Annotated in this window: 23 protein-coding genes and 1 pseudogene (1 of these 24 running past the window's edge); 17 read left to right on the forward strand and 7 right to left on the reverse strand. The window is 41.5% G+C overall.

The window, feature by feature from the left end; all coding sequences use genetic code 11:
* The 10 genes from ACEYW6_RS17480 to ACEYW6_RS17525 form a co-directional block, all read left to right on the forward strand.
* A protein-coding gene (locus tag ACEYW6_RS17480) for an amino acid adenylation domain-containing protein (protein ID WP_412980707.1) crosses the window boundary here: on the forward strand, positions 1-3929 show its 3' portion. It extends 2668 nt beyond the left edge of the window; only the last 3929 of its 6597 coding nucleotides appear in the window; its start codon lies off the left edge, out of view; the stop codon is at positions 3927-3929.
* A 76-nt stretch (positions 3930-4005) separates the two neighbouring features.
* Positions 4006-7215, forward strand: coding sequence for an amino acid adenylation domain-containing protein (locus tag ACEYW6_RS17485; RefSeq protein ID WP_412980708.1), 3210 nt, complete (start codon positions 4006-4008; stop codon positions 7213-7215).
* Positions 7215-7400 (forward strand): hypothetical protein, encoded by a 186-nt coding sequence (locus ACEYW6_RS17490; protein WP_412980709.1) that lies wholly within the window; start codon positions 7215-7217, stop codon positions 7398-7400. The genes ACEYW6_RS17485 and ACEYW6_RS17490 overlap by 1 nt, the downstream gene beginning before the upstream one ends.
* A gap of 150 nt (positions 7401-7550) precedes the next feature.
* Positions 7551-15344, forward strand: coding sequence for an amino acid adenylation domain-containing protein (locus ACEYW6_RS17495; protein WP_412980710.1), 7794 nt, complete (start codon positions 7551-7553; stop codon positions 15342-15344).
* 97 nt (positions 15345-15441) lie between these two features.
* Positions 15442-16620: a 2-isopropylmalate synthase gene (locus ACEYW6_RS17500; protein ID WP_412980711.1), complete on the forward strand. Its 1179-nt coding sequence runs from the start codon at positions 15442-15444 to the stop codon at positions 16618-16620.
* Positions 16621-16696: 76 nt separating this feature from the next.
* Positions 16697-20911: an amino acid adenylation domain-containing protein gene (locus ACEYW6_RS17505; protein ID WP_412980712.1), complete on the forward strand. Its 4215-nt coding sequence runs from the start codon at positions 16697-16699 to the stop codon at positions 20909-20911.
* A 53-nt stretch (positions 20912-20964) separates the two neighbouring features.
* On the forward strand, positions 20965-22143 hold the full coding sequence (locus tag ACEYW6_RS17510) for a 2-isopropylmalate synthase (RefSeq protein WP_412980713.1): 1179 nt from the start codon (positions 20965-20967) through the stop codon (positions 22141-22143).
* 209 nt (positions 22144-22352) lie between these two features.
* A complete protein-coding gene (locus ACEYW6_RS17515; RefSeq protein WP_412980714.1) occupies positions 22353-24380 on the forward strand; it encodes an ABC transporter ATP-binding protein/permease in 2028 nt (675 codons plus the stop codon).
* Between the two features lie 30 nt (positions 24381-24410).
* Complete coding sequence (locus tag ACEYW6_RS17520) at positions 24411-26093, forward strand: GUN4 domain-containing protein (protein ID WP_412980715.1); 1683 nt, start codon at positions 24411-24413, stop codon at positions 26091-26093.
* A gap of 56 nt (positions 26094-26149) precedes the next feature.
* On the forward strand, positions 26150-26572 hold the full coding sequence (locus ACEYW6_RS17525; protein WP_412980716.1) for a hypothetical protein: 423 nt from the start codon (positions 26150-26152) through the stop codon (positions 26570-26572).
* Positions 26573-26648: 76 nt separating this feature from the next.
* On the opposite strand, the gene ACEYW6_RS17530 is transcribed toward ACEYW6_RS17525, so the two are convergent.
* From ACEYW6_RS17530 to ACEYW6_RS17540, 3 genes are all read right to left on the reverse strand, one after another.
* Positions 26649-27179: a GNAT family N-acetyltransferase gene (locus ACEYW6_RS17530; RefSeq protein ID WP_412980717.1), complete on the reverse strand. Its 531-nt coding sequence runs from the start codon at positions 27177-27179 to the stop codon at positions 26649-26651.
* A 24-nt stretch (positions 27180-27203) separates the two neighbouring features.
* Complete coding sequence (locus ACEYW6_RS17535; protein ID WP_412980718.1) at positions 27204-27380, reverse strand: hypothetical protein; 177 nt, start codon at positions 27378-27380, stop codon at positions 27204-27206.
* 77 nt (positions 27381-27457) lie between these two features.
* Positions 27458-27574 (reverse strand): GNAT family N-acetyltransferase, encoded by a 117-nt coding sequence (locus ACEYW6_RS17540; RefSeq protein WP_412980719.1) that lies wholly within the window; start codon positions 27572-27574, stop codon positions 27458-27460.
* A gap of 82 nt (positions 27575-27656) precedes the next feature.
* On the opposite strand from ACEYW6_RS17540, the gene ACEYW6_RS17545 reads away from it, so the two are divergent.
* Complete coding sequence (locus ACEYW6_RS17545; protein ID WP_412980720.1) at positions 27657-29537, forward strand: ABC transporter ATP-binding protein; 1881 nt, start codon at positions 27657-27659, stop codon at positions 29535-29537.
* A gap of 347 nt (positions 29538-29884) precedes the next feature.
* On the opposite strand, the gene ACEYW6_RS17550 is transcribed toward ACEYW6_RS17545, so the two are convergent.
* Both ACEYW6_RS17550 and ACEYW6_RS17555 read right to left on the reverse strand, forming a co-directional pair.
* Complete coding sequence (locus ACEYW6_RS17550; RefSeq protein ID WP_412980721.1) at positions 29885-31330, reverse strand: AAA-like domain-containing protein; 1446 nt, start codon at positions 31328-31330, stop codon at positions 29885-29887.
* A gap of 650 nt (positions 31331-31980) precedes the next feature.
* Positions 31981-32376 carry a hypothetical protein gene (locus ACEYW6_RS17555; RefSeq protein ID WP_190892161.1) on the reverse strand — a complete coding sequence of 132 codons (396 nt, stop codon included), beginning with the start codon at positions 32374-32376 and terminating at the stop codon, positions 31981-31983.
* A 333-nt stretch (positions 32377-32709) separates the two neighbouring features.
* Here ACEYW6_RS17555 and ACEYW6_RS17560 point away from each other — a divergent pair, with 333 nt between their 5' ends.
* A complete protein-coding gene (locus tag ACEYW6_RS17560) occupies positions 32710-33309 on the forward strand; it encodes a Coq4 family protein (protein WP_412980722.1) in 600 nt (199 codons plus the stop codon).
* A gap of 393 nt (positions 33310-33702) precedes the next feature.
* Entirely contained in the window at positions 33703-36432 is a 2730-nt protein-coding gene (locus ACEYW6_RS17565; RefSeq protein WP_412980723.1) for a zinc-dependent metalloprotease, read from the forward strand.
* Between the two features lie 159 nt (positions 36433-36591).
* On the opposite strand, the gene ACEYW6_RS17570 is transcribed toward ACEYW6_RS17565, so the two are convergent.
* The gene (locus ACEYW6_RS17570) at positions 36592-38790 is read right to left on the reverse strand and encodes a CHASE2 domain-containing protein (RefSeq protein WP_412980724.1); all 2199 of its coding nucleotides are present in this window, start codon (positions 38788-38790) and stop codon (positions 36592-36594) included.
* A 197-nt stretch (positions 38791-38987) separates the two neighbouring features.
* Positions 38988-39272, reverse strand: a complete 285-nt coding sequence (locus tag ACEYW6_RS17575) for a hypothetical protein (RefSeq protein ID WP_196509752.1) — start codon at positions 39270-39272, stop codon at positions 38988-38990.
* 175 nt (positions 39273-39447) lie between these two features.
* Between ACEYW6_RS17575 and ACEYW6_RS17580 the strand changes: the two genes are divergently transcribed.
* The 4 genes and pseudogenes from ACEYW6_RS17580 to ACEYW6_RS17595 all read left to right on the forward strand — a co-directional run.
* Entirely contained in the window at positions 39448-39681 is a 234-nt protein-coding gene (locus ACEYW6_RS17580) for a helix-turn-helix domain-containing protein (RefSeq protein ID WP_412980725.1), read from the forward strand.
* 12 nt (positions 39682-39693) lie between these two features.
* Positions 39694-44469 carry a PAS domain S-box protein gene (locus tag ACEYW6_RS17585; protein ID WP_412980726.1) on the forward strand — a complete coding sequence of 1592 codons (4776 nt, stop codon included), beginning with the start codon at positions 39694-39696 and terminating at the stop codon, positions 44467-44469.
* A 102-nt stretch (positions 44470-44571) separates the two neighbouring features.
* Entirely contained in the window at positions 44572-45519 is a 948-nt protein-coding gene (locus tag ACEYW6_RS17590; protein WP_412980727.1) for a D-2-hydroxyacid dehydrogenase, read from the forward strand.
* Positions 45520-45952: 433 nt separating this feature from the next.
* Positions 45953-46277 (forward strand): annotated as a pseudogene (locus tag ACEYW6_RS17595) (IS4 family transposase); the annotation flags it as partial.

Here is a 46277-nt window from a genome sequence, read left to right on the forward strand (position 1 = left end):
GTCGTCAAGAGGGTGTCACCTTATTTATGACGATGCTGGGAGCTTTCCTGGTCATGTTGCACCGATATACTGGGCAGGACGATCTTAGCGTCGGGACTGCTGTCGCCAATCGGCGGATGCATGAAGTAGAAAAGCTGATTGGCATGATTGTCAATAACTTGGTATTACGCACTGATTTGTCTGGCAATCCCACATTTCAGGAATTACTCGGCCGAGTGCGTCAAGTGACTCTGGAAGCATACACCAATGAAGATTTACCCTTCGATAAGGTGGTGGAGGTTCTCAAGCCGATACGGAACCTGAGCCACAATCCTCTATTTCAAGTAATGTTCAGCTTCCATGATTCCCCCATGCCAGACTTGAATCTCCCTGGTTTGGACATCAGCTTGCATGAACCTATCAGCAATAAATCAGCAAAGTTTGATCTGGATTTACTGGTTATCCCACGTTCTGAGCAACGTGTGCAGAACGGTTCTAAAACGGGAGCTAAGGGAATCACGCTAGTCTTAGAATACAACAGCGACCTATTTGATGCTGCCACAATCCAACAAATGCTAGAGCAGTATCAAATTTTGCTAGAAGGGATTGTTGTCAACCCAGAGCAGCGAGTTTCCGAATTACCACTGCTAACGCAGACTCAGCAGCAATTATTGCTGGAGTGGAATCAGACTCACAGGGAGTATCCCGCTAAAGAGTGTATTCATGATTTATTTGCGGCTCAAGTGGAGTCAACGCCCGATGCTGTGGCTATTCAGCAAGAAAGTCAACAGCTAACCTACCGTGAATTGAGCGATCGCGCCAATCAATTAGCCCACTATCTGCAAACTTTGGGAGTCCAACCAGAAACCTTAGTCGGTATCTGCGTTGAGCGTTCCTTGGAGATGATTGTTGGCTTACTCGGAATTCTCAAAGCTGGGGGTGCTTATGTTCCTCTCGATCCAGCTTATCCTCAAGAGCGACTGGCTGATATTCTCGAAGATACCCAACTAAGCATTCTGCTGACTCAAGAAAGATTCCAGGACAAACTACCAGATTATGCCGGAAAAACGATCTGTTTAGATACAAACTGGGAAATAATTGCTCAACACAGTACAGCCAATCCGATTACTCACGTTCAACTTCATAACCTTGCCTACATTATTTATACCTCCGGTTCTACGGGTAAACCCAAGGGGGTGATGATTGAACAGCGATCGCTAATGAATTTTGTGATCAACGCGATTCATGAATATGGAATTAATGCAAGCGATAATATTCTGCAATTTGCGTCAATCTGTTTTGATACATCTATTGAAGAAATCTTCCCTTGTCTTTCCGTAGGTGCAACCTTAGTGTTACGCACCGAAGAGATGTTACACTCCAGCGATGAATTTTGGCGGTGTTGCCGAGAATGGCAGTTAACTGTTTTGGATCTTCCCACAGCGTACTGGCACCAGTTAGTAGCAGAACTTAACCCTGAAGATACCCGAATTACCGAAAGTCTCAGAATGGTGATTATTGGCGGAGAAGAAGCTCAACTCGAAAGAGGAAAGCGCTGGCACAGTAGTATTGCTCATCTCTCCCATCCACCCCAATTACTTAATAGTTACGGGCCAACGGAAGCAACGGTTGTCACTACCTTAAAACGCTTAACCCCAACAGCCTCCTCTGTCAGCATTGGACGACCCATCAGCAATACTCAGGTTTATGTTTTAGATAAATATCTGCAAGCTGTACCTATAGGAGTTCCTGGAGAACTGCACATTGGTGGGGCAGGATTAGCGAGAGGATATTGGCAACGTCCTAAACTCACGGCTGAGAAATTTATTGAGAATGCAACCTGCGATCGCCTCTACAAAACGGGTGATTTAGCAAGATTTCGCGCCGATGGCAACCTAGAATATCTCGGTCGAATTGACGATCAGGTGAAAATTCGCGGCTTCCGCATCGAGTTGGGAGAAATCGAAACAGTGCTGAGACAACACCCACAGGTGTTTCAAACTGTGGTTGTTGCTCGTGAAGATATTCCCGGACAAAAGCGTCTTGTGGCTTATGTTGTTCCGCACCAGCCGCAACCAACCACCGATGAATTGCGCCAGTTCCTAAAGCAAAAGCTGCCTAATTATATGGTGCCCTCGGCTTTTGTGCTGCTGAAAGCACTGCCGATGACTCCGAACCAGAAGGTAGATTACCGCGCCCTCAAAGCCCCCGACCTCTCTTGGAGCGCAGAAGATAACTTTGTTGCGCCCCAAACCCTTACAGAAGAGATATTAGCGGCGATCTGGTCAGAAATCTTAAGACTAAAACAAGTCGGCATCCACGATAACTTCTTTGAACTAGGCGGCGACTCTATCCTCAGCATTCAGGTAATTTCCCGTGCCAATCAAGCAGGTATCCAAATTGCCCCTAAACAACTATTTAAGTACCAAACAATTGCTGAATTAGCTGCCGTGGCAGGAATTACTCGCTCTGTCAAAGCCGAACAAGGGTTAGTAACTGGCAAGGTGGCGTTAACACCCATCCAACGGTGGTTTTTCGAGCAGAATTTGCCCGAACCTAATTACTTTAACCAGTCAGCCCTGCTAGAAGTACCGCCAGACTTGCAACCAGAGCTATTGCAGCAAGTCGTGGAACAATTGTTAGTGCATCACGATGCTTTGCGTCTGCGGTTTGTGCAGGAAGGCGAAAACTGGCAGCAGTTTAATTACGAATTACGAATTACGAATTACGAATTATTTAGCGTCATCAATTTGTCGCACTTGTCGGCAGAAGAACAACAAACAGCAATGAAAGCGGAGAACGCTCAACTTCAAGCTAGTTTGAATCTATCTACTGGAGCGATCGCACGAGTGGTGCTTTTTAGGTTGGGCAACAATCAACCTGGTCGGTTACTATTCATCATCCATCACTTAGCAGTAGATGGCATTTCGTGGCGGATTTTGCTCGAAGACTTGGCTACGGCTTACCAGCAAATCAGCTGTGGTAAAGCTATTAAACTACCACCGAAGACAACTTCCTGGCAATATTGGAGCGATCGCCTGACAGAATATGCAAAATCAGAGGCGATATCAGATGAGTTGAATTACTGGCTGGGTGAGTCTAGTTTGAAAGTTACCGCCTTGCCAGTAGATTATCACTTCGACTCTGCTCAGTACAAGCCTTCAGGTAAAGACAATAACACCGTAGCCTCAACCGCTTCTGTGTCCCTTTCTTTAACTGAAGAACAGACCCGCGCCCTCTTGCAAGATGTACCCTCTGCATACAACACTCAAATTAACGATGTGCTGTTGACTGCCCTAGCGCAAAGCTTTGCCCAATGGACGGGAGAACGTTCTCTGCTTGTTGATTTAGAGGGACATGGACGAGAAGACTTGTTTGAGGATGTAGATTTGTCGCGGACTGTAGGCTGGTTTACCACCTTATTCCCCGTTCACTTAAAGCTAGAAGAAGTTGACCATCCAGGAGAGGTTTTAAAGTCAGTTAAAGAACAACTGCGGCGCATTCCCAACCGAGGGATAGGCTATGGTGTGTTGCGATATTTGCAGCAGGATGAAACAATACGCACGAAACTACAAGCGCTACCCCAAGCACAGGTAAGTTTTAACTACCTTGGTCAATTCGATCAGGTGCTTAAGGCGTCTGGTGTATTGGGTTTGGCTGAAGAATTCAAAGCTGAACAGAGTTTACTTAATAAGCGTAGCCACCTATTAGGAATAAGCGGATTTATTCGTGCAGGAAGGCTGGAAATGACTTGGGCTTATAGCGAGAAAGTTCATAAACGAGACACCATTGAGCATTTGGCTTTTGGGTTTATGGAGGCGTTGCGATCGCTTATTGTCCACTGTCAATCTCCTGATGCGATCGGTCATACACCTTCAGATTTTTCAGCAGCCAGACTCAGCCAAAAACAGCTTGACACATTCCTAGCCAAAATTAACAAAAGTAATTAGTCATTGGTCATTTGTCAAGAATCATTTTTTATTCTCCCCACTTGCCAGTCTCCAGTTCCAACTCAGAGGTAGTTTCATGAACAATATCGATGATCTTTATGAACTTTCGCCCATGCAACAGGGGATGCTGTTTCATACCCTTTATGCGCCAGAATCGGAAGTTTATTTTGAGCAGTTGCTTTGCATCCTCTCTGGAGAATTAAATTTTATTGCCTTCCAGCAAGCTTGGGAACAGGTTGTTGCACGACACCCAATTTTACGCAGTTCCTTTTATTGGAAAGAGATAGAAAAGCCCTTGCAAATGGTGAGTAAGCAAGTGGATCTTCCGTGGGAAAAACTGGACTGGCGGAATTTCACGCCCGATGAACAACAACAGCATCTAAAGGATTTTTTGAAATGCGATCGCCAAAAAGGATTTGAACTGGATGTTGCTCCCCTGATGCGCTTCACTATCATCCAGCTAGAGAACTATACTTACCAATTTATCTGGAGCCATCATCATATCCTCTTTGATGGCTGGTCGATGCAGATTATCCTCAAAGAAGTTTTAGCTTTTTATGAAGCACATCAGCGAGGCGAACATTTACGCCTCCAGTCTGTTCGCCCCTATCGAGAATATATTGAGTGGTTACAGCAACAGGATATCGATCAAGCAAAGAACTTTTGGCAAATAACTCTCCAGGGTTTTGAAACTCCTACTTTTTTGGGAGGGAACAGGGGACTGGAAACATATAATGAACAACGTTTTCAATTATCTCAAACGGTAACTGAAAAATTGCAATATGCAGCGCGACAGTACCATTTAACTTTGAATAATTTGGTGCAGGGAGCATGGGCGTTACTAATGTCACGCTACAGTGGGGAAAGCGATGTGGTCTTTGGTGCAACTGTATCCGGTCGTCCACCAACCCTTGAGCAAGTAGACTCGATGGTAGGGCTATTTATCAATACTCTTCCGATCAGGGTAAAAGTTACAAATAAGACAGAATTATTACCCTGGCTCAAGCAATTACAAACCCAAGCATTAGAACAGCAACAGTATGCTTATTGTTCCCTAGCAGAAATTCAAAAGCTCAGTGATATTCCTCCAGGATTGCCATTATTTGAAAGTATTTTAGTATTTGAAAATTATCCGCTAGATTCTGCTAAACAGGAAACCAAAAAAACTTTAGAAATTAGTCATATTAGTTGTTTTGAACGCACGAATTATCCTTTGACTGTAGTTATTAATCCTGCTTCACAATTGTCTGGCAGAATTGTTTATGATACTAGCCGCTTCGAGGAACAGACAATTGCCCGCATGATTGGACATTTCCAAACATTGCTAACAGGAATGTCAGTTAATTTACAACGGAATATTTTCCAATTATCTTTACTCAGCACAGATGAAGAAGATCAATTGATTCTGCTAGAAAATCAGCAAAAAATAGATTCTATTAATTACAAATGTATTCATGTTTTATTTGAACAACAGGTAGAAAAAACTCCTGATGCAGTAGCAATTGTATATAAGCAACAAAATTTAACTTATCGAGAACTAAATAATCGTGCTAATCAATTAGCCCATTATTTACAATCACTGGGAGTTAAACCTGAAGTCCGGGTGGGAATTTGTGTAGAGCGATCGCTAGAAATGGTGGTAGGAATACTGGCTATCCTCAAAGCGGGTGGAGCATACATCCCCCTAGATCCAGCTTACCCTTCAGAAAGACTGGTGTTCATGATGGAAGATGTACAGACACCCATCTTACTAACACAAACTTATTTGCAGGATAGGTTCCCAATCAATAATCAAACTGTGGTTAATCTTGACTCAGATTGGAAAATCATTGCCCAATACAAAGAAGACAATTTACATAGCGAAGTTAATCCAGAAAACTTAGCTTATATCATTTATACCTCTGGTTCAACAGGAACACCAAAAGGAACAAAAGTTCCCCATTGTAGCTTCATTGGATTTATGTTTGGGGTTGATTATATTCACCTTGATGCAGAACAAATTTGGCTACAACATTCATCGATTTCCTGGGATGCCTCAACCCTAGAACTTTGGCCGCCCTTGCTTTACGGGGGGTGTTGTGTGCTGTACCCAGACAAAATTCCTACACCAGAAGGCTTAAGCCGCATCATCCAAAAACAAAAAATTAATATCCTCTGGCTAACTTCCGCTTTCTTCAATCTCATGATTGATACAATACCACAAGGTTTGTCAGGAGTTAAACAACTGCTCATTGGGGGAGAATCTCTTTCTGTAGATCATGTTCGTCGCGCTTTAAAACTATTACCGGAAACGCAAATAATTAATGGCTATGGCCCTTCGGAATGTACAGTTTTTACCTGTTGTTACCCGATTCCCAAACAACTTGCTGAAAATGTGCATTCAATTCCCATTGGGAAACCCATCGGCGACAGAAAAGTTTACCTACTAGATAAAGATTTACATAGAGTTCCGATTGGCATTCCTGGGGAACTTTATGTGGGTGGGGCGAGTGTTGCTGGAGGTTACTTAAATCAACCAACATTAACCCGTGAAAAATTTATTCTTAATCCTTTTGTTGAGGGAGATAGACTTTACAAAACCGGAGATTTAGCCCGCCGTTTTCCTGATGGAAACCTGGAATTTATCGGTCGAATTGATACACAAGTAAAAATTCGCGGTTTTCGCATTGAATTAGCAGAAATTGAAGCGATTTTAATTCAACATTCTGACATCCATCAAGTCGTTGCCATTGTGCGAGAAGATGAACCTGGGAACAAGTATTTAGTGGCATATCTTATTACCAAAAATAATCAGCCAACGCCTAGCAGCCTGCGAAACTTCCTCAAGAAAAAGCTGCCTGATTACATGATTCCCACGGCTTTCGTATTTCTAGAAGTATTCGCCTTAACACCCAATGGTAAAATCAATCACCGTGCTTTGCCTGCCCCAGATACTTTCCAAAGAAATCTAGAGGTTGATTTTGTTGCTCCTCGCACGCCTACGGAACAAGAATTAGCCACGATTTGGACTGAAGTTCTCAAAGTAAAACAGGTTGGAATTCACGATAACTTTTTTGAATTGGGGGGACATTCTTTACTAGCTACCCAAATTATTTCTCGCTTGAGAGAGGTCTTTTCTCTAGATTTTAGTTTGCGTTATTTGTTTGAAAATCCTACTATTGCTGAACTCGCCGAAAAAGTGAGCGATCAACAAATTGAGCAAGCAGAGAATGATGATTTAGCAAGTATTTTGCAAGAGGTAGAGCATTTATCAGAACAAGAGGTAACGCAGCAATTACTATTTTGATGATTAAAACTCATGCAATAACCTTTATGATACCTAACTTATCTAAAATTGGTGTTCAAATGTCGAGTATTACAGGTGTTAAGACCATAGCAAAAGACATTATCGAAACACTACAAACCAAGCAAAAGCAAGATTTTATTAATTTAAGTGCTGGAAGAAACATCAATGTATTCGTATTAGCCTGACAGCAAGCGATGAAAAAATCGAAACTGCTATGGAACGTTTAGCCGAGGTCATACAACAGGTTTACCAACGCAGTAGTTTCAAGAACTCATTTACCGCTATTTCATGATTATCGTCAGGCGATTTTCAACATAATTGTCAGGAATAAAATTATGAGCGATATACTAAAACGTCTTGAAAATCTTTCACCAGAAAAACGAGAATTAGTCATACAAAAACTAAAAAAACAACAGCAACTCTTTGGACAGGATAATCACAGGAAAACTCCACTTCTAATACCCACATCGAGACAACAATCTCTTCCTCTCTCTTTTGCACAAGCTCGACTGTGGTTTCTCGACCAACTAGAAGGCGAAAATTGTGCCTATAATGTCCCTTTTTTCTGGCAACTTAGTGGATTTCTGAATATAGCTGCTTTAGAACAAGCTCTTAGAGAAGTTGTTCAACGTCATGAAGTCTTACGCACTAGTTTTGCAGTTGTCGATGGCGAACCAATACAGGTGATTCACGCTCATCCCCAACTGACGATGCAAGTGCTAGATTGGGGACAATTGACGGAAGAGAACCAGTTAAGCAAAGCGCAGCAGTTAGCGACAGAAGAGTTACAACAGCCATTTGACTTATCAAACCCTCCTTTACTGCGGGTAAAGTTGTTGCAACTGACTGACCAATCTCATCTGTTGTTGCTCGTCATCCATCATATTGTTTGTGATGGCTGGTCAATGCAGATATTCAGCCGTGAATTGTTCAGCATTTATAGCGCACTTTGCGCCAAAGAACCGTCTCCATTACCCGAATTATCTCTGCAATATGCCGATTTCGCTCACTGGCAAAGACAATGGCTACAGGGAGAGGTACTCGAAACCCAACTTAATTACTGGCAAAAACAATTAGCCGCAGTTCCACCCCTGTTAGAATTGCCCACAGATAGACCCCGCCCATCAGTTCAAAGTTTCAGAGGGCGTAGTGAGTTTTTAGAACTGAATCAGGATTTAACGCAGAAGTTGAAGCGTTTAAGCCAGGAATCAGGAACCACTCTCTTTATGACTTTACTGACAGTATTTACGCTGTTACTGTCGCGCTACAGTGGACAGGAAGATATTGTTGTTGGTTCTGCGATCGCTAATCGCAATCGTCGAGAGACAGAACTATTAATTGGTTTTTTTGTCAACACCCTAGCTTTACGTACCAATCTGCAAGGAAATCCAACTTTCTTAGAATTACTGCAACGGGTGAAGCAAGCAACTCTAGATGCTTATGACCATCAAGATTTACCCTTTGAGAAACTAGTCGATGAATTAGGTTTAGAGCGATCGCTCTCTCATCATCCCCTATTTCAAGTGGCTTTTAGCTTGCAAAATGAAACCCAACAGCAACTAGAAACCAATGGATTAACTCTGACCCCCTTCAAGTGGGAAAACACAACGACTCTGCTTGATTTGTCGCTGATTTTCCGCGAAACTCCTCAAGGTTTAATAGGAGAGTGGGAATATGCAACCGATTTGTTTGCAGCTAAAACTATTCAACGGATGACGGGACATTTTGCAGTTTTACTTCAGCGAATTGTCGATAATCCTCAACAACCCATCGATACTCTACCGTTGATTACAGAAGCTGAACGTCAGCAACTGCAAAACTGGAATCAAACTCAAACTGATTACCCCGACGATAAAACTTTGGTTGACTTGTTTGAAGCTCAAGTCGCCAAAACTCCTGATAATCTCGCCTTGGTTTTTGAATCTCAAAGCTTAACTTACCAACAACTCAATCACAAAGCCAACCAACTCGCTCATTATCTAATTCAAAATCACCAAATTCAGCCAGATACCTTAATTGGTATCTGCGTTGAACGGTCTTTAGAAATGATTATTGGTGTACTCGGTATCCTCAAAGCAGGTGGTGCATACGTGCCGATTGACCCTAGTTATCCAGAAGATCGGATTCAGTGGATGTTACAAGATAGTGGAACTTCGGTGTTGTTAACCCAAAGTTTCCTGACAGAAAAATTACCTCTTACTCAACTAGAAAATCCCTGTCAGATAATTTATTTAGATCAGACAGATTTTTCTGAGACGTTAATAGATAATCTCAGTCCAAAAAGTACGCCTGATAATTTAGCGTATGTAATTTATACTTCTGGTTCGACGGGACGACCCAAGGGGGTGATGATTGAGCATCGAGGGTTGACTAATCTGGCTTCTTCTGTGGCTAACACTTTGCAAGTTCAACCCCAAAGCCGTTTTCTTCAGTTTGCTTCTTTTAGTTTTGATATTTCTGTTGCTGAAATTGCTCCCACTCTAGCCACGGGTGCTTGTTTATATCTTGCTAAAAAAGACACTTTGTTACCCGGTCAGGGCTTGGTTGATTTTTTAGGCGATCGCAAAATTTCTCACATTATTGTACCGCCTTCGGCTTTATCGGTATTACCTCAAGCGACCTTACCCGATTTGCAAACTATAGGCGTTGGTGGTGAAGCTTGCCCAGCAGAATTAGTGGCACAATGGGCAACTGGGCGAAATTTATTCAATGGCTATGGGCCTACGGAATCTACGGTTAGTGCGAGTATAGGCATTTGTGAACCTAATGGCAAAAAACCGCCCATTGGTAAACCGTTATCCAATGTCCGCATCTACATTTTGGATGCTCACAATCAACCATTACCCCCAGGAATACCTGGAGAATTATGCATTGCTGGCGTTGGTTTAGCACGAGGCTATCTCAACCGTCCCGATTTAACCGCCGAAAAATTTATTGAAGTTGAATTATTTGGCAAAATTGAGCGAATTTACAAAACTGGCGACTTGGCAAGATGGGAAGATAATGGCAACCTTGAGTATCTCGGTCGCATTGACGATCAGATTAAACTACGGGGCTTCAGAATAGAGCTTGGTGAAATTGAATCGCTATTATTGCAACACCCTTCAGTTAAAGAAGCGGTTGTTATTTTATATGAAACTGATCATAATCCCAGGTTAGTTGGTTATATTACGGCGGCAGAAAAATCCAGCAATTTAGGCAGTCAACTCAAGGATTATCTGAAAATTCGCCTGCCGAATTATATGGTTCCTAGCCAGATTATGGTGTTGGATCAGTTGCCCCTTACACCTAACGGTAAGCTAGATCGCAGAGCGCTACCAGCACCAGATACAGTCACTTCGACTAACTTTGAAATACCAGTCACGCCAACGGAAGAACTGCTGGCGACTTTATGGCAAAGTCTCCTGAAAGCTAAGTCCGTTGGCCGCCAAGATAACTTCTTTGAATTGGGTGGACATTCTCTGTTAGCAACCCAATTAGTTACCCGCATTCGTGACAGTTTTGGAGTGGAATTGCCTGTCCGCAAGGTATTTGAGCAAAGCATTTTATCTGAGTTGGCAACAGAAATTGACAAAGCATCTTCAGTAATTGCTTTACCTCCCATCACACCACAACCTGAAAATGCTCCTAAAACTCTGTCCTTTGCTCAATCAAGACTCTGGTTTTTAGCCCAACTTGAAGGCACTGGAACCTCAGCTACCTACAATATGTCAACGGCTCTGCAACTTGAAGGCAAGTTAAATATAGAAGCGTTGCGTGCAAGTTTTGATTATCTCGTCGATCGCCATGCCATTCTACGCACCTATTTCCCAGCCTTGGAGGGACAGCCGCAAGTAGTCGTCCAAAATCTAGAGGATATAGAAGTACTGGCAATCGCAGATTTACAATCACTTAATCCCCAAACTCAAGCAGAAACTGTACAACGGTTATCAGATATCCACGCCCAAGAACCCTTTGACTTAAATACCGGCCCTCTGTTCAAAGCGAAATTGCTGCAACTGGGCGAACAGAAAAACGTACTGCTCTTGAATATGCACCACATTATTAGTGATGGCTGGTCAATGGGGGTATTTAAGCGGGAATGGGAACAGGCTTATTCAGCTTTTGCTGCGGGGGATGCTCCAAATTTGTCACCGTTGCCGATTCAGTATAGCGATTATGCAGCTTGGCAGCGCAGTTGGTTACAAGGAGAGATTTTAGAAAATCAGAAAAATTATTGGAAACAACAACTAGGCGATGCTCCCCGATTGCTAGATTTGCCTACCGATCATCCCCGTCCAGCACAACAAAGTTACGAAGGTGGGCGTGAGGAATATTGTTTGAGTGGCGAATTGACTGAGAAACTCAAAATCGTCAGTCAAAAACACGGGGTTAGTTTGTTTATGACCCTGTTGACGGCTTTTAATATTTTGCTATTGCGTTACAGCCGTCAACAGGATTTATGTGTTGGTTCTGCGATCGCTAACCGCACCCACAGCCACACAGAAGGGTTAATTGGCTTTTTGGTCAATACATTGGTATTACGGAGCAAAATCAAGCCAGAGCAAGGATTTAGTCAGTTACTCCAAGAAACTCGCCAAACTTGCTTAGATGCTTATGCTCATCAAGATATTCCCTTTGAATATTTGGTAGAACAGTTACAACCAGAGCGCAGTTTGAGCCATAATCCCTTATTCCAAGTGATGATCGTGTTGCAAAACACCGAAGGGGCGGGGACAAATGTTAGTTTACCAGGGCTTGATATTCAATGGTTGGATCAAGATTATCCATTTGCCAAGTTTGACTTGACACTTGACCTTTGCGAAAGGGATGGTCAACTACGCTGTATGTGGGAATATGCCACCGATTTATTTGAGGCAGAAACCATTCGGCGCATGGCGGGACACTTTGAAGCCTTGCTGGAAGCAATCACTGAAAATCCCCAGCAGATGGTCAGTAAGCTGCCCTTGATGACAACAGCAGAAATCCAACAACTGCAACTTTGGAATAAAACTAATACCGATTATCCCAAAAATCAGACTTTAGTTACTCTGTTTGAACAACAAGCAGCACAAACGCCCGATAACATTGCGGTGGTGTTTGAAGACCAAAGCCTGAGTTATCAAGAACTGAACCAAAAAGCTAATCAGCTAGCGTATTCTCTATTAGAACTCAAAGCAGAGCAACAATTACCTGATAATCCATTGATAGCGATTTGCGTAGAGCGATCGCCAGAAATGGTTGTTGGCTTGTTTGGTATCCTCAAAGCAGGTGGGGCGTATGTACCAATTGACCCCAATTACCCACAAGAACGCATTCATTTCATGCTCGAAGACTGTGGAGCAAGGGTTTTGCTAACCCATAGTCAACTCAAAGATAAATTAGCGATCGCAAATAAAGAAACTCTCCCCCACCCCCTCGATACGCGATTAACCGCGTCTTTACCGAAGGTACTATGTTTAGATAAAGATAACTTTGCCAACCAATCTACAGATAACCCAAGTTGCCAAAGTCAACCCGATGATTTAGCTTATGTCATTTACACATCAGGCTCCACTGGGCAACCCAAAGGCGTACAACTACTACACCGTGGTTTAACTAACTATTTGCACTGGGCCAAAGACTTTTATGCAGTAGCGCAAGGGCAAGGTACACCTGTGCAGTCTTCCCTTAGCTTTGATGCAACCATTACCTCTCTTTACCTACCTCTAATTTGTGGGCGTACCACCATCTTGGTAAGAGAAAAACAAGAAATTGAAGCTTTAGCAAACATCGTCAAACAGAACAAACATCTCTCCCTTGTCAAAATCACACCGTCCCATCTGGAAATCCTAAATCAGCAACTCAATGCTGATGCTATGCCAAATCGGGTTAATGCCTTTGTTTTAGGCGGTGAGGCATTACATACCAACCAGATAAGACCGTGGCTGACTCATGCCCCCAATACCCGTTTGATCAACGAATATGGGCCAACAGAAGCGGTTGTAGGGTGTTGTGTCTACGAAGCAACTGGGAAGATGGATCTAATTGGCGATTTATTAATCGGACAGCCAATTGCTAATGCACGTATTTACATTTTAGACAACCAAAACCAACCCCTACCTCCTGGTATTCCTGGCGAACTTTGTATTGCGGGTGCTGGTTTAGCCCGTGGCTATCTCAACCGTCCCGAGCTGACAGCAGAAAAATTTATAGAACTCGACTTATTTGGCGAACGAGAACGAGTCTACAAAACCGGAGATTTAGCCAGATGGTTGCCTGACGGTAATTTAGAATATCTGGGGCGAGTTGACAACCAAGTAAAACTGCGCGGCTTTCGGGTTGAATTGGGTGAAATTGAAGCCTTGTTAGCCAAACACCCGAAAATTCAGCAAGCAGTTGTGATTTTACAAAGAGAAGATGCGATCGCTCAACGCTTGCTAGCTTATATTGTACCCACACCAACAGATAAAGACTTTGAAGATAAAAGTCTGCAAGTTGAACAAGTCGAATTATGGCAACAAGTTTTCAGTGATAGCTATTCTCAGCAACAAACCCCAATCGATGATCCAACTCTGAATCTAGCTGGTTGGAATGATAGCTACACAGGAAAACCCATTCCCCAAGCAGCGATGCGGGAATGGCGAGATACAACGGTTGCCCAAATTTTGGAACTTGAACCCAAACGGATCTGGGAAATCGGTTGTGGGACAGGGATGTTGTTGTTTAAAATTGCGCCCCATTGTCAGCATTATTTGGGTACAGATTTTTCACTTGAAGCGTTGCAGTATATTGAACAACATCTCAAACAGCAGTCTCTTAACGACAAAGTTACTTTAAAAACCAGTGCAGCTAACCAATTTGATGGTATTGAGACAAATGCTTATGACTTGGTAATCATCAATTCTGTTATCCAGTATTTTCCCTCTCTGGATTACTTTTTACAAGTTTTGGAGGGAGTTGTTAAAGCTGTGACAACTCAGGGTTCAATCTTTATTGGAGATGTGCGTAATCTTCAACTACTAGAAGCTTTTCACACCGCAGTCGAGTTTTATCGCGCCCCCGATGAGCTGTCAATTAGAGACTTGCGTCAACAGATTAAAAAAAGCATTGACACCGAAGGCGAATTACTAATTGATCCTGATTTTTTTATCGCCCTAAAACAAAGAATTCCTCGGATTACTCAGGTACAAATTCAATTACAACGGGGTTATGCTCAAACGGAAATGAGTCGTTTTCGTTATGACGTTGTTTTACACCTAGATCAGACAGATACTCCCGTTGCCGAACCACAATGCTTAGATTGGCAAGGTGAAAAACTGAATTTGGAAACAATAGGAAGAATTTTAACAACTCAGCAACCGGATTTGTTACGCATTAACAATATTCCGAATGCTCGTCTAACCTCAGAAATGGCGCTGTTAGAAGAAATTGCTCAATTAGACAGTACTGTTTCAGATTTAAAAGCCGCAATTGCCCAAGCCAAACCGGGGATAGAACCCGAAGTGTTCCGAATAGCGGGAGATTTACCTTATACCCTTTTTATCCAATACAGTTCCACAGGGTTTGCTAATTACGATGTTGTTTTTCAACGAAATATCCCCGGACAAGTTACATTGCCACGATTTACTCAAGGGGAAAATTTACGACTCAAACCTTGGCAAGATTACGCAAATCAACCGTTGCAATATCGCACCAATCAAGTTGATCCAACTTTATTAGCCGAATGGCGGGAATTTCTCGGAAAAACTCTCCCTGATTATATGATTCCTAGCCATTTCACTGTCTTAGAAAAACTACCACTAACACCAAATGGAAAAGTAGACCGGAAAGCTTTACCTGCACCAAATGCAACCGTTTTATCAACAGACATTGAATTACCTGTAACCTCGACAGAAAAATTGCTGGCCCAATTGTGGGCGAAGCTGCTTAAATATGCAGCAATCGCCCGCCATGATAACTTCTTCGACTTGGGGGGTCATTCTTTATTAGCCACTCAACTGTGCTACCGCATCCGCGACATATTCAAAGTAGAACTACCTCTGCGTAGGGTATTTGAGTATCCCACCCTCACTGAATTAGCAAATTATCTCGATACCTGCATTTGGATTAATGCCTCCACCGCAGATATGCAACCTTTAAACTCAGACGAAGAGGAAATTGAACTATGACGCAAGTATGACCTGGAAAAGGATCAATTGCCAATTACAGCACTAGTCTTTTGTCAAACGAAATCTGAATCTTTTCTTTTTTAAGGAGTATAAAACAATGGAAACCCTTCCTATCAAAATCTACGATGATACCCTGCGCGATGGAGAACAACAAGCGGGCGTTTTCTTCTCTTATCCAACTAAACATCAACTCGCCCATTTAATTGCCCAGACGGGGGTTCATGGAATCGACGTTATGCCCTTTATCTGCGAACAAGAAACTGAACTAGCTAAAACATTAATATCAAAAGGATTGGATGGTCTGATTTTTTCGGCTACCTTGATGAACAAGAAGTTCATTGATCAAGTAAAAGACTGTGGTATTAAGCGAATCGTCATGATCTATGCGCTTTCTGACCGACTACTCTTTTTGAGAGATCCTCAGATCCGTTTGATGAGCGAGTTTCAAGGAAAAACCATTGATGATGACATCCCAGCTAAAGTAATCGATAGAATTCGTCAAAATGCTATTGATTCAATTGTCGAAAATTTGCACTATGCCACAAAGGTTGCAGGACTCACCGTAGACTTTGCAGGCGAGGATACCTCAAGAGCCGATTTTGACTTTTTAGTGCAATGTATCCGCTCTTTTAGTCCTTATATCGAACACTTTATCCTCTGTGATACAGTAGGAATTCTCACTCCAGAAAAGAGCTATGTCTGGCTTAATGACCTGCTCCAATCTACTACAGGAGTAGCATTGGGTGTACACTACCACAATGATATGGGTATGGCTCTCGAAAATACCCTCCAGTCCCTGATGGCGGGAGCGACTTTAATATCGGGTACTTTTTGCGGGATTGGAGAGCGAGCCGGAAATGTTGCCATTGAGCAGGTGTTAAATGGGTTGCGAGTCCGCTTTGGAATTGAAGTCAGTGGAATTAATTATGATGCGATCGCAGCAGTAACTGATTACATTGATCAATTAGGATTTCGTCCCGCTCGCCCTTACTCTCAAGGTGCTCAAAGGCATGAAACGGGTGTTCATATCAATTCTTTGTTGTCTGACTCCAAAAGCTATGATGCTTTTGCTCACAGCACTATAGACGTTATTTTCGGCAAATGGAGTGGAGCTAGTAATTTCCAATATCTGTTTGAAAAACAACTCCACAATCCCCAACCTAGAGAGCAATATGAGAAAATGCGCTCCGCAATCAAATCTCTTGCTATTGAAGAAGAACGCTATTTTACAGCAAACGAAGTGTTGGAGTTATGGAAAAATGGGGCTTTTAATTAATCCGTGCGATCGCGCAGCGTCTCCGCCAGGAGAAGGAGAATCGCATTACCTGCGGGAACGAAAAGAAAATTGAACTATGACACAAAAAGAGCAAGTAGTTTCTTTAATGCTGCGTTTGCAGAACATCGGATGCCGAATTTGGGCTGAAGATGATAAATTACGTCTGCGTACAACCAAAAACGCCTTAACTTCTGAACTCAAGCAGGAAATTCAAGCCAACAAAGCAGAGATATTAGCCTTCTTAAATTCTGCCAAAGCCGGATCTGTCATTGCAGAAGAAATTCCAACCTTGCCAGATGATGCCCCAAAGCCCCTTTCCTTTGCTCAACAACGCCTCTGGCTGTTAGCGCAACTCCAAGGGCCATCAGCTAGTTACAATATGCCGATGGTTTTACAACTAGATGGAAACCTCAATATTGATGCTTTGCATTCTAGTTTGGCCTATCTGCTGAATCGGCATGAGAGTCTGAGGATGTATTTTCCCACGGTGACGGGACAACCTCAAATTGCGATCAAAAATTTAGATGACATCGAAGTTTTAACTGTACAAGACTGGCGAAACCTTAATGAACAAATTCCGTCTCCAACTATCCAGCATTTTATCGATGCTTATGTTCAAGAACCCTTTGACTTAAATACTGGGCCTTTATTTAAAGCAAAATTGCTGCAATTCAAAGGGCAGAAATATGTGTTGCTCATCAATATGCACCACATTATCAGTGATGGCTGGTCAATGGGAATCTTTGTCCGTGAGTTACGACAAGTTTATACCGCCTTTTCTGAAAGTAAGGCCCCAAAGCTGTCTCCATTAGCCATTCAATACAGCGACTACGCAAACTGGCAACGAAATTGGTTACAAGGGGAAGTCTTAGAAACCCAGATCAAGTACTGGAAAAATCAACTCAGCGATGCTCCCCCATTATTGGAGTTACCTACCGATTATCCCCGTCCAGCATTACAAAGCTACCGAGGCGATCGCGATCGCTATTCCTTACCGCCTGAGTTGACTCTTGCCATTAAAACTTTAAGTCAACAGCAAGGCGCAAGTCTATTTATGACTTTGTTGGCAGCTTTCAGTATTCTGCTTTCTCGTTACAGTCGCCAAGAAGATTTATGTATTGGTTCTCCTATTGCTAATCGCACCCACAGCCAAACAGAAGGATTAATCGGCTTTTTTGTCAATACCTTGATACTACGTAACCAAATCAAACCTGAGCAAAGTTTTATCGAGTTCCTACAACAAACTAGCCAAACTTGTTTAGATGCATACTCTCATCAAGACATTCCCTTTGAGTATCTGGTAGAACAGTTGCAACCAGAACGCAGCATGAGCCATAATCCCTTATTTCAGGTCATGTTAGCACTGGAAAATAACGAAAGTCCCGACCTAAGTTTGCCAGGACTAGAGATTGAATGGCTCCCATTAACCTATCCGTTTGCTAAGTTTGACCTAGCAATTCTGGTCATAGAATCTGATAAACAGCTAGATTTCACTTGGGAATACGCCACCGATCTCTTTGATCAGAGCACTATACAAAGGATGGCGGAACAGTTTGAAGTTTTACTGAAGGGAATTGTTGATAATCCTGGGAAACCTATCAATACTCTGCCTTTGATGACAGCGTCCGAACTTCTACAACTGCAACGCTGGAATCAAACAGAAAATGATTATCCCCACGATAAAACTCTAGTTGAGATATTTGAACAACAAGTTGAAAAAAATCCTCATAATATTGCTTTAGTATTTGAATCTCAACAGTTAACTTATCGAGAACTGAATCAAAAGGCGAACCAACTAGCTCATTATCTAATTCAAAATCACCAAATTAAGCCAGACACTTTAATTGGTATCTGTGTTGAACGGTCTTTGGAAATGATTATTGGTGTACTCGGTATCCTGAAAGCGGGTGCAGCATACCTGCCAATTGATCCCAATTATCCTAAAGAACGGATTGGGTTCATGTTAGAAGATTCTGGGACATCGGTGTTACTGACGCAAAGTTTCCTATTAGACCAATTACCCTTAGCTAACCTCAAAAAACCCTGTCAGATAATTTGTTTAAATAAGGTAACTTTTGCCGAAGCTTCAAAAGAAAATCCTAGCCCTCAAAGTACGCCTAATAATTTAGTTTATGTAATTTATACCTCTGGTTCGACGGGGCGACCAAAGGGGGTGATGATTGAGCATCGCGCAATTGTCAATTTAAGTTTGGCTTGGGCTGAAACTTTTCAAGTTCAATCCCAAAGCCGTTTACTTCAGTTTGGTTCTTTTAGTTTTGATCTATCTATTGCTGAAATTGCGACTACCTTCGTCACAGGTGCTTGCTTGTATCTTGCGAAAAAAGAAACCTTGTTACCCAGTCAAATCTTAGTTGACTTTTTAGCTGATCACAAAATTACCCACAGCTTTTTATCTCCCTCGGCCTTATCTATTTTACCTTCAGCAACCTTACCCGATTTGCAATCCCTAACTGTTGGTGGCGAGGCTTGTTCGGCCGAATTAGTTACTCAGTGGGGAAAGGGAGTGCGTTTCTTTAATTGCTACGGGCCTACGGAATCTACGGTTAATGCTGCGTTAGCTATGCTTTCTGGAGGCATCGCACTCTGTCATCCTAATGGAAAAAAACCACCCATTGGTCAACCATTATCTAATATCCGTATCTATATATTAGATGCTCAAAATCAACCATTACCCCCAGGAATACCTGGAGAATTGTGCATCGCTGGTGTGGGTTTAGCACGAGGCTATCTCAACCGTCCCGATTTAACCGCCGAAAAATTTATCAACATTGAGTTATTCGGTAAACTTGAGCGAATTTATAAAACAGGCGACTTAGCAAGATGGCGAGATGATGGAAACCTTGAATATTTAGGTCGCATTGACGATCAGATTAAATTACGGGGCTTTAGAATTGAACTCGGTGAAATTGAATCGATTTTGTTGCAACACTCATCAGTTAAAGAAGCAATTGTCATTTTATATAAAACTGAGAGCAACCAAAGTTTAATTGCTTATGTAACGAGAATCAACAATGATTTGTCCACCCAACTTAAAAATCATCTTAAATCCCGTCTGCCCGATTATATGATACCTGCTCAGATAATCGTATTGGATGAGTTACCTTTAACTCCCAATGGCAAAGTTGACCGGAAATCTTTACCTGCTCCAAATGGTGTAGTTGAGGGCTTATATGAATCCCCACGCAACGCAGTTGAACAGCAATTGGCACAAGTTTGGTCTACTGTCCTCGAACATCAAAACATTGGAATTCATGATAACTTTTTCGACTTGGGCGGTCATTCTTTATTAGCTATCAAACTACTCAATAATATTCAACAAGTCTTCGAACAAAATCTTTCTTTAAGTAATTTATTTCAGAATCCTACTATTGCTCAACTCGCAGAACAACTTTGGAACACTGAGGTTCAACAGTCAAATCCCGATTTACTTTCACTCCAACCTCAAGGAAATGCAACCCCTCTATTTATTCTTCCTGGCGCAAACGGACACGGCTTCTATTTTCGAGATTTGGCAATCAATTTAGGAACTAAGCGGCCAGTGTATGGACTCGAAACTCCGGGACGAGATGGCTCTAGCGCACTCCCTGATTCAGTAGCAACTCATGCGAGTCAACTGATTGAGCTATTACGTAAACAGCAAGCTAAAAGTCCATACATATTAGCAGGGTACTCTTCAGGTTGTGCCGTTGCTTTTGAAATAGTTTCCCAACTCGAACAGCAAGGTGAAACGGTGAGTTTACTAGCTATTTTGGACGCTGGACTAGTTTCTAAGCCAGAGTATTTTACTGATAGAGCAGAGCTTGATTGGATTTGGCAATTGATTCGACGAATTGAAGTCTTAAAGGGAGTTTCTTTAGGACTGCAATACGACGATTTAGCGACTCAACCCAATGATCGAGCTAGGTGGGATTTAGCAGCAGACTATCTATATCGACATAATGTTTTACCGGAGCACTCCACCCTTTCTTTACTCAAAACCAATATGAAAGTGATGAAAGTGCTAACGCTCAATTACGCAAATTATCAGCCTACTCATCGAATTTCTGCCCCCATTGTTTTATTCCGCGCTCAAGAAGTTAAGGAGATTGTTTTGCAAGAACTCCAAGCTATTTCTGATTACGACCTACCCGATTGGGGATGGCAAGCCTATACTCAAAAGCCTGTCAAGGTGATTTCTGTACCTGGAAACCACGGACTTATGCTTTATGAACCCAATGTCAAACTATTAGCCACACAATTACAAGTCTTGATGCTAGAGGGAGCAAAGTAGAGTATTCTGACTCCTTATTTATCCCACCCTAAAATAATTTTGCGAGAGGTCTAATGGAAACACTTCCGATCAAAATTTACGATGAAACCCTGCGGGATGGAGAACAACAAGCAGGCATTTTCTTCTCTTACCCAACTAAACAAAAACTTGCCCATCTAATTGCTCAAACAGGAGTTGCTGGATTCAACGTTATGCCCTGTGTATGTGAGCAAGAATCTGAACTGACTAAAACATTAGTATCAGAGGGATTTGATAGATTGATTACTGCCGCTACCTTAATGCAAAAGCAGTATATTGATCTTGCAAAAGACTGTGGTGTTAAGCGCATCATTCTTTTTCATGGTCTTTCCGATCGCCTACTCTTTCTACGAGATCCTCAGATCCGTTTGTTGAATGAGTTTAAAGGAAAAACCATTGATGACGATATCCCAGCAAAAATAATCGAGAGAATTCGCCAAAACGCCATTGATGTAATTGTCGAAAATTTGCACTATGCAACTATGGTTGCTGGTCTCAGAGTAGACTTTGCCGCCGAGGATGCCTCAAGAGCCGATTTTGACTTTTTAGTGCAATGTATCCGTTCTTTTGGCCCTTATATCGAACACTTCATGCTCTGCGATACAGTCGGAGTCCTGACTCCAGAAAAGAGCTATATCTGGATTAACGACCTGCTCCAACGGACAACAGGGGTTGCTTTCGGAGTACACTACCACAATGACATGGGCTTGGCTCTCGAAAATACTCTCCAGTCCATCATGTCCGGGGCTAGTTACGTATCGGGTACATTTTGCGGAATTGGTGAACGAGCTGGAAATGTTGCCATTGAGCAAGTGTTAAATGGGTTGCGAGTTCGCTTTGGAATTGAAGTCAAGGGGATTAACTATGATGCGATCGCTACTGTGACTGATTACATCGAGGAATTGGGTGTTTGTCCAGCTTCACCTTACTCTCAAACTGCTCAACGCCACGAATCAGGTATCCATGTCAATTCTTTGTTTAGCGACCCTCAAAGCTATGCTGCTTTGCCTTACAACAGCATAGAGGTTCTCTTCGGCAAATGGAGTGGAGTCAGTAATTTTCAATATCTATTTGAAAAGCAACTGCAAAATCCTCAACCAAGGAAGCTATATGAAAAAATGCGCTCAGTGATTAAATCTCTTGCTGTTGAGCAAGAACGCTATTTTACAGCCAAGGAGGTATTAGAGTTATGGAAAAATGGAGTCTTTAAATAATCTTTTTTGTCATGTAGTAGCTCGCAGTTATTGTGGAGTGGAAAAAAATATCTGCGATCTACACTACATCCCACAGCTAAAGCATATAGGTTTTGTTTGCAAATTACTGTACACAACCTAAAAGCATTGCAAAATAAAAGATGTAGTCAATATAGTAAAATACCAAAGTTATTCAGTCAGCCTCAAGAGCCTCAACTGATTTTTACAACATGCAATCTAAAACTGTTCTTAATCAACCCATAAAAAATACTACTTCAGCTTTTACTCAATTTTGGGAGAATGTCAAAGCGATCGCAGGCCCTTACTGGTATCCCACAGAGGCATGGGGACGAGCATTTTCAGATGTGATTCGTGCATGGGGAATGCTCATTCTCTTGATATTATTAATCATCACGCTCGTGGGTGTAACTGCCTTTAATAGCTTCGTTAGCCGCTATTTGGTCGATGTCATTATTGAAGATAAAGATTTTAATAAATTTGTTGATACATTATTGGTTTATGGTGCTGCCCTGATCTGCGTAACGCTCTTAGTAGGATTTACTAAATTTATCAGAAAACAAATTGCTCTTGATTGGTATAATTGGCTAAATAATCAAATTTTAGAAAAATATTTTAGCAATCGTGCTTATTATAAAATAAACTTCAGGTCTGATATTGATAACCCAGATCAACGTCTAGCCCAAGAAATCGAACCTATTACCCGAAATGCCCTTAGCTTTTCAGCTACTTTCCTAGAAAAAGTGCTGGAAATGGCGACTTTTTTAATAATTGTCTGGTCAATTTCTCGATTTGTTGCACTTTGTCTCGTTGTGTATACGATTCTAGGCAATGTGATTGCTGTTTACTTGACTCAAGAATTGAATAAGATTAGTCAAGAAGAACTTGAATTTAAAGCCGATTACAGTTATGCACTGACTCATGTTCGTAATCACGCTGAATCGATAGCTTTTTTTCAGGGAGAAAATCAAGAATCAAATATAATTCAGCGAAGATTTAGTAATCTCATAAAAAGTGCTAAACGCAAAATTGATTGGGAAAGAAACAAGGATATTTTTAGCAGAGGATATCAGGCTATTATCCAAATATTTCCATTTATAGTACTCGGACCTTTACATATTAGAGATGAAATTGATTTTGGAGAAGTTGGCCAAGCCAGTTTAGCTTGCAATCTCTTTGCTAATGCTCTGGCAGAATTAATCAATGAATTTGGAACTTCTGGACGATTTTCTAGTTATGTTGAGCGTTTGGGTGAGTTTACAGATGCGTTAGAATTTGTTACCAAAGAACCAGAGAAAGTAAGTACTATTAAAACAATAGAAGAAAACCATCTCGCTTTTGATAATGTTACTTTACAAACGCCCAACTATGAGCAGGTGATTGTTGAAGATTTGTCATTGTCTGTTCAGCCAGGAGAAGGTTTATTGATTGTTGGGCCTAGTGGTCGAGGTAAAAGTTCTCTGTTGAGAGCGATCGCTGGTTTGTGGAACGCAGGAACTGGTCGTCTGGTGCGACCTTCCTTAGAAGAAGTTTTATTTTTGCCCCAACGTCCTTATATAATTTTGGGAACTTTGCGCGAACAGTTACTCTATCCTAATACGAATCGTGAAATGAGCGATGCAGAACTCAAAGAAATTTTGCAACAAGTTAATCTGCAAAATTTGCTCAGTCGAGTGGATGGTTTTGATACTGAAGTTCCTTGGGAAAATATCCTCTCGTTGGGAGAACAACAACGTCTTGCATTCGCACGGCTATTAGTTACTCGTCCTAGCTTTACTATATTAGATGAAGCAACGAGTGCTCTGGATTTGATTAATGAAGAAAAGTTATATCAACAGTTACAATCAACAAAAACAACTTTTATCAGTGTTGGACATAGAGAAAGTTTGTTTAATTACCATCAATGGGTCTTAGAACTATCACAAGATTCAAGTTGGCAACTTGTAAACGTTCAGGATTATCGGCTTCAAAAAGCAAAAGAATTTGTCACTAATCCTCCCAAAAAAGGTGAAATTACAATAGATGTTTTACCCAATAGTGAATCCCAAAGTCAACCAAAAATATCGACACAGATAGACACAATCGTAGGGCTTTCTCATAAGGAAATGCAGACATTAACAGACTCTAGCATTAGCACCATCAGGAGCAAGGCTAGCCTTGGTAAGTCCATTACTACTAAAGATGGCTTTACGTACCGCTATGAAAAAGACCCGAAAGTGTTGAAATGGGTAAGAGCTTAATAACTATTCATAGTTTTGAAAATCAAGGTCATGCTAACTAAACAGCAAAAACAACTAATTACTTACGAAGCTATTTCAATTTACGAACAAACCTATCAATTACCCGTCCTAAAAAATAAGGGTGTAAAAGCAGTTCAAAAAAATATTCGAGAACGGCAAAGATTAATCAAAGAAGGTGTTAGATATCATCATCATTTTGGGGGAATAATTAAGCGAAAAGAAGAAATAAGCCAGGGAGAAGTTTTTAATGAAATCCAATTATTTATCAAAGATTACAGTCATGTAATTGATTTTTTAGAAAGTTATAAGAATAGTTATCATGATTTTTTATTAATTCTTGCGGATGATTTAAAAAAATTATTCAAACAGAAATATTTGGAAATAAAAAATTTAGAAGATGAAAGAATAAAATTAGAGCTAAAAAATAATAAAAACCTGAAAATAATTGATGAACTAAGATGGGAGAAGCAAGAAAACTTTAAAGCAGTTTTACTGTTGAGTAATGCTTATTTTTTAATTTTAGAAAAGATAAGATTGCTTGGCGAAGGAATTAAAAAGCTTGCAGAAGACACAAAAAATCAAAAAGAGATTGTTCAGCAGATAGTTAAAAATTTGGAAGTATATCAAGAGATTTACGAATATCAAAGAAAAGCCTATAAAATTCGCCAAGAGATAGCAAAAATTGCCCATACCGCAATCAATTTTGAAAATTCTTTACAAGATTACTTTAGTCCCTTTCAATATTTAATAGATGAAGTCGTAAAAGTAGATGAATATTTTTACGCAACTGTCGGAGATATTAAAATTTTAGGTGATAATGTTTTAAAGTATCAGTCAAATTTGTTTAACCTTGAAGATAACGAGGCAATTTCTGAAACTTTCCTCGATTTTATGGTGACAAGTTACGATAAAAAAGCCAGATTAAAAGATGCTTTTATTCAATCTCAATTATTAGATTGGCAAATGCATAATTTTGATTTGAGCGAAAATGGTGTCTTTTTAGATAAGGGTATTGATTTAATATCTGACTATATATCCAAGCAACTCACTGATCAAAGAGAAGTGCTAGGCATAGCAGAAGTAAATTTTGTCTCTACAGCGCCTCTATCTACTGTTGAAGACACAGGATTCATGGGACTGACTAATAACAATGTTACGTTAAAAAAAGAACTTTTAAACAATGAAAACATTGATTATACCCAATTGCGGCATCTCCTCGCGCAGCATAAATGGAAAGAAGCCGACATTGAAACCACTAAATTAATGCTAAAAGTCATGAAAAAGAATTATTGGAATGAAGTTTATAAGGAAGATATTGATAATTTCTCTTGTCAAGAACTCCATACCATTGATCAACTTTGGGATCAATATAGTTATGGTTATTTCGGCTTCAGTATTCAGCAAACTATCTGGAGCGAAATGGGTGGTCAAGTCGACTATGAAACAGAAAAGAGACTTGGCGATCGCCTTGGTTGGCGAAAAGAGGGAAAATGGTTAGACTATGAGCAATTAACTTTTAAATTGTCCCCCATGACACCGATGGGACACCTACCAGCCAAATGGTTACACTATGACCAAGAGAGCTTTGACTTATCCCCAAAATCATCTACAGAACACCTTGCAATGGGAGCTTGGCGGGTAAAGTCTTGGTTAGTTTGGCAGATGCATTTATTTTTTTCTCGTGTAAAAATTTGTAACAAAAGTTACCTATGAATTAATCGCATATTTATTAATAATATAAAAAAAAATTTAATAATTTTAGGATAAATATGAGTAATAGTAAACATTCTGATATAGAAATAGAAATTTTACTTTTGGGAAAATGGCGTTTTGATACGTATTCCGAAAAAATTACTATTGAATTTAAAGATGATATGACTTATGAGCAAAACAGGGTTCAAATACTTCTTTTCTCTAAACCTAAAGAATTTCTAACAGGTAATAAATTTACTGGTGTATGGTACGTAACTCAAAAAAAGTTACATTTAAATGTTAGAACTATGCCAAAATCATTTTTTAATTTAAAGGTGCCACTAGCTTTTAAGATTTCTTTGGCAGATATGATAGCTACTTTAGGTTCTGTGTTTATGCCAGAAAATTATGAAGTTCTTAGAATTAATAACTCTAAATTTCTCATAAAAGATAAAGAGCAATCAATTATTGGGACAAGAATAAATAATAGTAGGAAGTAATATAGTTCGTAAATTCTCTTTCCTATGACTGCAAACTCAAACGTGACAACATTTCTGGCTAGAGGGACTGATACTTTTAAGATTTAAAAATATAAAGGGAGTCATCCGGCTGCCATTCTGTGTGTGAGATAGCAAAATATACGACATCATGACCGTAATAGCTAGCATTCTTTTCGTACTTCATCCCTACCTTTTGAATCACACGCACTGAAGCGATGTTTTCTGGATGTGCGATCGCTACTATCCGATCTAGTTTTGCTTGCCAAAATCCAAACTTTAAAGTTGCTTGTGAGGCTTCAGTCCCCAGTCCCATGTTCCAATAGGACTTGTCAAACACATAGCCAAGCTCAACTTCCGGTGTATTTTCTAGAAAACTAAGTCCACAACGACCAATCATCTTACCAGTTTCTTTGTATATTACCGCCCACATCCCAAAGTTGTGTTTTTGCCACTGTTGGATATGTTTGCTTAAACTTGCCTGGGTTTGTTCTCTTGTTCTTGGCAACAGATACCTCATGATTTCTACATCGCTGTAGAGGCGAAATAGGTAATCAAAGTCGTTTAGAGAGAAGTGCCTTAGTTGCAGCCGCGCAGTTTCGATTTCCATAATTACCCCGATTCAGAATTAAATTTACAAAATGTAAAAAGAATCATCTGAGCGCCATTCTGAACGAGCCAGAGAATAATACACTGCATCTAAGTTATAAAACTGAGCATTTTTCTTGTATTTCAAGCCGCTTTTCTCCATTACACGACGCGAAGCTGTATGTTCTGGTGCAGTGATAGCTTCCTCAAAGCCATACCTCAAGCTTGCCTTTGCGGCTTCGCTGGCAATTCTTTGATTTCAATGAGGTACACCCGTAGGGGCACGGCAGTGCCGTGCCCCTACACTCTAGGTGAATACCTCATAACTGCTGGGTTGCTCAAAATGGGAGCAAGTTCATCCAAATCTTGAGGAGTATAGGGTCTTAGTAGTAGTCTTGCGGCTTCTATCTGAGGCATGGTATCAGAATAGGAAGATAAATGCTACTTTAAACAAGCGTATTTTTTTACAAACATTAATATAAAATATAATGCTCTTACTATGAGCATCTATCAATCTCTGAAAAAATCTTATACGCAAGACCGTCGGCGTGAAAATGACTGGCGGTTGTTCTTGCGTCTAGTTCCTTATGCCCGTCGTAGCGGACGGCTATTGACGCTGTCGATGTGCCTACTCGTACCGCTTGCCTTGGCTAATGCCGTACAACCGCTGTTGATTGGCCAAGTTATCTCCCTGATTCGCAATGAACCAAACACTTACGAATTTCTCAGGAATCGCCCCTTGTCCGAAGGGCTAAATATTCTGGAGGGATTATTGTTGGTTGCGATCGCAATCCGCTTGATTTTGACGGGCTACCAAGGTTACGTAGTACAGAAGCTAGGACAAGAAATCACCGCAGCAATTCGCCAAGACTTATTCCAGCATGTGACATCTCTCGCAGTACGCTTTTTTGACCGCACGCCCGTAGGTAAATTAATCACCAGAATCACCAGCGATGTGGAAGTTTTAGGCGATGTATTTTCTACCGGGGCAATTGGCATTGTGTCCAATTTGTTTTCCATGCTGGTGATTTTGGGTTTAATGTTTTCCATCGAATGGCAACTCACTTGCTTGCTGCTATTGATGTTGTTACCAGTTACCTGGTTAATAGTTTATATTCAGCAACAGTACCGCAAAGCCAATTACAAAGGCCGGGAAGAACTTTCTATCCTAAACTCACAGCTACAAGAAAATGTGCTGGGCATTAACGTAGTGCAGTTATTTCGCAGGGAAAAATTTAATGCCGAATTGTTTCGCGCTACAAACAGCCGCTACACTCAGCAAATGGATCAAACCATCTTTTATGATTCATTTATTTCAGCAACCTTAGAATGGATTGGTTTGATTGCGATCGCAGCTGTTTTGTGCATGGGTGGTTGGTTACTGTTAGGAAAAACTTTGGCTTTTGGGACTTTATCTGCATTTATCTTGTATGCCCAACGATTATTTGATCCTTTAAGGGATTTTGCCGAAAAATTTACAGTAATTCAAGCTGGTTTCACTGCCATTGAACGCGTAGGCGACATATTGGATGAACCAATAGAAATCCGCGATCGCGCCAACGTGCGCTTCTCAATATTTGATGCCAAATTTGGCTACATAGACGAGATAGTTGCAAATCTAGAATCCCCAGACCTCACTTCCCCGCCTGAACTGGGAGAAATCCGTTTTGATCATGTTTGGTTTGCTTACAAAAACGATGAATACGTAATTAAAGACTTAGATTTCACGATTCATCCTGGTGAAAAAGTGGCATTAGTCGGCCCCACAGGTGCGGGTAAAACTTCGATCATCCGTCTTTTGTGCCGCCTCTACGAACCTACTCAAGGGCGCATTCTCATAGATGGCGTAGATATTCGAGAGGTACCACAGGCAGAACTGCGGCGTTATATGGCAGTCATTCTACAAGAAGGCTTTTTGTTTGCTGGGGATGTTAAAAGCAATATTTCTTTAGGAGATGGCTATACCGTTGAACAGATTCAACAAGCAGCAGAGGAAACCAACATTGCCCAGTTTATAGAAGAACTACCCCAAGGTTATGATACTCAACTTCGAGAACGGGGCACAAATATTTCTAGTGGTCAAAAGCAGCTTTTAGCTTTTGCACGGGCTGCCATTCGCAGTCCCCAAATTTTAGTACTAGATGAAGCTACTGCTAGTTTAGATGTTGGGACAGAAGCTTTAGTTCAAGAGGCATTAAACCAGCTTTTGCTCAGACGTACCGCTATTATTATCGCTCATCGCCTGTCTACGATTCGCAATGTAGACCGGATTTTTGTTCTGAAGCGTGGCGAATTAATCGAGCAGGGAAGTCACGATCAACTACTGCAACAAGGAGGGCTTTATGCCACTTTGCATAACTTGCAGATGTTGGGAAGTTAGGATATTTTCAGGATACTCCTAAGTTGGCAAACAGCGATCGCTATCTCTGTGACGACATCTATACCAACAAGTGAAAAATCAGGGTGTCTTATTTAGAGTAAAATAAAACACTTTTAAAAACTAGCTGTATCGCTCCTTAGCTTACAGTTTAGCTACATTTTAAGTTAAAAAAAATCAAGAACCAGTTTAAAAATTTTTCCCGCCGCCATTAGTGAAAAACTGTAGATAGTTCTTGGCGTTGCTAATTGAATACATAAAAGAGCTTCATGCTCCAGAGAAATCTGACCAAAGGAATTCTCTACCCAGAATTACGGTGAGTCAGAAAAAAAGCACCTGATAGTTTTTTCTTAAGCACGTTTTTGCAATGATTCATATTCAAATTCAGGAACGCATAGTTGTTTTTTAAAGTAAGAACGGTAGAGTTCGCAACGCGGTAGGATGCGATCGCCTTCATAAGTTATCAACCCCAAGCTTTCGAGTTTATGAGCATAAATGGGATTCAGGGAAATGCTTTGCTTTGCGGTCATAACTTCAACATATGCCTTTACCAAATTGGAATTTTCTTGCAGAATTGCCCAGTGTCGCCATAAATGATAACGATATATACCGCCGTTAGCCATCGCCTCCTGTATGAGTTCTTCTAAGGTGATTCCTTGACAGCATAAATAATACAGAGCAATCCTAATTAGTGCTGGATGTCCCCCCACAAGGGACATCAGTTGGGTAACCTGCTTACTAGAAGTCCAGTCTAGCCCATGCCGTTGCGCTAAATATTCTACTTGGTGCTCAGTAAATTCTGGTAGCCGAATCGGGAGTCCGATATTAAATGGGGAGCGGTTGATATCTAGGGAAACATACACTTCTGTAGAATAAACCACCACTAGCCTCAGTTTCTGTAAGTTGGTATCTTGTCTTGCTTCTTCATACCAAGAACGCAACAAACCAAAGAACTCCTCAGCAATTTGAGGATATTCAAAAAAGCGGTCAACGTCATTTAAGACTAAAACTACTGGACTTTGACTCTGCTTGAGCAAATAAGATTGCAAGTATAAACTGCAACTCAACTTACAACCTATTTCCTCATGCCAATTTTCATCTAGCTTGGGGTCAATGCCTAATTCTGTTGCAATTTGCCAGCAAAAAGAACGCAAAAGCTTGTTTAAGTCTGTCAGACAGTTGGCATCGATTTGCTTGCAATTCAGGTTTACTGGGCGATAACCTTGCATCTGGGCAAAGGCTAACAGCCTCAGTACAAGAGAACTTTTTCCCATCTCTCTTGGTGCTCGAATCCGAATCACACAGCCTGGTTGAATTATTTCTCGATAAACTAGTTCCTCAATGGGGGGACGTTCTACATAGAAGGGGGAATCTAGGGCTACGGGGCCATCTGGATATGACCAAAGATTTTCGAGTTGGTTATGGTGTTGAGTCGCAAATGAATCTAGGGATAAAAGGGGTGATATTTTTTTTTCTTCTGTATCTAAACTGAGTAAGTAACTTCGACTTTCAGAATTATTCGGTTCACTCAGGATTGAATAGTCTTCCCTTTGTAATTCTAGATTAAAGGCACTAAAGCACAATTTCAGGGTTTTTTGATCCACACCTGTATTCAATGACCATAATCGATTCAGAGTCTTGGTAGAAACACTCATGCGATCGCCTAAATCTTCTAGAGTGAAGCGTTCGCCATTGTTTTGAACCTTTTCCATAGCCAGAATTGCCGCTTGCAAACGCTTCAACCCAGCGATCGTTAGGACAATTCCCCGTCTTCGCGTGCTCTTAGATTGCTTCATATCGCTAATTATCTATTTGCTTTTTTATTTACTGTCTTAACTATCTCCTCATTGTTTCATGTTTTTAAACAGTTATTCAACAGTTAATTAGCTGTTATATAATTATTGTTTCATAGGTAAAAAAAGATACGCATCTACTTTGTGGCAGTTAGATGAGTGGGTATAAAAAAACAAAGCTATATTGCATTGATTGTAATTTTTTCTTCCCCTACAGAAAGCTGCTGACGCATCTGCATCAACTGTCTTTTACTACTTGCAAATAAAAAATCACAAGCCTTAATAGCTCAGTTTATTTATGCCTACTGACTAGGTTATTACCTAAAGTTATTTCTTATGTAGTATTAATCTAGATTTTGCAGTGCAAATGTATCAAACAAGGTGTAGGCAATGTCTACGATGGGCTACGCTTACGCTTCTAAAAATTACGCAGTCTTTGCAACACACAGTAGGGGTGCACAGCTAGCTGTGCACCCCTACTAAAGACCTATATTTTATGCAACTGAGAAACGCTACAATCTATTATCAGGAAGGGTAAGCGCGTTACCCAAGTATTAGAAGAGTTCGGTGGTTACACACCAGCGTCCCTATTATGACTCTTTTATTGGCAAAAGAGTATTAGTACTTGCTACCAACAAAATATTGTAACGCATTTAGCGCCGAACTTTGTTAGAGATGTCTTGGCCTGCCCGTGCCGCACTGTCCCCTACATCGCTAGCAGTTTCCTGAGCGCCCTCTACGTAGCCTGAACCAAATTCCTTAAAGGCTTCTGCTGACTCTCCTGCAATCTTCTGAAGTCTTTCACCAGGAGAGCCTTCCGTTTCACGAGCTTCTTTATTCCACTGTCCTATTGTTTTCGGTCTTTGAGCATCATTTTGCTCTACCTGTTCGCGGACTCTCTCCTTTAAGCCTTTGTCATTCTGCCCATAAGTAACATTCGTCGTCAGCACGAGAAAACCAACTAGGACAACAGCCAAAAAACGTTTTACCTGAAGTCCATTAAGTAGAGAACTGATGTTACCAATCGTCCTAGAAATCAAATTTATCATTGCTAATTAGCTTATTTTTTGACTACAAATAAAGATTAACTATAAAAAGATAATTAACCTTCTAGCAAAAGGCATATTTTAGTTATAAAAAAGAAATAATTTTTAAATCTTGGGGAAGAGGTGATTTGTGAGCTATATGGATATTTACCATTCGTCTATGGGTACAAGCAACGAGCAATACTGCCTTTTTACAGAGAGTTTGTATAACAACCGAGAGAGATAATTATCCGAAAGCGAATGCTGAATGAATACATCAAACTGTTATTAGAAATTAGATAAAGGTCTAAAAATTCCCTTATTTATACTTTTTAAAAGCTCCTAAAGTAAATTATAATGCTCCAAAAATTACAACAATTCCAAGCAATTATAGCTTATAAAAGCTCAGGAAATTTGGGTGATATTGCCATTCTTAAATCTGAGTTTTTCGGTGCCAAAGTTTCTCCAATATTTGCCTCCAAACTACAACCAGTAGCGGGATATTATCCCGTAATTGATTTGAACCAATTAAGTCAATATCCCCAAGGCTCTTTTGGACGAGAATATGCCAATCATATGCGGATAAATCAACTAAAACCATTAAACATCAGCCCGGAACTAGAAGACATTGCCAAACGCAACCTATTTGCTCTGCGATATTTAGTCACCCACGATATTTTTCATGTATTGCTTGATTTTGATACCACCTACGCGGGAGAAATTGGTGTACTTGCTTTTGCTGCTACACAAAACTACAGTCAATCACTGCAAATCGGTTTGTGGTTGGCTAGATTGCTCTATCCCATCTTGGCTCCCCAACAAACCAAAGCGATTTTCGTCAACCTAGCGAAAGGGCGAGAACTAGGTAAAAAAGCTGATTTTATGTTGGGCTACCGCTTTGAAGACCATTGGGAAGAACCAATTGAGGATGTAAGAAAACGGTTGGGATTAAGATAAATTTAGCCAATTAATCCGAAAAAAGCATTTTCCTGCTCAATAACAGCTTTTTTGGAAGTTTAGCTCTTTTTTTATAAAACATGCTTGAGTTTCCTTCGGCTTACAAATGTAGCACTAAATACATTTTTAATGCTACATTTGGTTTTTAATACAGATAGGAATAAAAAAAACATGTATCTATAGTTAGATAAATTATCTATCTTAAGATATACATAATTCCTAAAGAGCTACTAATAACAATCATTAGTCAGCCAATTTTTAGGCTAGAGGCAAAGTTTTGTCTAACTGAGTGGATTTATACCGTAATTCCTAGATATTTGAAGGGCTTACAGACGACAAATTAATCCACATTTTTCCTCAATACGAGAACTGCTTTAGGTGGAAAGCCAAAGGATGAAATACTGGATAAAGAAATTAGCAATTTGTATAGTATTACTGTATAACTTGCTCCTATCAAGTGATTACGCAGGAGCAAACCAACTTTCAAATATTGATGTGCAACAGCTAAATGCACTCCCGGTAGTTGAAAACTTAGCAAGTGCTGACAATAATCTTGCTAAGAGTAGAAAAGAAGATTTTTGTCGAGTGCATGAGGTTGCCAAAAGAATAGATAAATTAGAGGGACTCTTCACAGTTTATTGCAGTGAGGATTCGGGCAAAATTTACTTAGAAATTAAACCAGAGCAACTAAATAAAGACTATCTAGCTATAGTGACATTAGAATCGGGCGTTGGGGAAAGGGGAATTTATAGTGGATTACCTCTTTCTGATTTTCTCTTCTACTTTCAACGAGTAAACAATAGATTGCACTTTGTTGTGCGTAATGTGAAATTCCGTGCAGAAAGTAGACCAGAACAGCGATCGCTTGCGCGTTCTTTTAGCGATTCAGTTCTTTATTCGCTCGAAATATACACTATTGATCCGCACAGTAAAAATATTCTGATCAACCTGGATGAACTGCTAATGCAGGATTTTCCCGGATTAACTCCCCTATTAAAATACTCTTTGCAAGCTGATTACCACTTGGATGCACACAAGTCTTATTTGGGAGATGTTAACAGCTTCCCAGAAAACGTAGAAATTGATTCTATTTACGGTTTTTCATCACCAGAAGGAGCAAATTTAGTCACCGTACCCGATAGCAGGGCACTCACTCTGAAGGTACACTACAGTTTTTCTCAGCTTAGAGAAAACACTGGTTATATTCCCAGACTTGCAGATGACAGAGTAGGATATTTTATTACTGCTTTCCAAGACTTCTCTAATAATAATGCTCATGAATCATTTGTTCGTTACATCAATCGTTGGCATCTAGAACCATCCGATCCTAAGGCTCCTTTATCTCCACCCAAAAAGCCAATTGTGTTTTGGATTGAAAATGCTGTGCCAATAGAGTACCGCGGTGCAATTCGTGAAGGTGTTTTGATGTGGAACAAAGCATTTGAAAAAGCTGGATTTCAAAATGCTATTGAAGTGCAGCAAATGCCAGATGATGCTGACTGGCAACCGGCAGATGTACATTACAACACTATTCGCTGGTTCAATTCTTTAGATGCAGGTTTTGCCAGAGGCCCAGTGCGCGTTAATCCATTCACCGGGGAAATATTGGATGCAGATATTATTGTGGATGCCAATATGGTGCGCTCAATTCAGCAAGAATATCACGCACTTATGGATGGGCACTTTTCCCAACTGGGTAAAAACTCATGTCCAGCTAATTTATCTGCAATGTTATCGAAAGGTTTTAAAGCTTTTCCTGAACAACATTTAGCAGACAATGAACTGTGCTATAGCATGGAGTCTTCATCTCAAGCAGCGATGGGGGCGTTGGTGTTGTCAATTTTGCCAAGCACTACACCCAGTAGTGAAACGATGAAAGAGTATGTGCATCAATACTTGCGTTCTCTCATCGCTCACGAAGTCGGGCACACTCTCGGTTTACGCCATAATTTCCACGGCAGCACCATGTTAGCGCCCGAAGAATTAAATAATACTGAAATCACTCACACAAAAGGTTTAGTGGGTTCGGTGATGGACTATCTACCCGTGAATATAGCTCCACAGGGAGTACAGCAAGGTGATTATTTCCCAGGAGTTGTTGGGCCCTACGACGAATGGGCAATTGAGTATGGTTATAAAAAAAGCCAATCAGTAGCACTTGAAGGAATCATTCCAGAATCAGAAAAAAGTTTTTTAGAGCAGATTGCCCTAGTGTCGCCTCAACCAGAATTATCTTATGCAACTGATGAAGATATCTGGGACATTAATCCTTTGGCAAATGTCTGGGACATGAGTAGTGATGTGCTACTTTATTCGCAATGGCAAATGGATAATGCTCGTTTTATGTGGCAGCACCTTGATAAAGGTTATCTATCGAAAGGAGAAAGTTATAGTAACCTGCGTGGCTCATTCAATAGAGTACTTAAATATTATTTTCGCAACGCCACCTTGCTTTCTAAATACATTGGTGGACAATCTTTTCGGCGTGTCCATGCTAGTGATGATGCTTCTTGGGCATTTGTACCAGTTTCACTTTTAAAACAACGTCAAGCATTGACAAAGCTTCAAGAGTATGTGTTTGCTGAGAATGCTTTCAGCTTTTCACCACAATTGCTCAATCAACTAGCACCATCGCGCTGGGAACACTGGGGTAGTTCTGTACCTAACAACCGCCTTGATTATCCAATTCACGATCGCATTCTGAGTTTCCAGAGTGCGGTACTGCGATCGCTACTAGACAGCGATCGCCTGAATCGTTTACAAGATATAGAATTGAAAACCCAGCCTGGAGAAGCGCTTTCCATCCCGGAACTGTTAGACACCCTGCAAACAGGCATCTGGACAGAAGTTTTAACTCCAGAAGAACCAAAGCCAATTTCTAGCATTCGCCGTTCATTGCAACGGGAATATCTGAATATTTTGCTAGAGATGATGTTGGGTACTACTGATACACCTGAAGATGGTCGGACACTGGCTTGGTATGAATTGCGCCAACTGCAAAAAGCGATTGATGTCAGACTCAAACAACTGAGTGAAAGCCTTGATATTTACACCCTAGCCCATTTAGAAGCTTCTGGCGATCGCATCACTAAAGCATTAAATGCCCAGTTACTTTCTAAATAGGAGGTTTGGCTTATATCTGGGTCGGTGATCCGAACGGCGTACAAAGCCAAATTCTGGCTACTTGGATTTTTTATGCTGTTCTCAATCAATTATTTATTAATGTGGCGTAGTTTACCGCCGTAGGCATCTTGATGGTTCCGGGATTTCTAATCGCCAGGACTACATCCGTTTTAAATCTTGTAAAACGGCGGCGGCTGATTGATAGCGATCGCTAAAATGATAGCAAACCATCTTATCTAAAATTGCCGCTAACTCTTCACTCACTTGCACCGTTTCTCGCCACATCACATTACCCGTTTCTGGATCTGGGTAGAGTTCTTGCGGTGGTATCCCAGTTATGGCTTGAATAGCAATCATTCCTAAAGCATAGATATCACTGCACAAGCGGGGATGACCGGCAAATTGTTCTGGAGGTGCATAACCCCGCGTCCCGATGGCTACTGTGGCTAATTCTGTTTGCTCACTACTGGGCGGTTGCATCAATTTGACAGCACCAAAGTCAATCAATACCAGCCGATTATCTTGAGCGCATCTAATAATATTAGTCGGTTTGATATCACGATGAATCACTCGATGTTGATGAACAAATTCTAGAACTTCTAAAACTTGTTTGAGCATCTCAATTACAAATGATTCGTTCTGCACATTTTGCACAGGTGGTAATTCTTCACTTAAGGTATGTCCCTCAATATATTGTTGAATTAAATAAAATTCTTGGTCATCTTCAAAATAAGCAAGTAGTTCGGGAATCTGATGATGTCTACCCAAAGATTGTAAAATTTCAGCTTCACTATTAAACAACCTGCGAGCAACTTGCAAAAACCGTGTATCTTGGCGGGCTGGCATTAACTTTTTCACTACACAAATCGGATTACCCGGTCGTTGAGTATCCTGTGCTAAATAAGTGCGACCAAATCCACCAGCACCGAGAGTTTGAGATATTTTGTAGCGTCCACTCAAAAGCAAATCACCTGATTTTGTTTCTCGTGAATCAATTGGGGGAAGAAAATCAATAGACGAATCGGGAATTGCTGTTTTGTCTTCTAAGAGGACATTTAATTGGGCGATCGCTTCTTGTTGTTTTTCAACTTGCAGAATAATCACCTGAGTTTGTCGCTGATTTTGGTAGCTAGTATAAGCAATCACACAGATACTACTAATCACCAAAGCAAGCGCAGAAGGGATTAACGGCACCCATCCGGCTTGCAAAAACAAAGCAACGCAGATTAATACCAAGCCAAGTAGAGTTGTCCCTACTACTACTAGCAAATGCAACGGATTTTGCCATCGCCATGCTAAAACACTACCTAAAAGCGACCAACCCAACACCCAAATCAGTTCCATCCAGTCTGGCCAATACCAAATTAGCGATCGCCCATCCAACACTGTACTGATCAGTTGACTGGCTATCTGTGCATGAATAAACAGAGCAGGCATTCTAGCTGGTTGATCTGGCAAAGCGCTGTAGGGTGTATAAAAACCACCTGGAGGTAAATTAGCCGCAGTAGTGCCAATAATTACAAGACGGTCTTTGACTAAATTGGGGTTGACTTGTCCAGTGAGGACTTGTGTGAGGGTTACTTGGTCGGCGAGGCTGTCGGGGTGACGGTAATTTAATAATATTTGATAGCCATCTGCATCCAGATGTTGGTAGCTACCGGAATTAGCTTGTAAACGCCAGAACAGGGTTTTACCTAACTGAAAATCTCCTTTCTTAGTAAAGTGGTATTCAATGCCTTGTCTTTCCAGATAATTAATTGCAATGAGGGCACCAAATGCAAATGATGTTGTACATTTCTGGTCTGTAGAGTTAGCAAATAACAAACTACGGCGCAGTATTTGGTCGTTTTCATTGTCAGCAACCACATCGCTAAACCCAACATTATCTATAGGGACATTCGGCGGCGGTGGAATTTCATCTCTACCCAAGCTGCTGAACAAGCAGGTGCTGATGATGTTATCTTGATTTTGCAGATTAGCCGCCAAATTGTTGTGTTCTGGTTGGAAAAGATATAAACCAACAATTCGCGGTTGATAAGACTCTATTTTCTTTAATAGCTGATTGATTGTCCGATCTGATAGAGTCCATTTCTCTCGTTTGAGATCCTCATCAGTGATTTTTACTAGCAAAATCCGCCGATCGGGTGCTTGTGCTGGACGCGATCGCAACATCTGGTCATAAACTCTTAACTCCCAAGGCTGCAACCATTTGAGTTCCCGAACTCCCCAGATAAAGGCGGTGACTCCCACACTGGTAACCAAAATAATTTGCAACCAGCTTTTGCTCTTGGAAGTTTCACGGGAATCCTGAACTTTGACAAAGGGGACACGGAGTTTTTCTAATAGTCCACTAATCACGGCGTTGCGGCGGTAGCCTGAATTGGGTAGATGTTGCAGGCGCAGAAGTTAATTTTCGGAATCTAGGTTAATAGCTATTTAACCTGAAGCTCCTATTAATGTAGCAATTTACTTGCTGGTTAGAGACCTTGGCGTACTCTTACTCTTAAAATTGAGACACAGCGTCAACCACAGAATAAGACAATCGCGCTATACGGCTAATTCTCTGTTTGAGATTTGTGAGCATCTTCAACAGAACTGGCAATTGGGAAAGAAATAGGACTAGAAGATGGGGTTAGTGAATCTAACTGGGGTTGTTCTAGTGATGCTTCGATACTCGGATCATCAAAATAAGAGCCAACGATTTTATCGTAGTTAGAAGCAACTGCTAAAAAAGCACCACCCAAAATATAGATAGGTAATGGCAGATTGAATTCTTGCAACCAGTCAAACAGTTCTGCTAAAGCAAATAGCACAAAAAAGCAGGCAAGCCAAACCCTCATATTTTCATTCCCTGGATTAAAACAACTCTATTACTAGCTTAAATAGCTTGAATGATAGTTGATGTAGTACATAATCACCAACTTACAACCTCTATAACTCTAGATAGATGTAGTGAGAGTTATAGCATCTGCTATATTCCAATATCTAGTAGAAAAATAAAAATATATTTAGCTTATGCCAGCAATCGAACAGCCAAAGATTGCAGAGTTGGTTCGTGAGACTCGGCAGTGCCTCAAACTTTCACAGGTAAAACTGGCAACGATGTTAGGGGTTTCGTTCCACACTATAAACCGATGGGAAAACGGACGGACACGACCTTCGCCACTGGCTATGAAAGAAATTGAAAAGCTATTATACCAAATGGGAGAACCCGGTAAAGCGCTTTTAGCCAGATACTTTCAAAAATGAGGAGCAGAGACTGTGACTGCTGAAGTGACAGCAACTATCACCCAAGACGTTGAACAAGTCTTAGCTAGGATCAGCGATGCTTTTGTCATATTGGATCGCGAATGGCGCTACACCTACGTTAATGACAAGCTAGCTGAACTAGCTGGGATAAATAAAGAAGACTTCTTAGGCAAGAGTATTTGGGAGTTTCCTGACACAGTTAATAGCATACTCTACACTGAACTGTACCGGGCTGTTGCCGAACAAGTTCCAATAAATTTTGAGTATTTCTATCCAAAATGGCATCGCTGGTTGGAAAACCGCGTCTATCCCTCAGAAACTGGCGTATCATTCTTAATTACAGATATTACTGAGCGCAAACGCAGCCAACAGCTTTTAACTGCCCAGTATGCGATCGCTAACCTCCTCTCTGAGGCGACTACGCTTGTGAATGCAGTTCCAGCTATTTTACAATCCTTGTGCGAAAGTTTAGGATGGCAAGCTGGGATCATCTGGAGTGTTGACGATGAAGCTAATGTTCTCCAGCGCATGAGTACTTGGTATTCATCTGACTTGGAGAAAGAGCCATTCAACCAACAGACAATTGCTTTGGGTGAAGAGTTACCCGGTCAGATTTGGGCAAGTGGTCAACCTGTTTGGATTTCAGAACCCGCTCAAAACGAGAATTTTTTTGCCGCCGCCATCGGATTTCCGATTCGGCTGGGTAATAAAATTTTAGGTGTGATCGAATTTTTCAGCGACGAAATTTCAGAACCTGACACTAATTTACTCCAGATGATGAGTGCGATCGCCACTCAAATTGGTCAGTTCATTGAGCAGCAGCGAAGTTCGTCGTTACTGCAAGAAAGTGAGGAAAAATATCGTCGGATTTTTGAAACCTCAGGTGTCTCGATTGGGGAAGAAAATTCACTTGATAATCTAAAAGCTCAAGAGGTTACAGATTTGCGGCAATATTTGGGTGAACAGCAGCAAGTAGAAGAAAATCTGCGTCATAGTGAAGCACGCTACCGCTCACTGGCAGAAGCAAGCGCATCCATAGTCTGGTGCGCGGGGCCTTGGGGCAACGTTGTTGACGAGATTCCAACTTGGGAGGCGTTCACTGGGCAAAATCCCGAAGAATACAAAGGATGGGGTTGGGTTGACGCACTGCACCCAGATGACCGGACATCTGTAGCTGCTATTTGGCAACAGGCCTTTTTTGGACGCAGCGTTGCAGTTGCCGAATATCGTGTTCTGCGGCATGACGGCGAATACCGTTACATGAAGATACGCGGTGTGCCTATACTCGATGAAACAGGCGAAATCGAGGAATGGGTAGGAATGTGCGTAGATATCAGCGATGTCTACGACGAGCTTCGCTTACGCAAACAAGCTGAGGCAGAACGTGAGCAATTGCTGGCGCTACTGAAAACAGAACAGGCTCGCTTGGTTGAAGCTAACGTTCTGCTTGATACCCTCTTCAATAACGCACCTATAGGTATTGGCTTATGGGATGAGAAATTGAGATACGTTCGATTGAATGATGCTTTAGCTGAGATTAATGGTTTTCCCCAAGAGGTGCATATCGGTAAGACCGTCGCCCAACTGCTACCTGGGGTAGATTCTGCGGTGATGGAAGCTTTCCAGTATGTGATCGAAACGGGAGAATCTATTGCCCAAGAGGCCAGCGGAGAGACACCAGCCGCGCCTGGAAAGCAGCGGCACTGGTCGGTAAATTACTATCCGATTAAACTACCCGGTGACATTACCTGGGTGGGTGCAATCTGCCAAGAAATCACGGAGCGCAAGCAAGCAGAAGTCGAGCGTGAACAGCTGTTTGAGCGGGAGCAAGCGGCTCGTGTTGAGGCTGAAACTGCCAAAGAGCAAGTTACTAAGATTTTAGAAAGTATCACTGACGGCTTTCTTGCCTTTGATAGTGAATGGCGCTTTACTTACCTCAATCATGAGGGAAGCAGAACTCTGGGGCGTTCCTGCGAGGATCTGCTCGGAAAAAATTTGTGGTCAGAATTCCCAGAACTGGCTGGTACTAGCTTTGGTCAGCTTTATCAAAGGGCAGTTGATCTAGGAATGCCGCTTGAGCTTGAAGATTATTACCCACCCTTTGATGCATGGTTTACGGTTCGCGCCTATCCTTCATCCACAGGGTTATCGCTTTATTTCCGTAACATTAATGTCCGCAAGCAGGCAGAGGCAAAACTGCGCGAGAGTGAGGCGTGTTTTCGGCTGCTGGCTGAGAATTCAACTGATATTATTTCACGTCATACAGTAGATGGAACTCTTCTGTACGTTTCACCAGCTTGCTACACAGTATTGGGGTATCAACCAGAGGAACTAGTAGGTCATCACAGCCAGGAGTTAGTTCACCCAGACGATTTGGTAGAGATTGCTAGTAATTACCCAGTCAATGCCGATTTACCAGATATTTATACCATTACTCACCGTGCTCGTCACAAAGACGGAAATTATATCTGGTTGGAAGCAACTATTCGAGCTATTCGCGATCGCCAAACTAAAGAAATTGTAGAGATGCAGGCATCATCGCGCGATATTACTGAGCGCAAGCAGGTAGAGGAGGAGCAGCGTTTTCTAGCTGAAGCTAGTGGAATTTTGGCTGCATCATTGGACTACGAGACAACCTTAGCCAGTTTGACGCGTTTAGCAGTGCCTAAAATAGCTGATTGGTGCTTAGTTGATATTATTTATGACAATCAATTAGTCCGCAGGATTGCAGCAGCCCATGCCAATCCAGAGAAACAAGAATTGGTAGAACAGTTACAAAATTATCCGCCTGATTTGACACGAAGAGAAGGTGTTGCTGAGGTAATACGGACAGGCAAGTCACAAATTATTCATTTTATTTCTGATGAACAGATGCAAGCGGCAACCCAGAACACCGCTCACCTAAAAATCTTGCAAGAACTAAATCCTACATCTGGCATGAGTGTACCGCTCATAGTTCGAGGAAAGGTGTTAGGAGCCATGAATTTGGTATCTTCTTCAGGTCGTCGCTACGACACCAAAAGCCTAATGTTAGCTGAGGAGTTGGCTTGTCGTGCTGCCGTAGCCGTTGATAATGCCCGACTCTATACAGAAACAGAGCAATCTCAACAGGCGACTTTACGGGCAGCATCTCGCACTGCGCGTCTGCAAACCATTACCGCTGCGCTTTCTGAATCTCTAACTCCGGCACAGGTTGCTGAAGTAATTGTAGAGCAAGGTATGGCAGCTATGAGAGCTAGTTCTGCTTTAGTAGCACTAGTGACTAAAAGTGGTACTGATCTGGAAATTATCCGAACCGTTGGTTATCAACAAGAAGCAGTAGATTCATGGCGTCGATTTTCTATTAATGCATCCGTACCACTGGCAGAAGCAGTGAGAAACAAGCAGCCCATCTGGCAAGAGTCAACAACAGCAAGAATTGCTCGTTACTCACATCTTGCTAAAGAATATGCCCAGCTTGACTACGGCGCTTGGATTTCAATTCCATTGATCATCGAGGGACGAGCCATAGGGGGAATGTCTCTAGCTTTTGCCGAGATTCAGGAGTTTAATCAGGATGACCAAGCCTTTATGTTGGCATTAGCACAGCAGTGCGCTCAAGCAATGGAACGTGCCCGCCTATACGAGGCAGAGCAAACGGCACGCGAAGCAGCAGAAAACGCCAACCGGATTAAAGACGAGTTTCTAGCAGTCCTTTCTCATGAATTGCGATCGCCACTCAACCCAATTTTAGGATGGTCTAAGCTACTCCAAACCAAAAAACTTGATGAAAAGACAATCCCTCAAGCCCTGAAGACTATTGAGCGAAATGCTACATTACAAGCTCAACTAATTGAAGACTTGCTGGATATCTCCCGGATTTTACAAGGTAAACTTAGCCTGAATATCTACCCAGTTGATTTGACATCTGTGATTTCGGCAGCAATGGAAACAGTCCGGTTGTCGGCAGAAGCTAAGTCAATTGAGATGCACATCAGCCTGAAACCAAATTTGGGGCAAGTTTTGGGTGACTCCAGCCGATTGCAGCAAGTCGTCTGGAACCTGCTCTCAAACGCAGTTAAGTTTACACCTGCGGGCGGACGGGTTGACATCCGACTATCATCATGTACTAATTCCAATTCCAACTCAGCACTAATTCAAGTCAGCGACACTGGCAAAGGTATCGACCCCAATTTTCTACCTTATGTGTTTGAATATTTTCGCCAAGAGAACAGCAGCACCACCAGAAAGTTTGGTGGACTGGGATTAGGGTTAGCGATCGTCCGTCACTTAGTCGAACTGCATGGCGGCACAGTCCAGGTAGAAAGTGGGGGCGAAGATCAGGGGGCAACTTTTACTGTAAGACTCCCACTGATGCAAAATCAATTAGAGATAAAACAGGACACTAGCAACTCAGAGACATCCTCAAATTTAAATGGTGTCAATATTTTAGTAGTGGATGATGATGCAGATACGCGAGAATTCATTGCCTTCTTGCTAGAGCAGTATGGGGCAAATGTGACAGCAGTAGCATCAGCAGAAAAAGCACTAGCCGCTTTAAGCCAATCCTTGCCAGATATACTTTTAAGCGACATTGGGATGCCAGAAGTGGATGGCTGTATGTTCATGCGACAGTTGAGAATGCTGTCACCAGAGCAGGGAGGGCAAATTCGAGCGATCGCACTTACCGCCTACGCTGGAGAAATGAACGCCAAACAGGTACTTGCAGCCGGATTTCAAAAGCATCTTGCCAAACCAGTAGAGCCAGCCGAATTAGTAGATGCGATCGCCAACTTAATAGCTGAATAAACCTGCCTCTACCTTCATACTTGATTATTTGTGACCATCAAAACAAAGAGATTCTGCGGCTTGGGTTGCACAATCCAAAATGGAATTAGGGAGTAGCAAATAGTGAAACTAATTTTACCCGATCATCTGATTGCTGATATTAAGCCACACCTACCATCTGATATAGATGTTGTAGAGGTGGATAGTGAAGGTAATCTCGATGGTGATGCCAGTGATGCAGAAGTTTATGTCAATGGATTTTATCTGAAAACCTCTACTCTTGACAAAGTACTGACAGCAGCACCAGCACTGCGTTGGCAACAGTCACCAAGTGCTGGTGTGAATCACATCCTCACGCCAACTTTTTTGCAAAAGGACATCATCCTCACCAATGGCGCAGGGGTTCACGCAATTCCAATTTCGGAATTTGTATTGGCATTCATGCTTTATCACGCCAAGAATCTGCGAAAGTTGCAAACTTTGCAGAATGAACACACTTGGGTAAGAGGAGTGTTTCTTGAAGAGTTGGCAGACGCGACTTTATTAATTCTCGGTACTGGGAATATTGGCCAAGCGATCGCATCTCGTGCCAAAGCCTTTGGAGTTAGAGTTTGGGGTAGTCGCCGCCATCCCGAACCCTTGCCGAATTTTGACAAAGTTGTGGGTGCTGATGAGTGGCGATCGCTCCTACCAGCAGCCGACTATGTAGTTATTGCTACACCTTTAACTCCAGAAACTAAAGGCTTGATCGATGAAGCTGCATTGCGCTCTATGCGTCAGTCTGCTTATCTAATCAATATTGCTCGTGGTGCGATCGTTGATGAAGTTGCATTACTCACCGCACTACGTGAAGGATGGATTGCGGGTGCTGGATTAGATACAGTGGCTACAGAACCTCTGCCACCAGAAAGCCCCTTGTGGTCACTACCGAACGCCTTTATCACACCCCATTGTTCAGCCCTTTCACCACCGCTGAAAGAGCGCATAGCACAACTGTTTCTCGACAATCTCAAACGCTACCAAACCGGTCAGCCTTTGCGGAATGTCGTAGACAAGCAGGCAGGATACTGAGCAATTCAAAAGATCCAGCATTCAGATTGCCATTATTGTCACTTTACCCGTAAGCTTGCCGTTGCGGCAAATTTATTTGTCGTTTGCCAAATTAAATGACCACTTGACAAATTAATGACCTTCAGAATATTTACCTTAAAACCCTTACCGAGTCCACCCGTGACAGGTTAAGTAAAAGTGCATTTTGTCAATCAGCTAAAATACTCAAAAGCCAGTTAGTGAAAATGATAATCGTAGTGAGAGGTTGGGAAGGAGGCGAGCGTCGCTCGCCTCCTTCCTCAGTATTTGATTATCATTATTAAACAAGTTGTTGACAGGGCTAATGTTCTTCAAAAACAAGAATGTTACAACAGAATAATTAAGGAAGAAGTGGGCAACATTATTAGGTAAATTCAATGATTAAACGAGGTAATGGAAAGTTTGGTTTACCGTCATGCCCAAGCGACCAAAACAAAACTCTGACCACGCACAACGACATCAGACTCCGACTATAGATAATGAAGTCATCGCCAAACACTTAGAGGCTTTATTAACCCCAGCGGTTTTTGCTCAACAAAAATATTATAAGCAGTTAGGATTACGAGATAGAATTCTGAATTTGTCATTTATGGTGGCAGCAGTTTTAACACTGTTGTGGCGGCAAGTTCCTGGCGTTCAAGAGTTAAATCGTCTGTTAGCAAAAGAAGGTTTATTATGGTGTAATCCAACAAAAGTTGCTCAACAATCATTATCAGAAAGGTTTTTAGTTTTCCCTGCTG

Source organism: Nostoc sp. UIC 10607 (assembly GCF_047228265.1).
Lineage (GTDB): Bacteria > Cyanobacteriota > Cyanobacteriia > Cyanobacteriales > Nostocaceae > Nostoc > Nostoc foliaceum_A.

Bases quoted from the DNA above. Each gene is read 5' to 3' on its own strand.
- ACEYW6_RS17485 (WP_412980708.1), top strand. From the start codon at position 4,006: ATGAACAATATCGATGATCTTTATGAACTTTCGCCCATGCAACAGGGG.
- ACEYW6_RS17490 (WP_412980709.1), top strand. From the start codon at position 7,215: ATGATTAAAACTCATGCAATAACCTTTATGATACCTAACTTATCTAAA.
- ACEYW6_RS17495 (WP_412980710.1), top strand. From the start codon at position 7,551: ATGAGCGATATACTAAAACGTCTTGAAAATCTTTCACCAGAAAAACGA.
- ACEYW6_RS17500 (WP_412980711.1), top strand. From the start codon at position 15,442: ATGGAAACCCTTCCTATCAAAATCTACGATGATACCCTGCGCGATGGA.
- ACEYW6_RS17505 (WP_412980712.1), top strand. From the start codon at position 16,697: ATGACACAAAAAGAGCAAGTAGTTTCTTTAATGCTGCGTTTGCAGAAC.
- ACEYW6_RS17510 (WP_412980713.1), top strand. From the start codon at position 20,965: ATGGAAACACTTCCGATCAAAATTTACGATGAAACCCTGCGGGATGGA.
- ACEYW6_RS17515 (WP_412980714.1), top strand. From the start codon at position 22,353: ATGCAATCTAAAACTGTTCTTAATCAACCCATAAAAAATACTACTTCA.
- ACEYW6_RS17520 (WP_412980715.1), top strand. From the start codon at position 24,411: ATGCTAACTAAACAGCAAAAACAACTAATTACTTACGAAGCTATTTCA.
- ACEYW6_RS17525 (WP_412980716.1), top strand. From the start codon at position 26,150: ATGAGTAATAGTAAACATTCTGATATAGAAATAGAAATTTTACTTTTG.
- ACEYW6_RS17530 (WP_412980717.1), bottom strand. From the start codon at position 27,179: ATGGAAATCGAAACTGCGCGGCTGCAACTAAGGCACTTCTCTCTAAAC.
- ACEYW6_RS17540 (WP_412980719.1), bottom strand. From the start codon at position 27,574: ATGCCTCAGATAGAAGCCGCAAGACTACTACTAAGACCCTATACTCCT.
- ACEYW6_RS17545 (WP_412980720.1), top strand. From the start codon at position 27,657: ATGAGCATCTATCAATCTCTGAAAAAATCTTATACGCAAGACCGTCGG.
- ACEYW6_RS17550 (WP_412980721.1), bottom strand. From the start codon at position 31,330: ATGAAGCAATCTAAGAGCACGCGAAGACGGGGAATTGTCCTAACGATC.
- ACEYW6_RS17555 (WP_190892161.1), bottom strand. From the start codon at position 32,376: ATGATAAATTTGATTTCTAGGACGATTGGTAACATCAGTTCTCTACTT.
- ACEYW6_RS17560 (WP_412980722.1), top strand. From the start codon at position 32,710: ATGCTCCAAAAATTACAACAATTCCAAGCAATTATAGCTTATAAAAGC.
- ACEYW6_RS17565 (WP_412980723.1), top strand. From the start codon at position 33,703: ATGAAATACTGGATAAAGAAATTAGCAATTTGTATAGTATTACTGTAT.
- ACEYW6_RS17575 (WP_196509752.1), bottom strand. From the start codon at position 39,272: ATGAGGGTTTGGCTTGCCTGCTTTTTTGTGCTATTTGCTTTAGCAGAA.
- ACEYW6_RS17580 (WP_412980725.1), top strand. From the start codon at position 39,448: ATGCCAGCAATCGAACAGCCAAAGATTGCAGAGTTGGTTCGTGAGACT.